This window comes from Microbacterium sp. PAMC21962 (genome assembly GCF_019443465.1).
Classification (GTDB): domain Bacteria; phylum Actinomycetota; class Actinomycetes; order Actinomycetales; family Microbacteriaceae; genus Microbacterium; species Microbacterium hominis.
This window is the reverse complement of sequence record NZ_CP080381.1, coordinates 1,134,239-1,190,495: the sequence shown is the minus strand read 5'-3', so window position 1 is coordinate 1,190,495 and position 56,257 is coordinate 1,134,239. Positions and strand designations below refer to the sequence as shown.

53 protein-coding genes (2 of these 53 cut by a window edge) are annotated in these 56,257 nt (G+C 71.8%); 25 read left to right on the top strand and 28 right to left on the bottom strand.

The window, feature by feature from the left end; translation table 11 throughout:
• Positions 1-922, top strand: partial view of an ABC transporter ATP-binding protein gene (locus KY498_RS05840; protein WP_191008284.1) — the 3' portion only. Its footprint begins 899 nt before the window's first position; only the last 922 of its 1,821 coding nucleotides appear in the window; the start codon falls outside the window, past its left edge; its stop codon occupies positions 920-922.
• Positions 919-1,803, top strand: coding sequence for a siderophore-interacting protein (locus tag KY498_RS05835; RefSeq protein WP_101305949.1), 885 nt, complete (start codon positions 919-921; stop codon positions 1,801-1,803). The genes KY498_RS05840 and KY498_RS05835 overlap by 4 nt, the downstream gene beginning before the upstream one ends.
• A 301-nt stretch (positions 1,804-2,104) precedes the next feature.
• Here KY498_RS05835 and KY498_RS05830 read toward each other — a convergent pair whose 3' ends face one another.
• From KY498_RS05830 to KY498_RS05820, 3 genes are all read right to left on the bottom strand, one after another.
• The gene (locus tag KY498_RS05830) at positions 2,105-2,650 is read right to left on the bottom strand and encodes an AAA family ATPase (protein ID WP_191008285.1); all 546 of its coding nucleotides are present in this window, start codon (positions 2,648-2,650) and stop codon (positions 2,105-2,107) included.
• A gap of 40 nt (positions 2,651-2,690) precedes the next feature.
• Entirely contained in the window at positions 2,691-2,972 is a 282-nt protein-coding gene (locus tag KY498_RS05825; RefSeq protein WP_060960029.1) for a helix-turn-helix domain-containing protein, read from the bottom strand.
• An 84-nt stretch (positions 2,973-3,056) separates the two neighbouring features.
• Positions 3,057-3,389 (bottom strand): DUF6907 domain-containing protein, encoded by a 333-nt coding sequence (locus tag KY498_RS05820; protein ID WP_101305951.1) that lies wholly within the window; start codon positions 3,387-3,389, stop codon positions 3,057-3,059.
• 167 nt (positions 3,390-3,556) lie between these two features.
• Here KY498_RS05820 and KY498_RS05815 point away from each other — a divergent pair, with 167 nt between their 5' ends.
• The 4 genes from KY498_RS05815 to KY498_RS05800 all read left to right on the top strand — a co-directional run bounded on the left by KY498_RS05815 (position 3,557) and on the right by KY498_RS05800 (position 5,925).
• Positions 3,557-4,123, top strand: coding sequence for an NADPH-dependent FMN reductase (locus tag KY498_RS05815; RefSeq protein ID WP_191008287.1), 567 nt, complete (start codon positions 3,557-3,559; stop codon positions 4,121-4,123).
• A 181-nt stretch (positions 4,124-4,304) separates the two neighbouring features.
• Positions 4,305-4,898 (top strand): sulfite oxidase-like oxidoreductase, encoded by a 594-nt coding sequence (locus tag KY498_RS05810; RefSeq protein WP_060960026.1) that lies wholly within the window; start codon positions 4,305-4,307, stop codon positions 4,896-4,898.
• A complete protein-coding gene (locus KY498_RS05805; RefSeq protein WP_060960025.1) occupies positions 4,895-5,620 on the top strand; it encodes an FAD-binding oxidoreductase in 726 nt (241 codons plus the stop codon). The genes KY498_RS05810 and KY498_RS05805 overlap by 4 nt, the downstream gene beginning before the upstream one ends.
• Positions 5,617-5,925, top strand: a complete 309-nt coding sequence (locus KY498_RS05800) for a DUF6510 family protein (RefSeq protein WP_223848888.1) — start codon at positions 5,617-5,619, stop codon at positions 5,923-5,925. The genes KY498_RS05805 and KY498_RS05800 overlap by 4 nt, the downstream gene beginning before the upstream one ends.
• A gap of 38 nt (positions 5,926-5,963) precedes the next feature.
• Here the strand turns inward: KY498_RS05800 and KY498_RS05795 are convergent, their stop codons facing one another.
• On the bottom strand, positions 5,964-7,553 hold the full coding sequence (locus KY498_RS05795) for an AMP-binding protein (RefSeq protein WP_101307188.1): 1,590 nt from the start codon (positions 7,551-7,553) through the stop codon (positions 5,964-5,966).
• Positions 7,554-7,758: 205 nt separating this feature from the next.
• Positions 7,759-8,841 (bottom strand): Glu/Leu/Phe/Val dehydrogenase family protein, encoded by a 1,083-nt coding sequence (locus KY498_RS05790; RefSeq protein ID WP_101305954.1) that lies wholly within the window; start codon positions 8,839-8,841, stop codon positions 7,759-7,761.
• A 348-nt stretch (positions 8,842-9,189) separates the two neighbouring features.
• Between KY498_RS05790 and KY498_RS05785 the strand changes: the two genes are divergently transcribed.
• The gene (locus KY498_RS05785; protein WP_223848889.1) at positions 9,190-10,041 is read left to right on the top strand and encodes an endonuclease domain-containing protein; all 852 of its coding nucleotides are present in this window, start codon (positions 9,190-9,192) and stop codon (positions 10,039-10,041) included.
• 192 nt (positions 10,042-10,233) lie between these two features.
• A complete protein-coding gene (locus KY498_RS05780; RefSeq protein ID WP_101307190.1) occupies positions 10,234-10,710 on the top strand; it encodes a YbaK/EbsC family protein in 477 nt (158 codons plus the stop codon).
• Between the two features lie 6 nt (positions 10,711-10,716).
• On the opposite strand, the gene KY498_RS05775 is transcribed toward KY498_RS05780, so the two are convergent.
• The 4 genes from KY498_RS05775 to KY498_RS05760 are packed head-to-tail and all read right to left on the bottom strand — an operon-like array spanning position 10,717 to position 15,945.
• Entirely contained in the window at positions 10,717-12,612 is a 1,896-nt protein-coding gene (locus KY498_RS05775) for a glycogen debranching N-terminal domain-containing protein (protein ID WP_191008288.1), read from the bottom strand.
• Positions 12,609-13,514 carry a carbohydrate ABC transporter permease gene (locus tag KY498_RS05770; protein WP_060960020.1) on the bottom strand — a complete coding sequence of 302 codons (906 nt, stop codon included), beginning with the start codon at positions 13,512-13,514 and terminating at the stop codon, positions 12,609-12,611. The genes KY498_RS05775 and KY498_RS05770 overlap by 4 nt, the downstream gene beginning before the upstream one ends.
• Positions 13,511-14,683, bottom strand: coding sequence for a carbohydrate ABC transporter permease (locus KY498_RS05765; protein ID WP_223848890.1), 1,173 nt, complete (start codon positions 14,681-14,683; stop codon positions 13,511-13,513). The genes KY498_RS05770 and KY498_RS05765 overlap by 4 nt, the downstream gene beginning before the upstream one ends.
• Before the next feature lie 2 nt (positions 14,684-14,685).
• Positions 14,686-15,945 (bottom strand): extracellular solute-binding protein, encoded by a 1,260-nt coding sequence (locus KY498_RS05760; protein ID WP_191008289.1) that lies wholly within the window; start codon positions 15,943-15,945, stop codon positions 14,686-14,688.
• A gap of 168 nt (positions 15,946-16,113) precedes the next feature.
• Here KY498_RS05760 and KY498_RS05755 point away from each other — a divergent pair, with 168 nt between their 5' ends.
• Entirely contained in the window at positions 16,114-17,130 is a 1,017-nt protein-coding gene (locus KY498_RS05755; protein WP_223849518.1) for a LacI family DNA-binding transcriptional regulator, read from the top strand.
• Positions 17,131-17,144: 14 nt separating this feature from the next.
• On the opposite strand, the gene KY498_RS05750 is transcribed toward KY498_RS05755, so the two are convergent.
• Complete coding sequence (locus KY498_RS05750) at positions 17,145-17,924, bottom strand: IclR family transcriptional regulator (protein WP_061782109.1); 780 nt, start codon at positions 17,922-17,924, stop codon at positions 17,145-17,147.
• Between the two features lie 52 nt (positions 17,925-17,976).
• Between KY498_RS05750 and hutH the strand changes: the two genes are divergently transcribed.
• The 3 genes from hutH to hutI are packed head-to-tail and all read left to right on the top strand — an operon-like array spanning position 17,977 to position 22,533.
• On the top strand, positions 17,977-19,581 hold the full coding sequence (gene hutH, locus KY498_RS05745; RefSeq protein ID WP_191008290.1) for a histidine ammonia-lyase: 1,605 nt from the start codon (positions 17,977-17,979) through the stop codon (positions 19,579-19,581).
• Between the two features lie 16 nt (positions 19,582-19,597).
• Positions 19,598-21,328 (top strand): urocanate hydratase, encoded by a 1,731-nt coding sequence (locus tag KY498_RS05740; protein ID WP_191008291.1) that lies wholly within the window; start codon positions 19,598-19,600, stop codon positions 21,326-21,328.
• Positions 21,325-22,533 carry an imidazolonepropionase gene (gene hutI, locus KY498_RS05735; protein WP_061782111.1) on the top strand — a complete coding sequence of 403 codons (1,209 nt, stop codon included), beginning with the start codon at positions 21,325-21,327 and terminating at the stop codon, positions 22,531-22,533. The genes KY498_RS05740 and hutI overlap by 4 nt, the downstream gene beginning before the upstream one ends.
• A 335-nt stretch (positions 22,534-22,868) precedes the next feature.
• Here hutI and KY498_RS05730 read toward each other — a convergent pair whose 3' ends face one another.
• From KY498_RS05730 to KY498_RS05715, 4 genes are all read right to left on the bottom strand, one after another.
• On the bottom strand, positions 22,869-23,336 hold the full coding sequence (locus tag KY498_RS05730) for a histidine phosphatase family protein (RefSeq protein ID WP_061782155.1): 468 nt from the start codon (positions 23,334-23,336) through the stop codon (positions 22,869-22,871).
• Entirely contained in the window at positions 23,333-24,241 is a 909-nt protein-coding gene (locus tag KY498_RS05725; RefSeq protein WP_191008292.1) for an agmatinase family protein, read from the bottom strand. Before KY498_RS05725 ends, KY498_RS05730 begins: the two co-directional genes overlap by 4 nt.
• Entirely contained in the window at positions 24,241-24,585 is a 345-nt protein-coding gene (locus KY498_RS05720; RefSeq protein WP_101305964.1) for a gamma-glutamylcyclotransferase family protein, read from the bottom strand. Before KY498_RS05720 ends, KY498_RS05725 begins: the two co-directional genes overlap by 1 nt.
• A gap of 75 nt (positions 24,586-24,660) precedes the next feature.
• On the bottom strand, positions 24,661-25,932 hold the full coding sequence (locus KY498_RS05715; RefSeq protein WP_060959398.1) for a DUF445 domain-containing protein: 1,272 nt from the start codon (positions 25,930-25,932) through the stop codon (positions 24,661-24,663).
• A gap of 34 nt (positions 25,933-25,966) precedes the next feature.
• Here KY498_RS05715 and KY498_RS05710 point away from each other — a divergent pair, with 34 nt between their 5' ends.
• Positions 25,967-26,239, top strand: a complete 273-nt coding sequence (locus KY498_RS05710) for a metal-sensitive transcriptional regulator (protein WP_191008293.1) — start codon at positions 25,967-25,969, stop codon at positions 26,237-26,239.
• Between the two features lie 179 nt (positions 26,240-26,418).
• Here KY498_RS05710 and KY498_RS05705 read toward each other — a convergent pair whose 3' ends face one another.
• Complete coding sequence (locus tag KY498_RS05705) at positions 26,419-27,579, bottom strand: acyl-CoA dehydrogenase family protein (RefSeq protein WP_191008294.1); 1,161 nt, start codon at positions 27,577-27,579, stop codon at positions 26,419-26,421.
• A 218-nt stretch (positions 27,580-27,797) separates the two neighbouring features.
• On the opposite strand from KY498_RS05705, the gene KY498_RS05700 reads away from it, so the two are divergent.
• Positions 27,798-28,202, top strand: a complete 405-nt coding sequence (locus tag KY498_RS05700) for a hypothetical protein (RefSeq protein ID WP_060959401.1) — start codon at positions 27,798-27,800, stop codon at positions 28,200-28,202.
• Between the two features lie 180 nt (positions 28,203-28,382).
• Here the strand turns inward: KY498_RS05700 and KY498_RS05695 are convergent, their stop codons facing one another.
• Complete coding sequence (locus tag KY498_RS05695) at positions 28,383-29,606, bottom strand: MFS transporter (protein ID WP_191008295.1); 1,224 nt, start codon at positions 29,604-29,606, stop codon at positions 28,383-28,385.
• 404 nt (positions 29,607-30,010) lie between these two features.
• On the opposite strand from KY498_RS05695, the gene nrdH reads away from it, so the two are divergent.
• The 5 genes from nrdH (at position 30,011) to KY498_RS05670 (ending at position 34,459) form a co-directional block, all read left to right on the top strand.
• Positions 30,011-30,244 carry a glutaredoxin-like protein NrdH gene (gene nrdH / locus KY498_RS05690; protein WP_005052310.1) on the top strand — a complete coding sequence of 78 codons (234 nt, stop codon included), beginning with the start codon at positions 30,011-30,013 and terminating at the stop codon, positions 30,242-30,244.
• Between the two features lies 1 nt (position 30,245).
• Positions 30,246-30,677, top strand: a complete 432-nt coding sequence (gene nrdI / locus KY498_RS05685; protein ID WP_101305969.1) for a class Ib ribonucleoside-diphosphate reductase assembly flavoprotein NrdI — start codon at positions 30,246-30,248, stop codon at positions 30,675-30,677.
• Entirely contained in the window at positions 30,659-32,815 is a 2,157-nt protein-coding gene (gene nrdE, locus KY498_RS05680; protein ID WP_060959404.1) for a class 1b ribonucleoside-diphosphate reductase subunit alpha, read from the top strand. Before nrdI ends, nrdE begins: the two co-directional genes overlap by 19 nt.
• Before the next feature lie 31 nt (positions 32,816-32,846).
• A complete protein-coding gene (gene nrdF, locus KY498_RS05675) occupies positions 32,847-33,827 on the top strand; it encodes a class 1b ribonucleoside-diphosphate reductase subunit beta (protein WP_005052315.1) in 981 nt (326 codons plus the stop codon).
• Between the two features lie 164 nt (positions 33,828-33,991).
• Positions 33,992-34,459 (top strand): DUF3817 domain-containing protein, encoded by a 468-nt coding sequence (locus tag KY498_RS05670; protein WP_060959405.1) that lies wholly within the window; start codon positions 33,992-33,994, stop codon positions 34,457-34,459.
• A 34-nt stretch (positions 34,460-34,493) separates the two neighbouring features.
• Here the strand turns inward: KY498_RS05670 and KY498_RS05665 are convergent, their stop codons facing one another.
• From KY498_RS05665 to KY498_RS05655, 3 genes are all read right to left on the bottom strand, one after another.
• Positions 34,494-35,081: a flavin reductase family protein gene (locus KY498_RS05665; RefSeq protein ID WP_223848891.1), complete on the bottom strand. Its 588-nt coding sequence runs from the start codon at positions 35,079-35,081 to the stop codon at positions 34,494-34,496.
• Between the two features lie 91 nt (positions 35,082-35,172).
• Positions 35,173-36,777, bottom strand: coding sequence for a hypothetical protein (locus KY498_RS05660; protein ID WP_191008296.1), 1,605 nt, complete (start codon positions 36,775-36,777; stop codon positions 35,173-35,175).
• 111 nt (positions 36,778-36,888) lie between these two features.
• A complete protein-coding gene (locus KY498_RS05655) occupies positions 36,889-37,554 on the bottom strand; it encodes a GntR family transcriptional regulator (protein ID WP_191008297.1) in 666 nt (221 codons plus the stop codon).
• Positions 37,555-37,641: 87 nt separating this feature from the next.
• Here KY498_RS05655 and KY498_RS05650 point away from each other — a divergent pair, with 87 nt between their 5' ends.
• From KY498_RS05650 to KY498_RS05635, 4 genes are all read left to right on the top strand, one after another.
• The gene (locus KY498_RS05650) at positions 37,642-38,475 is read left to right on the top strand and encodes an alpha/beta fold hydrolase (RefSeq protein ID WP_191008298.1); all 834 of its coding nucleotides are present in this window, start codon (positions 37,642-37,644) and stop codon (positions 38,473-38,475) included.
• A 28-nt stretch (positions 38,476-38,503) separates the two neighbouring features.
• A complete protein-coding gene (locus tag KY498_RS05645) occupies positions 38,504-39,607 on the top strand; it encodes an LLM class flavin-dependent oxidoreductase (RefSeq protein ID WP_060959409.1) in 1,104 nt (367 codons plus the stop codon).
• Positions 39,608-39,635: 28 nt separating this feature from the next.
• Positions 39,636-39,950: a hypothetical protein gene (locus KY498_RS05640; RefSeq protein ID WP_191008299.1), complete on the top strand. Its 315-nt coding sequence runs from the start codon at positions 39,636-39,638 to the stop codon at positions 39,948-39,950.
• Positions 39,951-40,060: 110 nt separating this feature from the next.
• Complete coding sequence (locus tag KY498_RS05635) at positions 40,061-40,471, top strand: MarR family winged helix-turn-helix transcriptional regulator (RefSeq protein ID WP_060959411.1); 411 nt, start codon at positions 40,061-40,063, stop codon at positions 40,469-40,471.
• Between the two features lie 30 nt (positions 40,472-40,501).
• On the opposite strand, the gene KY498_RS05630 is transcribed toward KY498_RS05635, so the two are convergent.
• From KY498_RS05630 to KY498_RS05610, 5 genes are all read right to left on the bottom strand, one after another.
• Positions 40,502-41,632: a class I SAM-dependent methyltransferase gene (locus KY498_RS05630; protein WP_191008300.1), complete on the bottom strand. Its 1,131-nt coding sequence runs from the start codon at positions 41,630-41,632 to the stop codon at positions 40,502-40,504.
• Positions 41,629-42,921, bottom strand: a complete 1,293-nt coding sequence (locus tag KY498_RS05625; protein ID WP_191008301.1) for a DUF4921 family protein — start codon at positions 42,919-42,921, stop codon at positions 41,629-41,631. The genes KY498_RS05630 and KY498_RS05625 overlap by 4 nt, the downstream gene beginning before the upstream one ends.
• A gap of 111 nt (positions 42,922-43,032) precedes the next feature.
• Positions 43,033-44,415, bottom strand: coding sequence for an MFS transporter (locus KY498_RS05620; protein WP_191008302.1), 1,383 nt, complete (start codon positions 44,413-44,415; stop codon positions 43,033-43,035).
• A gap of 110 nt (positions 44,416-44,525) precedes the next feature.
• Positions 44,526-45,182, bottom strand: a complete 657-nt coding sequence (locus KY498_RS05615; protein ID WP_060959414.1) for a response regulator — start codon at positions 45,180-45,182, stop codon at positions 44,526-44,528.
• Positions 45,179-46,849 carry a sensor histidine kinase gene (locus KY498_RS05610; RefSeq protein ID WP_191008303.1) on the bottom strand — a complete coding sequence of 557 codons (1,671 nt, stop codon included), beginning with the start codon at positions 46,847-46,849 and terminating at the stop codon, positions 45,179-45,181. Before KY498_RS05610 ends, KY498_RS05615 begins: the two co-directional genes overlap by 4 nt.
• 139 nt (positions 46,850-46,988) lie before the next feature.
• Between KY498_RS05610 and KY498_RS05605 the strand changes: the two genes are divergently transcribed.
• On the top strand, positions 46,989-48,527 hold the full coding sequence (locus KY498_RS05605) for a CitMHS family transporter (protein ID WP_060959416.1): 1,539 nt from the start codon (positions 46,989-46,991) through the stop codon (positions 48,525-48,527).
• A 31-nt stretch (positions 48,528-48,558) separates the two neighbouring features.
• Here the strand turns inward: KY498_RS05605 and KY498_RS05600 are convergent, their stop codons facing one another.
• Together KY498_RS05600 and KY498_RS05595 are read right to left on the bottom strand one after the other, a co-directional pair.
• Complete coding sequence (locus KY498_RS05600) at positions 48,559-49,452, bottom strand: NYN domain-containing protein (protein WP_191008304.1); 894 nt, start codon at positions 49,450-49,452, stop codon at positions 48,559-48,561.
• Between the two features lies 1 nt (position 49,453).
• Positions 49,454-50,485: a Gfo/Idh/MocA family protein gene (locus KY498_RS05595; RefSeq protein ID WP_191008305.1), complete on the bottom strand. Its 1,032-nt coding sequence runs from the start codon at positions 50,483-50,485 to the stop codon at positions 49,454-49,456.
• Between the two features lie 36 nt (positions 50,486-50,521).
• Between KY498_RS05595 and KY498_RS05590 the strand changes: the two genes are divergently transcribed.
• Positions 50,522-51,865: a M20/M25/M40 family metallo-hydrolase gene (locus KY498_RS05590; RefSeq protein WP_191008306.1), complete on the top strand. Its 1,344-nt coding sequence runs from the start codon at positions 50,522-50,524 to the stop codon at positions 51,863-51,865.
• Positions 51,866-51,875: 10 nt separating this feature from the next.
• Here the strand turns inward: KY498_RS05590 and KY498_RS05585 are convergent, their stop codons facing one another.
• Positions 51,876-52,817 carry an NADP-dependent oxidoreductase gene (locus KY498_RS05585; RefSeq protein WP_191008307.1) on the bottom strand — a complete coding sequence of 314 codons (942 nt, stop codon included), beginning with the start codon at positions 52,815-52,817 and terminating at the stop codon, positions 51,876-51,878.
• A gap of 51 nt (positions 52,818-52,868) precedes the next feature.
• On the bottom strand, positions 52,869-56,257 hold the 3' portion of the coding sequence (gene hrpA, locus KY498_RS05580) for an ATP-dependent RNA helicase HrpA (RefSeq protein WP_191008308.1). 679 nt of this gene lie beyond the right edge of the window; the window shows 3,389 of its 4,068 coding nt (coding positions 680-4,068); its start codon lies beyond the right edge, outside the window; it ends in the stop codon at positions 52,869-52,871.

The following is a 56,257-nucleotide window of genomic DNA, read 5'->3' as shown; positions in this document are numbered from 1 at the left end:
GTTCCATCGCCTGTTCGACCCGATCGGCCAGCTCATCCTCGGACTCGATGAGATCCAGCGGGCCACGGTCGGACTCGCCCGGCTCGTCGGCGTGATCGAGCTCGCCCGGGAGACCCGGGCGACCCGCGAGACCCGGGAGACCCGCGAGACGGCATCCGCCGTCTCGACGGCGCGACCCGCGCGGGCTCCGCGGGCGCGCGTCGGGGTGAGCGTGGAGGCGGTCTCGTTCCAGTACGCGACGACACGGCGCGGTCTGCGTGACGTGACCCTCCGCGTGGAGCCGGGCACCACGACCGCGCTGGTGGGGGCGTCGGGCTCGGGCAAGAGCACGCTCGCGCGGCTCATCGCCGGGCACTACCCGCCGTCGGCGGGGCGCGTGCGCCTGGACGATCCGACGGTGCAGCCGTACTACATCTCGCAGGAGCTGCATCACTTCCGTGGCGGCATCGCCGACAACCTGCGGTGGGCCGCGCCGGAGGCGACCCGGCACGAGATGGATGCCGCGCTGCGGGCCGTCGGCGCCGTGTGGGCGCTGGTGCCCGGCGACGGGGTCGACGACGACCGCGCGGGCGGTGGTCCCCGCCTGGACGAGGGGCGCATCCAGCAGCTCGCCATCGCGCGGGCTCTGCTCGCCGACCCGGCCGTCGTGATCCTCGACGAGGCGACGGCCGATGTCGGGCTGCAGCACCGGCCCGCCGTCGAGGCGGCGATCGAGCGGCTGCGCGTCGATCGCACCGTCATCCTCATCGCCCACCGCCTGCACCAGGCGGCCACCGCCGATCGGATCGTCGTCTTCGCGTCGGGCGAGGTGCAGCAGTGCGGCACCCACGACGAGCTGAACGCGGTGGACGGGCCGTACCGCCGACTGTGGCGCGCCCAGGCCGGGCGCGACGCCGACCCCGAAAGGACCGAGATCCGATGAAGATCCACCGCGGCACCGTTCGCCGTGTCCACCCGCTGTCACCCCACATGGTGCGCGTCACGCTGGGCGGCGACGGCATCGCCGACTTCGTGAGCACGGGCGTCGGCGACGAGTACGTCCGGCTGTTCTTCCCGCACGGGGAGGACCCCACCGACGTGTCGCTGCCCGTCGTCGACGGCGACGGGTGGTCGACGCCCGAGGGGGAGCCCGAGGCGCCGATGCGCACCTACACGATCCGTGCCGTCCGCCCCGACGAGGCCGAGGTCGACATCGACTTCGTGGTGCATCGCGACGGCGTCGCGGGGCCGTGGGCGGCCCGGGCACGCCCCGGTCACGTGCTGGGGCTCAACAGCCCGACCGGCCTGTACGCGCCTCCGGACGACACCTCCTGGCAGCTCCTCGCCGGCGATCTCACGGGGCTGCCCGCCGTGGCGCGCCTGATCCCCGGCATCCCGGCGCACGTGCGCACCCGCGTGGTGATCGAGGTTCCCGACGACGCGGATCGCATCGAGATGGATGCCGCCGACCACGTCGAGATCACGTGGATCGTCGGCGGCAACGGTCGGGGTCCGAGCCGGCTCGGCGCCATCGTGCGCAGCATCATCGGCTCCGGGCGGTCGCTGGAGGACGGCTACATCTGGGTCGCGGGGGAGACGGTCGCCCTGCGCGACGTGCGGAAGTTCCTGCGCCGCGAGCTCGGCCTGCCCGCCACGCGGTTCAAGGTCGTCGGCTACTGGACGCCGATCGCCGATTGGGAGGCGAAGTACGCGGCGCTGCCGGAGGGGGTGCAGCGCGAGCTCGAGGCGATCTGGGACGAGGTCTCCGACGTCGAAGACGCCCAAGTAAGCGTCGAGGCGCGGCTGGACGCCCTCGGTCTGTGAGGCGCCGGCGGCGCTCGCCGTGACACGTCGCCGCCGCGCGGCCGGGCGCCGCACTAGGTGGAAGCGCGTAAATCCGGCCCCGAATCGGCTGTGCGCCTCGCATCCCGACCGTCGGTCTGTTTTGCTCGAAGACTGCGGCGGTGGTTGAGCCTGCCTGCCGCAGCCTGGGTGCCGACGAATCCTGGGGGATGCGTCGCCCGAACCGTCGCCGGGCACAGCCCCGTGCGTCGCACTCGGGGTGGGCGCCGCTCGCGGACCCACCACCCAGGCCTCATCCTCCCTGGGGGCGCTGTCCCGCCGCTCAGCGGATGGCGGCGGCGGACTCCAGGGCCGCGAGGCGCGCGGCGGGCGTGCCGGACAGCTCGGTGATGCGAAGGCGGTCGCCCACGAGGTCGGGATCGTCGATGAGCTCCATCAGGATGTCGTCCGTGACCTGGCGCAGCTCGAGGTGCTCGTCGGGGCCGACGTGGATCGGAGCGCTCGCGGCCAGCGGGATCACGGCGAGCAGGTCGACGGTCTCGAGCGCCTCCGACGTGAGCTGCGTCGCCCTCTCGAGCGTCTCGCGGTCGATCCGCGCCTCACCGATCTCGGCGAGGGCCAGCAGGTAGGCGAGGAAGTCGAGCGGTCCGCGCTCGGCGATGAGCGGTCCCCGGTGCGGCCGGTCCGTCAGCCGGTCGGCCGCGACACGCAGCTGTGCGGCGAAAGAGGAGGCCGAGGGCGTGTCGCTCATCTCGTCGATCAGCTCGAACGGATCGGGGAGGACCGTGAACTCCGGATGCCGCCGCGCGAAATCCGAGATCACCGTGCTCTTGCCGCTGGCATGGGTCCCGGAGACGACGATTCGCACGGGGGCAGAGTACCGCGTCGCCGCAGCCCCGGGGCGGGCGCTAGCGAGTGGGCTGCGCGGGCAGCGGCGGGAGCAGTTCCTGCATGTCGACCTCGAGCGCATGGCAGAGAGCCACGATCGTCGCCAGTCGAGGATTCGTCGCAGGCCCGCCCTTCGTCGTGCTCCCGCGCTCGTACTGCTGGTAGGCGTAGAGGGAGATCTCGGCGCGTTCGGCCATCTGATCCTGCGTCAGTCCACGGAGGGCGCGGAGGCGACGCAACTGCATTCCCAGGTCTCGCGCGAACGTCGCCCACTCGGGGGACGAGGCGAGGCCGGAACTCATTCCTCAAGCGTGGAAGGGATAAGAGTTGGTGGGAACCAATTTAAATCGGTGAAATTCTGGGATACCCTAGGGCGCCTTCCGTCGTCAGGGCGCCAGTCGCGCCAAGAGGGCGCCGAGCTCCGCGTGAAGCCGTGCAGCGCTCTCCGGGGTGAGCTCGATCTGGCGCGTCTCGGTGGCGATCGCGACCCAGGTCTCGCGGTCTGCCAGGTAGCGCACCGCGAGGACGCAGGCCTCCTCGGAGATCGCATCCCGTCGCAGCTCACCTCCGGGGAGGAAGCGGCGCCGGAGGCTCGTCACCGGCATCCACCGCGGCTCCGACTGGTGTCGACGGTCGTCGGGCAGGTCGTGGAGGGCGTGGTCTTCCACACACCACGGCGGGCAGGCCTCCGCGGTCGGCTCCGGTCGCTCGGTCGTCATGGCGCCCCTTTCGGTTCCGGCAGGGCACAGGCCGTCGGGTCCATTGAACGACATGCCTCCGACATGCGGGGTCGCGCTCGTCCCGACGGCACCGCCGTGGCGTCCGCATGCGGCAAGAGTCGATAGGATTCATTCAGTTGAATCCAATCCGGAAGGGCACTCTCGCCATGACCACCTACAACGTCGGCATCATCATCGGCAGCATCTCGTCGACCTCGATCAACCGCCGCCTCGCGAACGCGCTCGTGCGCCTCTCCCCCCAGGCCGGCCTGTCGCTCACGGAGCTTCCCATCGCGGGCCTGCCGTTCTACTCGGCGGACAACGACGCGGCCATCCCCGCCGCGGCCGCGGAGTTCAAGACGTCGATCGAGGGTTCGGACGCCGTCATCATCGTGACGCCCGAGTACAACCGCTCGGTGCCCGGTGTCCTGAAGAACGCGCTCGACACGGCCAGCCGCCCGTGGGGCCAGAACAGCTTCGCCGGCAAGCCGTCCGCCGTCATCGGCGCCTCGATCGGGGCGATCGGCACCGCCGTCGCGCAGCAGCACCTGCGCTCGATCCTCTCGTTCCTCGCCTCGCCCGAGCTGTCGCAGCCCGAGGCGTACATCCACCTGCGCGACGGCCTCATCACCGACGAGGGCGAGGTCACCGACGAGTCGACGGCCGAGTTCCTCGTGTCGTGGCTGAAGGCCGTGCACACGCACATCGCGAAGTCGCTCAGCCCCGTCGAGTGATCTGACGGTCGCGCCCACCGCGCGTCGTGACGAACGGCGCCCGCCCACCCGGCGGGCGCCGTTCGCCGTCTCGCGCCGTCGACACGCGCCGTCCCGCCCGCGGCCGCGCAGCGGCGGATCGACGACAGATGTCGATGCCGTGGGCGCCGCCGCCGGAGTAGATTGCCCCCGGGAGGTCACCATGGCAGAGTTCAGCAGAGGCTTCGGGGCACGCCGTCGCGCATCGGAGCCGCAGCTTCCACCCGGGCAGTACCTGACCGACGATTTCCCCGTGCTCTCGGCGGGCCCGACGCCGCGGGTGAGCACCCAGGAGTGGGAGTTCAGCATCGTGACCGAGTCCGGGGAGCGGACGTCGTGGTCGTGGCAGGAGTTGATGGCGCTGCCGGTGGAGGACATCCGCACCGACATCCACTGCGTCACCCGCTGGTCCAAGCTCGGCACCCACTGGCGCGGCGTCTCGCTCGACACCCTCCTCTCCGGCATCGAGACGACAGCACCCTCGGCGATGGCCCACTCCTACGGCGGCTACACCACGAACGTGCCGCTCGACGAGCTTCGCGGAGGAAAGGCGTGGGTCGCCGTCGAGTTCGAGGGCGAGCAGCTCGCCCCCGAGCACGGCGGGCCGGCCCGGCTGCTCGTGCCCCACCTCTACTTCTGGAAGAGCGCGAAATGGGTGCGCGGACTCGTCCTCCAGGAGCACGACGATCCCGGGTTCTGGGAGCAGAACGGCTACAACCTCCACGGCGACCCCTGGCGGGAGGAACGGTACTGGTGAGCGCCCCCGGCTGGCTCGCCGCACACGTCGCCGCGGTCGCCCCGCTCACCGCGCATTCGCGTTCGCTCCTGCTCGACGTGCCCGGGTGGCCCGGGAACCTCGCCGGCCAGCACCTGGACGTGCGGCTGACCGCCGAAGACGGGTACCAGGCGGAGCGCTCCTACTCCGTGGCGAGCGTCGGGACCGGCACCACGGTGGAGCTCGCGGTCGACGAGATCGTCGACGGCGAGGTCTCGCCGTACCTGGTCCGCGACATCCGCCCCGGAGACTTCCTGGAGGTCAAGGGACCGCTCGGCGCCTATTTCGTCTGGCGCGGCGACGAGCCCGCACCCGTGCAGCTCATCGCGGGAGGATCCGGCATCGTCCCCCTTCTGGCGATGGTGCGCGCGCACGCGGCATCCGCGAACGAGGCGCCGTTCCGACTGCTCTACTCGACGAGGAGCCCGGCCGACGCGATGTACGCCGACGATCTCCTGCGGCTGAGCGGCCCTCTCCTCGCGATCGACTGGGTCTACACCCGCGCGACGCCCGACGGGTGGCCCCGGCCCGCCGGAAGGGTCCGCCTCGACGAGCTCGCGCAGCGGTGCGTGCCGCCGGAGCAGCGCCCGCTGGTCTACGTCTGCGGCCCGACCGCCTTCGTCGAGACGGTCGCAGACGCCCTCGTGCAGATCGGGCACGCTCCGCAACGCGTGCGGACCGAGCGATTCGGAGGCGCAGCATGACCACGCACGACCACGACGACACGTCGACGGACGCCCACCGGACCGCCACGATGGTCGACGGCAACGCGCTCGCGGGCATGCTCTCGGCCGTCTTCGCCGACGACGCCACGGTGCTCACCCTCGAGTGCGGACACTGCGCAGACGCGCGTCCGTTGGCGCAGGCCCGGGTGGAGCGCGACGCGCAGGTCGCGATCGTGCGCTGTCGCGGCTGCACGCACACCCTGATGTCGGTCTCGACGGCCGGCGGCACCGTCGAGATCCGCCTCGCGGCGCTCGCCGCGATCCGGACGGCACCGTCGGCGTAGCCGCGCCGTCACGGGCGCGGCGCGGCATTCGGTGCGGCTCAGGCCGCCCGCTCGCGCGAGCGCAGGTCTTTGCGCAGGATCTTGCCCGACGTCGACTTCGGGATCGCCTCCACGAACTCCACGCGGCGGACCTTCTTGTGCGGTGCGACGTTCTCCGCGACGAAGGCCATGACCTCCTCCGCCGTCAGTCCGGAGTCGGGCGCCGAGACGATGAACGCCTTCGGGATCTCCTGCTTGTCGTCGTCGAGCACTCCGATGACCGCGGCATCCATGATCTTCGGGTGCCCCAGCAGTAGCGCCTCCAGCTCGGCGGGGGCGATCTGATAGCCCTTGTACTTGATCAGCTCCTTCACCCGGTCGACGATCGAGAAGTAGCCGCCCTCGTGGTAGACCGCGACATCGCCCGTGTGCAGGAAGCCCTCGGCGTCGAGCGTCTCCGCCGTGGCCTGGGGCTGGTTGAGGTAGCCGAGCATCACGTTGGGCCCCTTCACCCACAGCTCGCCCGGACGCGTGCGCCCGTCCTCCTCGATCGCCGTGATCTCCTCGCCGGTCTCGGTGTCGACCAGCTTGCACACGATGTTGGGCAGGATCGTGCCCACCGAGCTCACCGGGATGTCGTCGCGCGTGTACGGCATCGCGTGTGAGACCGGGCTCAGCTCGCTCATGCCGTAGCCCTGCATCATGCGCGCGTGGAGGCGGCGCCCCGCGATCTCGGCCGTCTCGCCGTCGAGCGGAGCCGCGCCGGAGAACACTGTGTGCACCGTCGAGATGTCGAACTCGTCGACGATCGGGTGTTTGGCCAGCGCGACCGCGATCGGCGGGGCGATGTAGAGGTAGGTGCAGCCGTAGGTCTGGATGTTGGTGAGGAACTGCACGAGGTCGAACCGCGGCATGGTGACCAGCGTCGCGCGCTGCTTCAGCGCGAGGTTCAACAGCACCGTCATGCCGTAGATGTGGAAGAACGGCAGCACCGCGAGCACGCGGTCGGTGTTCTTCAGATCGATGTTGATGCGGCATTGCGCGACGTTCGCGACGAGGTTGCGGTGGCTGAGCATCACCCCTTTGGGGATGCCGGTGGTTCCCGACGAGTAGGGGAGGACCGCCACGTGCGTCGCCGGGTCGATCTCGATCTGCGGCGCCGGACGTCCCTCGCCCAGCAGCTGGCGAAGGTCGGGGTGGCCCTCGGCGCCGTCCAGCACCACGACGCGCTCGACGGGGATGCCGGTGGCCTCCGCGGCCTGCTGCGCCGCGGGCAGCAGCGGCGAGACCGTGAACAGCCACGTCGCGCCCGCGTCGCGCAGCTGTTTCTCGATCTCGCCGGCCGTGTACAGCGAGTTGATCGTCGTCACGGTCGCGCCGGCGCGGAGAGCGCCGTGGAAGACCGTCGCGAACGCCGGGACGTTCGGGCAGAGCAGCCCCACGACCGTCGAGGCGTCCACGCCGCGCGCCGCCAGCGCGCCCGCGAAGGCGTCCACCTGTGCCTTGAGGGCGCCGTACGTCGTCTCGGCCCCGCCGGCGGGATCGATCAGCGCGATGCGCGCGGCATCCTCGTCGGTGAGCCCGGCGAACAGGTCGTCGTAGATGCTGACGTCCGGGATCTCGACATCGGGGAAGGGGCTGGTGAACACGGCGGTCTCCTTCGACGGCACGGCGATCCCCGGCGACGCTGCCGGGTGCGTCCATCATGCCACTGGAGCGGGCGGATCCGACACGCGGTCTCTCGGAGGAAGAGACCGCGTGCCATGGGTGCCCGCGTAGCAGGGGTGCCCGCGTGGCAGGGGTGCCCGGGTGCCCGGGTGCCCCTCGTGCCGAGCGGCGCCCGGACGGCGGCCGTCAGGCGAAGACGTCCGCGTGCTGGGCGCTGCGGCCGGCGGCGAGACGCTCCGCGGCCCGCTCCTCCGCGGCATCCAGCGGCGTGATGCCGCGCGCCGCGGCATCCGCGAAGATCGCCCGCACGGTGTCGCCGATGGCGCTCACCCGGTCCATGATCTCGGCGCGGGAGCCGAGCCGCTTGGCCTCCAGGTCGAGATAGACGACGCCGCCCGCGTTGACGACGAAGTCGGGGGCGTAGAGGATGCCGCGAGCGGCCAGTCGATCCGCCCCGGAGCGATCCGCGAGGGGGTTGTTCGCCGGGCCGCAGACGGCGCGGGCCGACAGCCGATCGATGACCTCGTCGTCGAGGAGGCCGCCGATGCCGGCGGGGACGAAGACGTCGGCCTCGATGAGGTGCTCCGTACCGGGCTCGACCCAGCGGGCCCCCAGCTCGGTCGCCAGGTCGCGCTTGGCGGGGTTGACGTCGGTCACCGTGAGCTGCGCGCCCTCGGCGCTCAGGCGCACGGCCAGACGGCTGCCGACCTGTCCGAGCCCGGAGACGGTGATGCGGCGTCCGGCGACATCGGGGGAGCCCGCGACCTGCTCGAGGGTGGCGCGCAGCGACTCGTAGACGCCCAGGCTCGTCGGACCGGCCGGCTCGCCGGAGCCGCCCACCGCGTCGGGCAATCCGACGACGTGGGAGGTGCGTTCGCTGACGACCAGCATGTCGTCGGTCGTCGAACCGACATCCTCCGCGGTGCGGTAGCGGCCGTCGAAGCGCTCGACGGCGTCGCCGAGGTCGAGGTAGGCGGCGCGGCGGCGACCCGCATCGAGCACCGTGCCGGGCGGCACGCAGATCACGGACTTCCCGCCCCCGGCATCCAAGCCCGCCGCAGCGTTCTTGAGCGTCATCGCGGCGGAGAGGCGGAGGGCGTCGCCGACGGCGTCGCTCCAGTGGGGGTAGGTCCACATCCGGGCCCCGCCGAGGGCGGAACCGAGGACCGAGGAGTGCAGCGCGACGGTGATGACCAGACCGCTGCGCGGGCCCGTCGTCACCTCCACGCGCTCGTGGGAGAAGTCGGGCAGGGGCAGGGTGTGCGTCATCGCATCCTCTTTCGGCTGGCCTTGTGGGCTGTGCTCTGCGGATGCCGCGGCGTTACGGCATCCGTCACCTATTGTGCCCCGAGCCGCGCCGTTGCGGGCCGACGCGGCCGCGTGCCGGAGGGCGCGGCCCGCGCCGTGACGTACGTCGGATCCGCGCGGCGGTGGGCCGCGCCAGGGCGTGGCAGCCGGGCTCGCGGTCCGAAAATCCGGCGTTCGTCACGGGCGGACGGGCGGACGATCCGACCCGCGGCGGCGAGGGCTCCTCCCCAGTGCGGCCCTGAGTCGGGCTCTCCACCGGCTTCCCCGCCCGCGGTCCACCCCACGACGGCGAGCCGCCACGATCGGCGGATGGGAGAAGAGGCGAACGCGGGCGCGGGTCACGTGTCGTGGCCCGTGGTGTCGCGGGCCGAGCTGTACGCGGAGGGGTGGACGTGGCGCCGGATCGAGCAGGCCGTCGCCGCGGGGTCGCTCTGCCGCGCCCGGAGGGACGCGTACCTGCCCGGAGAGGTCGACGCGCAGACGCGTGCCGCCGCCGAGGTCGGCGGTCAGCTGACCTGCCTGTCCGAGCTCGCCCGCCGCGGGGTCTTCGTGCTCGCCACCGGCGGGCTGCACGTCCGCGTGCATCCGCGGCGGGGACGGCGTCGGCCGGTGCACCCGGATGCGCGCGTCCACTGGTCGGGCGACGGTCTGCGGCGCACGGCGAATGCGCCTCTCGTGGAGGCCCTGGCGGCGGCAGCGCGGTGCCAGGGACCGATGGAGACGATCGCCTCGCTGGATTCGGCGCTTCATCGCCGTCTCATCGACGAGGACGACCTGGCCGAGATCTTCCGGATGCTGCCCCGTCGCTACCGCGCGCTCCGGGCGTTTCTCGACCGATCGGCGGAGGCGGGCAGCGAGAGCATCGTGCGCATCCTGCTGCGCAAGATGGGGTGCCGCGTCGAATGCCAGGTTCAGATCGCCGGCGTCGGGCGGGTCGATCTGCTCGTCGACGGCTGGCTGATCGTCGAGTGCGACAGTGAGGCGCACCACGCGAGCTGGGCGCAGCAGAAGGAGGACCGCCGCCGGGATCAGGCCGCCGCGGCCCTCGGGTACGTCACCTACCGGCCGATCGCCGAGGACATCTTCTGGCACCGCGACCGCGTGCTTGCGGCAGTTCGGGGGCTCCGCGGCTCGACGCGCGCCGCGCGCCGGCACGGATGAGGCGGGCGACGGTGCGCGGGTGATCGCGGCGGTGACGATCGTCGGAGAAGCCGGGCGAGCGGCGGCCCGTCGCTCGTCGTCGCGCGACCGGCCGCGCAGAACTCCGACGCTCGTCACGCCCGGCCGACGGCAGCGGGCGGCGGTGGACCGGCGTGCCGGCGACCGCCGGCTCGCCGCCGCTACGCTCGTGCCATGACGGAGAACCTCTCACCGCGCAGCCGCATCGTCCACGACGCCCTCCGCGCCGCCGGCGTCTCGGGCGAGATCATCACGCTCCCGGATGCCGCGTCCACCGCCGCGCTCGCCGCCGCCGCCCTCGGCATCGAGGTCGGAGCCATCGCCAACAGCTTGGTGTTCTGGTCGGACGGCGAGCCGCTCCTGGTGATGACCAGCGGCGCCCACCGCGTCGACACGGCGGCGCTCGCGGCGCGCCTCGGGCGCCGGAGCATCGTGCGAGCGACGCCGGAGCAGGTGCGCGCGGCCACGGGGCAGGCCATCGGCGGCGTCGCTCCGACCGGCCACCCCGCGCCGCTGCCCACCGTCGTCGACGAGGCGCTCGCCGCCTTCGACGAGATCTGGGCCGCGGGCGGAACGCCCCACACCGTCTTCCCCCTGACCTTCGACGAGCTCGTCCGCCTCACCGGTGGCACGGTCAGCGCTGTCGACTGAGCGCGCTCAGTCCGCGCGGAGCACCTCCCACGCCGTGACGGCCGCCGCCGCCGTCCACGCCTGCGGGCGGCACGCGGCGGGGTACGGTGCGGGCGCCGACACCTCGTCCGCCCCGTCGCCGGCATACAGCTCGGGCACGCGGTAGGAGAAGGCCTCCGCGCCGGCGAGCATCTCGGCCACGACTCGGCGCGCGTGGTCGTGCAGACCCGCGCGCGCCATGGCGCGCGCGACGATCGCCGTGTCGTGGATCCACACGCTTCCGCCGTGATAGCTGAGCGGCCAGTAGCCGCCGGCATCGGTCGATAGCGTGCGGATGCCGAAACCGGACGACATCCGCGGGTCGACGAGCAGGTCGGCGACGGCCTTCTCCTCGTCGGGGTGGAGGATGCCGGTGCCGAGGAGGTGGCCGATGTTCGAGGTCAGTGTGTCGACCGGTCGGCCGTCGCGGTCGAGGGCGATCGCGGGGAAGCGTCCGGACGGCGTGGTCACCCAGAAGCGCGCGGCGAAGCGGCGCTTGAGCCCCGCGGCCCAGTCCCGCAGCTCCCCGCCGCCCGGACGCCCGAACCGGTCGAGGAGTGCGGCCCCGCCGAGCGCCGCCTCGTAGGCGTAGCCCTGCACCTCGCACAGCGCGATCGGGCCGTTCGCGAGCGTGCCGTCCTGCCACTGGATGGAGTCGCCGGAATCCTTCCAGCCCTGGTTCGACAGTCCGTGGCCCGTCTCGTCGACGTATTCGAGGAAGCCCGATCGCTCCGCGGACGCGACGATCCAGCCGAGCGCGCTCTCCAGGGCGGGCAGCAGGCTCTCGACCTCGGCGGCCGGCAGCTGCGCGGCCGCATCGGCCAGGAGGGTGACCCAGAGCGCCGTCGCGTCGACGGTGCCGTAGTACAGCGGCGGCAGCACGATGCCCTCCCCGGGCATCGACAGCGTGGACGCGCGCAGCTCGTGCATGATCTTCCCGGGCTGCTGCGCGGTGGCGGGGTCGTCCCGCGTGCCCTGCAGTCGCGCCAGGACGCGCAGCGTGGAGGCCGCGACGGTCGCATCCACGGGCAGCATGAGGCGCGCCGCCCACAGCGAGTCCCGGCCGAACAGGGTGAAGAACCAGGGTGCGCCGGCCGCGAAGAACTCGTCGTCGGGGGCGTCGGGGAGCGCGAGGCGGAGGGCACGGAGGTCGTCGAGCGCGCGGTCGAGCCAGCGCTGGAGCCGGGGGTCGGCTCCCGCGGGGGCGATCGGACGCGGCCACGGCGCGGGAGTCCGGGCGCCGCGGACCACGAGTGAGCGGTCGTCGAGGCGCGCGGTCCACGACACGCTCGCCGCGTCGCGTCCCTCGCCGTCGAGGTCCCAGACCAGCGTGATCTCTCCGCCGTCGGCGAGGTCGATCGCCGCCTCCGGAGCGTCGATCTCGAGCGTCGCTCCGCCCCGCCGGGCGGTGACACCGGCCTCGGTGACGGTGGGGTCGCCGGGATCGCCCGTCGGCGTGCCCGCCTTGACCTCCTGCAGCGCGCCGATGTCGATGCCGATGCGCACGCGCAGGCGGACGCGCACGGGCTTCTCGAGGTGAGTGCACACGGTCAGCGTCTCGGACATCGTGCCGTCGGCCACCCGGCGCTCGCGCACGAGGCGCACCTTCGGGTCGGGGCTGGGGTCGTCGACGCCGCGGAGGAGCGCGTCGATGCGGACGTGCCCGGCGCCGACGATGTCGGTCGCGACGTGCTCCGGGGCGAGATAGGTCCCGTCCGCGGCGGCGTAGTCGACGCGGAGCGTCCGGACGAAACGCGTGTCGCCGTGGTAGATGCCGTCGATGACGGCGGATCCCATGTCGCCGTCACGGCCCGACCAGGCCTGCGTGGGCGCCGTCAGCGCCACGATCCGGTCGGAGAGGAATGGCTGCAAGCCGGCCGTCATCCCTTCACTGCTCCTTCGCTGGTGTTCATGATCTTCTTCTGGAAGAGGAAGAAGATCACGGCGACGGGGATCGTCATGATCGCCGCGGCCGCGAGTTTGAGGGGGTACTGCGTGCCCTGACTGAGCTGGCCCGACGCGAGCGAGGCGACGCCCTTGGTCAGCGTGGTCAGCTCGGGCGACTGGGTCGACACGATGAAGTGGCTCAGCTCGTTCCACGATCCCTGGAACGACAGGATCACGATCGTGATCAGGGCGGGTCGTGCCATCGGAAGCACGATCGACCAGAACACGCGAAAGGTGCCGGCGCCGTCGATGCGCGCCTGCTCCTCGACCGAGTCGGGGATCGACTCGAAGAAGTTCTTCATGATGAACACGCCTGCCGCGTCGACGAGCAGCGGCAGGATCATGCCCGCGTACGAGTCGTAGAGGCCGAGCTGGTTGAGCACGAGGAACTTGGGGATGAGGAGCACGACCGTCGGCACCGCCATCACGGCCACGACGAGCGCGAACACGACCCCGCGTCCCCGGAAGCGCAGGCGGGCCAGTGCGTAGCCCGCCAGCGAGACGAAGAACACGCGCCCGACCGTCACGCAGACGGTGACCACGGCCGAGTTCGCGAACCAGAGCGGGAAGTCGCTGTGCAGGAACAGCCGCTCGTACGCCGCCGTCGAGAAGGTGGCGGGGATGAGCGAGATCGGGTCCGCCGCGGCATCCGGCTCGGTCTTGAACGAGGTGGCGACCTGCACGAGGAACGGGTAGATGTACACGATCGCCAGCGCGGCGAGCATGCCGTAGAGCAGCACCTGCCCCGTCACGCTGCGCGGCGTCAGCCGTCGGCGTCGGCGCGGCGGCGGTGCGGATGCCGCGGCCTGCACCTCCACGGTTGTCAGCGTGGTGGTCATGATCGGGCCTCCTTCGAGGACGAGGACGAGGACGAGGCCGCACCGGATGCCGAGGCTGCGCGCGACTGGTAGGCGCGGATGCGCCGCTTCGAGACGGGCCGGTCCCGCAGCACCCAGCGCTGGAGGAGCGTGAAGGCGATGATGATCAGGAAGAGGATGAACGCGATCGCGGCGCCCACGCCCCAGTCCTGGTTCTGGAAGGCCGAGGTGTACGAGAGGTAGGCGGGCGTCACGGTCGTCTTGGCCGGGCCGCCCTGGGTTCCGGTGTAGATCTGATCGAACACCTGCCAGCAGCCGATCAGGCCGAGCGTGATCACGGTGAACAGCGTCGGGCGCAGCTGCGGGAGCGTGATGTGCCAGAAGCGCTGCCAGCCGTTCGCGCCGTCCATCATGCCGGCCTCGGTGAGCTCGAATCCGATGTTCTGCAGCGCCGCGATGAACAGCAGCATGAAGGTGCCGCTGGTCGTGAAAACCGCCATGAGGACGAACGCGGACATCGCGACGGACGGGCCGGACAGCCAGTCCCACCACGAGACGCCGAGGAGGCCGCTGCCGGTGAGCGCGTCGGGTCCGTTCGACACGCCCAGCGCGCCGAGGGCGACGTGGACGATGCCGCGCGGGTCGTTGAACCAGTTGGGGGCGGCGAGCCCGATCGCCGACAGGATCTGGTTGACGGGACCCGCGAAGGAGAAGAGGAACAGCCACAGCACGGTGATGGCGACCGAGCTCGTCACCGACGGGAAGTAGAACGCGGTGCGGAAGAAGCCGCGACCGCGCAGGATCCGGCGGCTGACGAGAACGGCCAGGAACAGCGACAGCACGGTCTGGAGCGGGACGACGAGCAGCACGTACCACGCGTTGTTGCGCAGCGCCGTGCCGAAGTCGCGTTCGGCGAGCCCGCCGCCGGTGGTGATGGCGGCGTAGTTGTCCAGGCCGACGAAGCCGACGGAGGGGGAGAGGGGGCTGCCGCGCCCCGACCAGTCCGAGAAGCTGACCCAGAGCGCCATCAGCACGGGGACGAGCAGGAAGACGCCGAGGATCAGGATGACGGGCGACACGAACAGCCAGCCCGCGCCGGCCTCGCCGCGGCGGATTCCGCGCGAGCGCGGATGCCGGGGCGAGACCGGACGCGGGGGCGTCGCGACCGGAGCGACGGGAGCGGCGGACATGATCAGCCGACGACGGCCTCGAGGTTGGACTGCACCGAGTCGAGGATCTTCTTCGGGTCGCCCGTCTTCAGCGACTCGAGCTGCGCGTTGAAGTCCTTGATGACGTCGGCGGCGCCCTTGTTGGTGGGAACGCCTTGCGCATAGTCGGCGCCGTCGAGGAACGCGACGAGCGAGGGGTTGTCGCTCTTCCAGGTCTCGGCGGCGGACTGCACCGACGGCATCGGGCCGAACGCCTTCGAGAACGCGAGCTGCTGCTCGGCGCTCGTCAGGTACTCGACGAGGTCGAGCGCGGCCTTCTGGTTGGGGCTGTCGGCGGCCATGCCCCAGCAGTTGGTGAACTGCAGGGTGCCCTTGCCGGCGCTGCCGGCGGGCAGCTCCACGACCTTGGCCTTCACGTCGGGGTAGTCGCCGAGGGCACCCGTGATCCAGTTACCCTCGATCGTCATGGCGCCCAGCTGCTTGCCGAACGCCTCACCGCCCCAGCCGGCGCCCACGTCGGAGGCGTACGCGAAGGTGCCGTCCTGCAGGTGCTGCTGCACGTAGGTGAGCGCGGCCACGTTGGCGTCGCTGTTCGCCTCGGCGGTCGTGCCGTCCTCCGAGACGAGCCGTCCGCCGGCCTGGGCCATGAAGGCGCCGAGGCGGGCGTACTCGCCGCCGAAGACGAGTCCCTTCGTGGTGCCGTTCGTGAGCTTCGCGGCGACCTCTGCGAGCTGGTCCCACGTGGTCGGAATGTCGGCGTCGGTCAGTCCCGCCTGCGTCCACAGGTTCTCGTTGATGACGAGCTGCAGCGTGGAGAAGTCCTTGGGGGCGCAGTAGAACGTGTCGTCGACGGTGAAGTTCTTCACGAGCGACGGGTAGAAGTCGTCCTTGTTGCTCAGCTGGTCGCCGTAGGCCTTGAGCGACCCGTTGCTCGCGAAGCCCGCGAGCTGGTCGGTGCTGAGGTAGAAGAGGTCCGGCGGCGAGCCGGCGGCGAAGCCCTGGGACAGCTGCTGGGCGAGGTCGGTGGCGGCCACCACCGACGCGGACACGCCGGACGACGACGACCAGGCGGCCACAGCATCCTGCACCGCCGTGGTCTCGGCGTCGCCGGACGAGCCGATCATGATGGTCAAGGGCTTGTCGGACGAGGTCAGGTCGCCCGCGCTCGGCGAGCCGGCCGATCCCGACCCGCTGAATCCCTGGCCGCAGCCGGTCAGCAGCAGGCTCGTGGCAACGGCCAGGCCTCCCGCCGCGAGCAGCGTCCGTGCTGTCTGTCGCTTCATCGCATCTCCTTCGATCGCGTGGCCTGCGCCTTCCGGCGCGGCCTCATGGTGCCATCCCGGTGTCGGAACGTCGAAACGGTCCGCCGTTGGATCGATCATTTGATCGTTCAAATTGTGGGATGCTTGAAAAGATAGACGAGGATGCCGAGAGCGTCAAGGGAGGTCCGCGTGAACAGATCGGCGACGATCGAGGACGTCGCGCGCGCCGCCGGCGTCTCGCGACAGACCGTCAGCAACGTCATCAACTCGCCCCAGATCGTGCGGGAGGAGACGCGGGCGCGCGTCACCGATGCCATCTCGCGACTGAACTACGCGCCCCACGCCTCGGCGCGCCGGCTGCGCACGCGACGCAGTTCGACGATCGGCATCCACCTCGACCCCTACGCGGGCGGCATCTCCGGCGTGGTGCTCGACCGCTTCGTGCACGCGCTCACCGAGCAGGCGGGCGAGCGCGGGCTCCGCGTCATGCTCTACGCCGCCCGGACGCCCGACGAGGAGATCCGCCGCATGGGCGATCTGCGGGAGGGCGGCGAGATCGACGCGGTCGTGATCACGGGCACCTTCCCCGGCGATCCGCGCGCCGAGTGGCTCCTCGCCCGCGGCGTGCCGTTCGTCTCGTTCGGCAGGCCGTGGGGGCGCGACGACGTCGGCGCGCCGACGCATCACTGGGTGGACGTCGACGGGGCCGCGGGCACCGCCCAGGCCACGACGCACGCCCTCGCGACGGCGGGGGCGCGGGTCGCGTTCTTCGGCTGGCCGGCCGGGTCGGCGACGGGCGACGATCGCGAGAGCGGCTGGCGCCGCGCCCTCGCCGCCGCCGACGCGGGCAGCACCTGGGCGCCCGTACGCCTGACCAGCGAGGAGAACGTCGCGCGGGCGCGCGACATCGCCGCCCCGGTCGTCGCCCGCGACGACATCGACGCGCTCGTCTGCGTCAGCGACTCGCTCGCCGTCGGCGCGCACCTGGCCGCCGTCGCCGCCGGGCGCCCGCGGCTGCCGATCGTCGGCTTCGACAACACCCCCGCGGTCGAGGCCCTCGGGCTGTCGAGCGTCGAGCAGCTGCCCGAAGAGGTCGCGGTCGGTGCGCTCGACCTGCTCCTGGGCGGCGCGTCCTCGATCGACCCGCGCGACGCCGAGCCGGGCCGCGCGCACGTGCTGGTCGAGCCGCGCCTCGTCGTGCGCTGAGGCCCGCGCCGCGCTCAGCCGTAGAGGCGGCGCCGCAGCTCGCCCGCCGCGACGGCCACGGCGGGAGCGAGGGATGCCGCGTCGTGCGCCGAGTCGGCGGGCCACGTGATCGCGATCGCGGCGACGGGCCACTCGGCGTGATCGTGCACGGCGACCGCCACGGAGCGGAAGCCGAGCGTCACCTCGCCGTCCTCGTCGGCGAACCCCTGCCGGCGCGTCCGCCGCAGCACGTCGCGCAGCTCGCCGGGCCGGCGCGGGCCGCGCCCGGTGCGGTCGGCGAAAGCCGCGGCATCCGGGTAGAGGGCTCGCACCTGCTCGCGGGGGAGAGCGGCGAGCATCGCGCGCCCCGTCGCGGTCAGGTGGGCCGGAAGACGCACCCCGACATCGGTGATGAGCGCCGGCCGTCGCGGCGCGCGCTCCTCCACGATGTACAGCACGTCGCGTCCCGTCATGACGGCGAGATGGGCGCTCTCGCCCCAGCGGTCGGCCAGGGCGGCGACCAGCGGACGGCCGAGCCGGGCGAGCGGCTGCTGGCGCGCGTAGCCGCCGGCCAGCTCGAACGCGGCCGTGCCCAGGCCCCAGCGCCGCTCGTCGGGAAGGTGCACGACGAAGCCGTGCTCGGCCATCGCCGCGAGCAGGTGGTAGACGCTCGAGCGTGCGATGCCGAGCGTCTCGGCGATCGTCCGCGCCGCCACCGGTCCGCGCTGGCGCCCGAGGTACGACAGGATGCGCAACGTCTGATCGGCGGCCGGCACCTGCGGCGCGCTCACCGATGTGTCTGGGATCACAGACACAGATTGCCACAGCCCCCTGTTCGGCGCGCCGTCGCCGCGATGGAATCGGGGCATGACGACACCGCCCGACGCGACCGCCCTGCCCCTCCGCCCCCACGACGGCCCGGCCGAGGCGGGCTCCGTCGTCGTCGGAGAGCGCCCCCTGCAGGTGTCCGACGTGTTCGCCGTGGCGCGCCACGGCGCACGGGTCGAGCTCGCACCCGCCGCCGCCGCGCGCATCCGCGACGCGCGCCGGCTCGTCGAGCGGCTGGCGGGCGACCCCGAGCCGCACTACGGCATCTCGACCGGGTTCGGCGCGCTGGCCACGACGTTCATCGCCCCCGAGCGGCGTCGTCAGCTGCAGGCCGGCCTCATCCGCTCCCACGCCGCCGGCACCGGCGCCGAGGTCGAGCGCGAGGTCGTCCGCGCGTTGCAACTCCTGCGGCTGCAGACCCTCGCGACCGGACACACCGGCGTGCGCGAGGTCGTCGTGGACACCTACGTCGCGATGCTGAACGCCGGCATCGCCCCCGTGGTGCGCGAGTACGGCTCGCTCGGCTGCTCCGGCGACCTCGCGCCGCTGTCGCACATCGCCCTCGCCGCCCTGGGCGAAGGCGAGGTGCGCGATGCCGCGGGCGCCCTCGTCCCGGCATCCGACGCCCTGGACGCCGCGGGCATCGCCCCGCTCGTGCTCGAGGAGAAGGAAGGACTCGCGCTCATCAACGGCACCGACGGGATGCTGGGGATGCTCGCGCTCGCGCTCGCCGATCTCGACAACCTGCTCGCGGTGGCCGATGTGACCGCGGCGATCTCGATCGAGAGCCAGCTCGGCACCGACGCCGTCTTCGCCGCCGACCTCATGGCGTTGCGTCCGCAGCACGGGCAGGCGGCCTCCGCCGCCAATCTCCGCGCGCTCCTGGCCGACTCGCCGATCGTCGCGAGCCACCGCGACCCCGCCGTCTGCACCCGGGTACAGGACGCCTACTCCCTCCGGTGCTCACCGCAGGTGCACGGTGCGGCCCGCGATACCGTCGAGCACGCGCGGGCGATCGCCGCCCGCGAACTCGCCTCGGCGATCGACAACCCCGTCGTCACGTCCGACGGCCGCGTCGAGTCGAACGGGAACTTCCACGGTGCGCCGGTGGCGTACGTGCTCGACTTCCTCGCGATCGCCGTCGCCGACCTCGCCTCCATCGCCGAGCGGCGCACCGACCGCGCTCTCGACCGCACGCGCAGCCACGGCCTGCCCCCGTTCCTCGCCGACGAGGTGGGCGTCGACTCCGGCCTCATGATCGCCCAGTACGCCGCGGCGGGCATCGTCTCGGAGCTCAAGCGCCTGGCTGTCCCGGCATCCGTCGACTCGATCCCCTCGTCGGCGATGCAGGAGGACCACGTGTCGATGGGGTGGTCGGCGGCCCGCAAGCTCCGCCGGGGGATCGACGGGCTCGCTCGGGTGCTCGCGATCGAGCTCGTCACCGGATGCCGCGCCCTCGACCTGCGCGCCCCGCTGCGCCCGGGGCCGGCGACCGCCGCGGTGCGCGACCGGGTGCGCGCGGCGGGTGTCGCCGGCCCCGGACCCGACCGGTTCGTCAGCCCCGACCTCGAGACCGCGACGGCACTCGTGCTCTCCGGCGAGGTCGCCGCGGCCGCGTTCGCCACTTCCGCCCACCCGGCCTGATCGAAGGAGATCCACGATGACATCCCACGCCGAGACCCCCGACTCCGCCGCCGCCGACACCGGCGCGGCCGCCTCGCCGCGCGGCCCGATCCGTGCCCCGCGCGGAGCGCAGCGTACGGCGAAGAGCTGGGGAGCGGAGGCCGCGAAGCGGATGCTCATGAACAACCTCGACCCCGAGGTCGCGGAGCATCCGGAGGACCTGGTCGTCTACGGCGGCACGGGGCGCGCCGCCCGGTCGTGGGAGGCCTACGACGCGATCGTCCGCACCCTCGACGAGCTGGAGCCCGACGAGACGCTGCTCGTGCAGTCGGGGAAGCCGGTCGGCGTCTTCCGCACGCACGAGTGGGCACCCCGCGTGCTCATCGCGAACTCGAACCTCGTCGGCGACTGGGCGACGTGGCCCGAGTTCCGCCGGCTCGAGGAGCTCGGGCTCACGATGTACGGGCAGATGACCGCCGGATCGTGGATCTACATCGGCACCCAGGGGATCCTGCAGGGCACGTACGAGACGTTCGCCGCGGTGGCCCGCTCGCTGGGGCGCGACTCCCTCGCCGGCACCCTGACCCTCACGGGCGGTGCCGGCGGCATGGGCGGGGCGCAGCCCCTCGCGGTGACCCTCAACGGGGGAGCGGTGCTGATCGTCGACGTCGACGCGTCGCGGCTGGAGCGCCGAGTCGCACACGGCTACCTCGACGAGTACACCGACGACCTCGACGCGGCGCTGGCGCGCGTCGTCGCGGCCCGCACGGCGGGGCAGGCGCTCTCGGTCGGTCTCGTCGGCAACGCCGCCGAGGTCTTCCCGGAGCTCCTGCGACGCCGCCACGCGGGCGGCGCGCCGATCGACATCGTCACCGACCAGACCAGCGCCCACGACCCGCTCGCCTACCTGCCGATCGGGGTGAGCGTGGCCGCCTGGAAGGACGCCGCGGCATCCGACCCCGAGGGCTTCACCGTGCGCGCCCGCGCCGCGATGGCTGCGCAGGTGGAGGCGATGGTCGGGTTCCAGGATGCCGGGGCCGCCGTGTTCGACTACGGCAACTCGATCCGCCGGGAGGCCGAGCTGGGCGGCTACGACCGGGCCTTCGCCTTCCCCGGTTTCGTGCCCGCCTACATCCGCCCGCTGTTCGCGGAGGGTCGGGGACCGTTCCGCTGGGTGGCGCTGTCGGGCGATCCGGAGGACATCGCCAAGACCGATCGCGCGGTCGCCGAGCTGTTCCCGCAGGACGCGGCGCTGCGCCGCTGGCTGGACAAGGCGGGCCAGACCGTGCACTTCGAGGGGCTTCCCGCCCGGATCTGCTGGCTCGGCTACCAGGAGCGCCACCTCGCCGGACTGAGGTTCAACGAGATGGTCGCCTCGGGGGAGCTCGCCGGCCCGATCGTGATCGGCCGGGATCATCTCGACGCCGGCTCCGTGGCCTCCCCGTACCGCGAGACGGAGGCGATGGCCGACGGCTCCGACGCGATCGCCGACTGGCCGCTGCTGAACGCGCTGCTGAACACGGCGTCGGGGGCGTCGTGGGTGTCGATCCACCACGGCGGCGGTGTCGGCATCGGCCGCTCGATCCACGCCGGCCAGGTCACGGTCGCCGATGGCACCGCCCTGGCGGCGGAGAAGCTCGCGCGGGTGCTGACGAACGATCCCGGCACCGGTGTCATGCGCCACGTCGACGCCGGCTACGACCGGGCGCGGGAGGTCGCCCGCGAGCGGGGGCTGATCGTTCCGATGCTCGGGGATGCCGCCCCGTGAGCACGCTGCTGATCACCGGCATCGGCGAGCTGACGACGAACGTGACCGGGCTCGGCGACGACCCCCGCGACCCCACGGGACTGATCCGCGGCGCCGCCCTCGCCGTCGTCGACGGGCGCGTCGCCTGGGTCGGCCGCGGCACCGAAGAGCCGCGTCTCGATGCGCCGCAGACAGGGGCGACGCCGGAGGTCGAGGTCGTGGACGCCGGCGGCCGCGCGATCCTCCCGGGCTTCGTCGACAGCCACACGCACCTCGTGTTCGCCGGCGACCGGGCGGACGAGTTCGAGGCGCGGATGGCCGGACAACCTTATGCCGCGGGCGGCATACGACGGACGGTGGCGGCGACCCGCGCGGCATCCGACGACGAGCTGCGGGCACGACTGGCCGGCCTCGCGGCGGAGCTGTACGCGCAGGGGACGACCACGTTCGAGGTGAAGACGGGCTACGACCTCACGGTGGAGGGCGAGGCGCGGCTCGCCCGCCTGGCCCGGGAGGTGACGGACGAGGTCACCTTTCTCGGCGCTCATGTCGTGCCGGCCGAGTTCGTCGACGACCGTGCGGCGTACGTCGACCTCGTCTGCGGACCGATGCTCGCCGCCGTAGGCCCGTACGTCCGGTGGATCGACGTGTTCTGCGAGCGCGGCGCGTTCACCGCGGAAGAGACCCGCCGCATCCTGCGGGGCGGCGCGGCCGCGGGTCTCGGCACCCGGCTGCACGGCAACCAGCTCGGACACGGTCCGGGGGCGCGGATCGCGGCGGAGCTGGGCGTGTTCTCGCTCGACCACGCGACCTACCTGCACCCCGACGACGTCGCCCGGCTGGCCGAGGCCGGGGTCGTCACGACTCTGCTGCCCGGTGTGGAGTTCTCGACCCGGCATCCGTACCCCGATGCGCGACGGCTCATCGATGCGGGAGTCACGGTCGCGCTCGCGAGCGACTGCAACCCGGGCACGAGCTTCACGAGCTCGATGCCGCTCATGATCGCGCTGGCCGTGCGCGAGATGGGGATGACGGTCGCCGAGGCCGTGTGGGCGGCGACGGCGGGCGGTGCCCGGGCCCTCGACCGCGATGACGTCGGCACCCTGGCCCTCGGGACGCGGGCCGACCTGGTGATGCTGGACGCGCCGACGCGGACCCACCTCGCGTACCGCCCGGGGGTGCCGCTCGTGCGCGCCGTCTACCGAGGCGGGGAGCTGATCGTTTAGGCGTTTCGACTCGGCGCTGCGCGCCTCGCTCAACGTCCGGGTCCCACCCTCGTCCGCTCCCGGTCGGTCACCGCCGCGAGTCGAACGCCCCGCGCCCCGTCCGCCTCCCGGTCGTTGAGCGAGCGGCTGCGCCGCGAGTCGAAACGCCCTGCCCCGTCTCGCTCCCGGTCGTTGAGCGAGCGGCGCCGCCGCGAGTCGAAACGCCCTGCGCCGTCTCACTCCCGGTCGTTGAGCGAGCGGCGCGGCCGCGAGTCGAAACGCCCTGCCCCGTCTTGCCCCCCGGTCGTTGAGCGAGCGGCCGCGCCGCGAGTCGAAACGCCCTGCGCCCCGTCGCGTCAGGGGCGGTCGAAGCTCCACTGCTCCGGATCCGTCGCCGTCGCGACATCCCAGTCGTCGGTGGCCCACACGAACGTCGCGACGGCGCAGGTCGGCATATGACCGATCCCGCCGCCGGAGAGCCGCTCCGCGAGCGCGGTCATCCCCGGGTCGTGCGCGACGACCATGACGGCCGGAACGCCGCGGTCGGCGGCCGCCCGCAGGAGCGTGGCCGCCGCAGCCCCGTACAGGTCGCCGTCCAGCTCCGCGTCGAGGCCGAACGCCTCGGCGAAGAAGGATGCCGTCGTGCGGGCACGCAGCGCCGTCGACGACAGGATGGCCTCGAGCCGGATGCCGGTGCCGGCCAGGCGCGCCGCCAGGGCGGGCGCATCGCGCAGGCCGCGGGCGTTGAGGGGGCGGTCGTGGTCGTCGAGGCCGGGATCTCCCCAGTCGCTCTTCGCGTGGCGGACGAGGACGAGCGTCGTCATGCAGACACCTTTCGTGTGTGGAGGCCCGTCAGCAGTTCCAGCACGCACAGGGCGGCCAGCCGCACCGTACGCCCGTCGGGGGCGTCGGCCGTGGCATCCACTTCGACGATATCGGCGCTGCGCACCGCGGGGGTGGCGGCGATGCCGCGCACGAGCGCCCGCAGCTCCCACGCCTGCAGCCCGCCGGGCACGGAGGCCGGGCACCCGGGCGCCACCGCGCGGTCGCACACGTCGACGTCGACATCGAGGTGGATGCCGCCGCCCCCGCGTCCCGCGATCTCGCGCGCCTCCGTCACCACGTCGTCGATCCCGCGGCGCCGCACCTCGTCGAGGGTGATCACCCGGATGCCGAGGTCGGCGGCGCGCCGGGCGTAGGCGGCGGAGTTGGCGAAGTCGGCGATGCCGACCTGGACGACGCGGCGCGGATCGAGCCCGTCGTCGACCAGCCGCCGCACGGGAGAGCCGTTGGACGCGCCGTCGCGCAGGTCGAAATGGGCGTCGAGGGTGATGAGACCGGCGGCATCCGCGCCCTGGGCCGCCGCGTAGGTGATCGAGTTGTCGCCGCCGATCGCGATCACCAGCTCGCTGCGCTCCCGCAGCTCGCCGACGCGCGCACGCAGCAGTGCCTCTCCGTCGGGACCGTCGGGGTCGGCGACGTCGCCCGCGTCGGCGAGCCGGAGCGCGTCGGCGAGGTCGACGGGCGGGGGACCCATGAGCGTCGGGCTGAAGCGGCGGAGCGCGTCGCGCACGGCCGCGGGCGTCGCGTGCGCCCCGGTGGGCGACAGCGAGGTGCGGAAGGCGGGGGCGCCGAGCAGTGCGGCGTCGAGGCGATCACCGGCGGCGAGCTCGCCGATCGTGGGCCAGTCGCCCGCGCGCGGCCAGAGCGGATCGTGGGAGAGCGCCATCAGCCGACGTACACCCACGCGGTCCGGCCGCTGCCGAGCCTCACCCGGACGCGGCGGTACAGCGACACCTCGTACTCGTCGGCGGCGTCGATCTCGTCGGCCGTGAGGTGCAGCACCCGTCCGACGACCTTGTCGACGGTGTTGCCCGTCTCGCGGAGCACGGGATGCACGGAGGCTCCGGAGAGGTCGACCACGCGCTGGTCCTCGATCTCGACGTAGTCGATCGTGTAGCCCGGGAGCACGTCGGGCTCGCCGGCGATGAGGCGTCCGAACGTGTCCAGCTGCACCTCGGCGTACTGCAGGGTGCCGTAGGTGAAGAGAAGATCGTCGGCCGGATCGTCCATGCCGTCAGGCTACTGCGCGCCGGGTGCCCGCATCCAGATGGCACCGCCGACGTCGGCGCCGTCGAAAAGGGGTGCTCAGCCGAGCAGCGCGTGGGCGACCGCGAAGATCGCGAGGCCGGCCAGGGCGCCGACGATCGTGCCGTTGAGACGGATGTACTGCAGGTCGCGGCCGACCATCAGCTCGATCTTCTCGGTCGTCTCGGCCGGATCCCACTTCTCGACGGTGTCGGTGATGATCGAGGCGATGTCGTGGCGGTAGCGGTCGACGACGAAGACGGCCGCGTCCGCGATCCGGTCGTCGACACGGTGCTGCAGCGCGGCATCCGTGGCCAGACGCTCGCCGATCTCGACCAGCGCCGCCGTCACGCGCCGGCGCAGACCGCTCTCGGGGTCGGCCAGCGCCGCGAGCAGTCCCGTCTTCGCGGTGTTCCACGCGTCGGCGGCGAGCTCGCGCACGCGCGGGCTGTCGAACACCGCGGTCTTCGCGTCTTCGAGGCGTGCGATGGTCGTCGGATCGCTCTGCAGGTTCTCGGCGAGACGGGTCAGGTAGCCGTCGACGGCGCGCCGCGCCGGGTGATCGGGGTCGGCCTGGATGGCTGCGACGAACTTGACCGCCTCGTTGTAGACGGTGTCGTCGACGAGGCGCATGGCCACCGACGGCACCCACGAGGGGAGGCGCCGGGAGACGAGCCCGCTGAAGGCCTCGTGGTTCGCCCGCAGCCACGTCGCGATGCTGTCGACGCCGAGGTCGACGGCGCCGCGATGCGCGTCGGCCGCGACGACCCGCCCGAGCCACGCGCCGACGGTCGGACCCCATTCGGGGCTCAGCAGGTGCTCGCGCGCCAGGTCGCTGATGAGGTCCTGCACCTCGTCGTCGCTGAGGGCGCGCAGGATGCCGGAGGCCACCGCCGAGGCCTCGCCCGCCACGGTCTCGGCGTGGGCGGGCTCGCTCAGCCACGTGCCGGCGGTGCGGGCGATGGGGGTCGACTCGAGCTTCGATCGCACGACCTCGGCCTCGAGGAAGTTGGTCTCGACGAACTCGCCGAGGGTGCGGCCGATCTCGTCCTTGCGCCGCGGGATGATCGCGGTGTGCGGAATGGGAATGCCGAGCGGGTGGCGGAACAGCGCCGTCACCGCGAACCAGTCCGCCAGGGCGCCGACCATGCCGCCCTCCGCCGCCGCGCGGACGTATTCCAGCCAGGGATAGCGCTCCTGGAGGACGAAGGCGACGACGAACACGACCGCCATCAGCACGAGCGCGCCCAGCGCGACGCCCTTCATCACCCGCAGAGCTCGCCGGCGCTCTTGATCGGCCGGGCTGAGCAGCTGCGTGGGAGTGGGCGCCATCCCCGTAGTCTCGCACGCGGCGTATCCTGGCCGCGTGATCGAAGACATCCAGAAGCGCGCCCTGCACCGCACCAGCATCCTCGAAGGACAGGTGCGCGGGCTCGCGCGGATGATCGAGGGCGAGGAGTACTGCATGGACATCATCGCCCAGTCCCGGGCGATCCAGAAGGCGCTGGCCTCGCTCGACAAGCTCCTGATCGAGAACCACCTGCGCACGCACGTCGCCCACATGTTCGCCGAGGGCGGCGATCAGCGCGACCTCGCCGTCGCCGAACTGCTCAAGGCGTACGACCTCGAGGCCCGCTGACCGCGTCGTCGGCCGGGCTGTCGGGCCGGGTCGGGCGCCCGAACTGCAAGTCCGTCGGTGCGACACGCGGGGTCCGGCGCGCCGCCGACGGCGCGTCGCGCGGCATCCCTTGCAGTTCGGTCGGATGCGGCGGGGTGGATGCGGCGGGGTGGATGCCGCGGCGGGCGCGGTCGAGGCGGCTAGGCGCCGACCGGACCGAGCCAGGCCGCGGCGACGGTCGCGTGTGCCGACTCGGGGTCGGACGGGTGGAACATGCCGGCCAGCACGTCGCGGTACAGGCGGCTGAGCTCGTTGCGGGTGAAGTAGGACGAGCCGCCCGCGACGAGCATCGCCTCGTCGACGATCTGCTTGGCCGCCACCACCGCCCGATGCTTCAGGCCTGACAGCTTCGGGAACCACAGTCCGCCGTGGTCGACGAGCGCGTCGATGTCGTGCGCGATCGCCGCGACCTGGGGGAGCAGGCCGTCGTAGGCGAGCGCCATCTCGGCGATCCGCCACCGGATGTCGGGGTCGTCGCTGTAGGGACGGCCGGTCTTCTTCGAGCTCCGCGTCTTGGCGGCGGTGACGGCCAGATCGAGCGCCCGACGTGCGACGCCGGTATAGACGGATGCCAGGAGCACCTCGAACACGCTGAAGATGCCGAACACGATGGGATCGGGGTTCGGGCCCGGGTCGACACGGCGCACGACCCGGTCGGCGGGGGCGACGACGCCGCTCAGCACCGTCGTCCGCGACTGCGTGCCGCGCATGCCGAGGGTGTCCCAGTCGTCGCGGGTGTCGACGGCGTCGGTGCGGGGGACGAAGGCGTAGACCATCTTCGGGTTCGCCGGGTCGGTCGTGTCGAGTCCGTGCAGTCCCAGCTGGGTCCAGACCGGGCCGAGCGAGGTGAAGATCTTCGTCCCCGTGAACGTGTACGAACCGTCGGGTCCGGGGACGGCGGCGGTGTCGCTGCCGAAGAGCACGAGGTCGTTGCCCGCCTCGCTGATGCCGAAGGCGAAGACCTGGCCGGCGACCGCGCCGGTCTGCACGAACCGCAGGTCGTCGATGCCGCGATCGGACATGACCTTCGCCACGCCCGTCCACACGAGGTGCATGTTGATCGCGAGCGCGGTCGCCGGCGCGGCGCTCGCGAGTCTCTGCTGCAGCACCGCCGCTTCGGCGAGACCCAGTCCCGCGCCGCCGAGCGCCGTCGGGACGAGGATCGCGAGATACCCGGCATCCCTCAGCTCGGCGAGGTCCTCGTCGGGGAACCGGTTCTCGGCATCCACCGCCGCGGCGCGCGAGCGGATGCGCTCGAGCAGGTCGTCGGGGAGGTACGGGGTCGGGTCGAAGTCTCTCACCCTTCCATCCTGCCCCTCGCCGCGGGAGTCGGGCCGTTCGGCGTCGAGGTCGCGTGTCCCGAACTCCTCCGCTTGGGGCCGGGCCGGGGTCCAAGTGCCGGTGAGGCGGCCGGGGCGTACGAGATTGGAGGAGTTCGGTCCGGCGTGCCGCGATGCCCGGCGCGGCCGGGGCGTCGCGGGATGGCCCGGCCGCGGCGTGGGCGGGGGAGGATGGGGGCATGATCTCGACCGAGTTGGCCGTCGCCCTCCGCGATGCGGGGCTCGTGTGGCGCCCGGCATCCGGTGACCGCTTCCAGCTCGACGAGCCGGAGTTCGAAGCGGACGTGTTCACCGTCAGTGAGATGACGATCGAACCCCGCCAGTACGCGACGGGTGCGATCCTCGCGTTCAACGGGACGACGGAGTGGGCGCTGGATTCGGTCGCGCAGACCGACGCGCTGTGGCTGCCGCGCGAGGATCAGCTGCGCGAGCTGCTGCGCGGCGCGTTCCGCCGCCTGGAGCGGCTGACCGACACCCATCGCGTCGAGATCGAGTTCGCGGGCGAGCGCCACGTGTTCGAGCATCCGCAGCCCGAGGACGCGTACGCCCTCGCGCTCCTGCACATCCTCCGACGCATCGCCTGAGCCGCGGGCGCCGCGGCACCCGGGTCGCGCCGACCGAACGGCAAGGCCCCGCGGGCGACACGCCGACTCCGCGCACACGGATGCGGCGTGTCTCGCAGCATCCCTTGCAGTTCCGGCGCGTGCCCGCACCCCCGCACGCGCGAGGCGCCGCACCCTCGTACGCGCGAGCAGGGCCGCGCGTCAGGTGATGACGGGGACCGGCTCGGTGTCGGGGATGGGGCTCGCGTCGCGGCCGCGCAGGTCGGGGAAGCCGCGGACGAAGGCGGTCGCGACCAGCGCCCCGACGATCGCGAAGGCGGCGGCCGCCGCGTACGCCCCGGCATGCCCGGTGCCGTCGATGAGGAACCCGGCGATGGCGGAGCCGAGCGCGGCGCCGATGAGCTGTCCGGTGCCGATCCATCCGTAGGCCTCGGCAGTCTCGCTGAACTTCACGGATGCCGAGGTCATCGCGAACATGACGGCCAGCGCCGGCGCGATGCCGACGCCCGCGATGACGAGGCACGCCCCGATCCACCACGGCGTGGAGGCGCCGATGCCGCCCACGACGAAGACCGCCGCGACGAGTCCGACCGCGACGACGCTCATGCGGCGCGCCATCGCCCACGGCCCCATGGGGATGTGCCCGAACGCCAGGCCGCCGGCGAGGCTGCCGACGGAGAAGACGGCGAGCACGAGACCGGCTTCGAGGCCGCCGTGTCCGAATGTCGCGACGACGGCCGCCTCGACTGCGGCACAGGCGCCGATGAGGAGGAAGCCGATGACGGTGGCCAGCAGCACGACGGGCTTGCCGAGCACCTTCCCGAACGCGCGGCGGCTGCGCGGGATGCGCACCCGGCCGACCTCGGGGGAGAGGATGAACCACGCGCCGCCGGCGGCGAGGATCGTGACGATGAGCAGGAGCGCCGGCACCGTGCCGACCTGCGTGGCGACGACCGTGATGACGACGGGCGCCAGGATCCAGATGATCTCCTGCAGGCTCGCATCGAGCGAGAACAGGGCGGTCAGCTGCCGTGCGTTGACGAGCTTGGGGTAGATCGTGCGCACCGCGGACTGCACGGGCGGCGTGGACAGGCCCGCGATGAGGCCGAACACCATGTAACCCACGACGCCCATGGGGATCAGGGCGAGGGCGAGCAGAGCGGCGGCGCAGACGGTCGTCGTGAGGGTGAGCACCCGGCGCATGCCCCATCGGCCCATCCACCGGCTCGTCACGGGGCCGGCCGTCGCCTGACCCACGGATGCCGCCGCCAGCACGAGACCGGCGGCTCCGTACGACCCGGTCATCTGCTCGACGTGCAGCAGGATCGCGAGGCTCGTCATGCCGTTCGGGAACCGCGCCGTCAGCTGAGCCGCGATGATGCGCGCCACGCCCCGCGTGCGCAGCAATTCCCGGTATCCCGCCACCCCTCCACGCTACCCGTCGGGGGCGACATCGCGACACGCCCGAGGGATGCCGCGACACGCCGACGACCCCATTCCACAGGCCCGGGAGTGTCGGAGGCGGCGGCTAGCGTCCGAACTGTGGATGAGCGGGCGCGGCCCGGGGGAAATGCCCGTGATTCAGGCTTTTTCCCGACGCCGGATCGCTCGGCCTCCTGTGGATGAAACGGTGGACAACCTGTGTTGTACATGGGGAGAACGGTGCAAAACTACACGGATGTAACTACTAGCCCTTGTGGTGCTATCCAACGTCCGTACCCATATGTAGTATTGGACTCCCGGCGGGGGCAGGGCCGGGACCACAGGCGACAAGACGACGACAACCGCAGAGATCGATCCGCTGGGATCAAGGGGAGAGAAAGAACGACATGGCAATCACGGTGTACACCAAGCCCTCCTGCGTGCAGTGCAACGCGACCTACCGCGCGCTGGACTCCAAGGGCATCGACTACGAGGTCCTCGACCTCTCCGAAGACCCGGCGGCCCTCGAGCACGTGAAGTCGCTCGGCTACCTGCAGGCGCCGGTCGTCGTCACGGACGAGGACCACTGGTCGGGCTTCCGTCCCGACAAGATCGACGAGCTCGCGAGCCGTCTGGCCTGAGATGCCGACGCTGACGAGCGCCCCGCTGCTCGTCTACTTCTCGAGTGTGTCGGGCAACACGGCGCGTTTCATCGAGAAGCTCGGCCTGCCGGCCGCCCGCATCCCGCTCACCCCTGGCGACGCCCCCCTCGAGGTCGACGAGCCGTTCGTGCTCGTGACACCGACCTACGGGGGCGGCCAGGGGCGTGGCGAGGAGAAGGGGGCCGTCCCCAAACAGGTGATCCGGTTCCTCAACGTCGAGCACCATCGTCACCTCATCCGCGGAGTGATCTCCGCGGGCAACACCAACTTCGGCGAGTCGTTCTGTCGCGCCGGTGACATCATCAGCCGCAAGTGCACCGTGCCGCACTTGTATCGGCTCGAACTTTTCGGCACGCCTGACGACGTCGTTCGTGTGAGCGACGGATTGGAACGATGGTGGAAGCTGCAGTGAGCCCGGCGACATTCAAGACCGACGCGCGCTTCGAGGGGATGGACTACCACGCCCTCAACGCGATGCTCAACCTCTACGGCGAGAACGGCCAGATCCAGTTCGACGCCGACAAGCGCGCCGCGCGGGAGTACTTCCTGCAGCACGTCAACCAGAACACCGTGTTCTTCCACTCGCTGCAGGAGCGCCTCGACTACCTCGTCGAGAAGGAGTACTACGAGGGCGCGGTGCTGGAGAAGTACCCGTTCGCGTTCATCCAGCGCCTGAACGACCGGGCGTACGGCGCGAAGTTCCGCTTCGAGACGTTCCTCGGCGCCTTCAAGTACTACACGAGCTACACGCTGAAGACCTTCGACGGCAAGCGCTACCTCGAGCGCTTCGAGGACCGTGTCGTCATGACCGCCCTCGGGCTCGCCGACGGCGACCAGCAGCTCGCCGAGAAGCTCGTCGACGAGATCATCTCCGGCCGCTTCCAGCCGGCGACCCCCACGTTCCTCAACACCGGCAAGGCCCAGCGCGGCGAGCTCGTCAGCTGCTTCCTGCTGCGCATCGAGGACAACATGGAGTCGATCGCCCGCGGCATCAACTCCGCACTGCAGCTGTCCAAGCGCGGCGGCGGCGTGGCGCTGCTGCTGAGCAACATCCGCGAGGCGGGCGCGCCGATCAAGCAGATCGAGAACCAGTCCAGCGGCATCATCCCCGTCATGAAGCTGCTCGAAGACAGCTTCAGCTACGCCAACCAGCTCGGTGCGCGTCAGGGCGCCGGCGCCGTCTACCTCTCGGCGCACCACCCCGACATCCTGCGCTTCCTCGACACCAAGCGCGAGAACGCCGACGAGAAGATCCGCATCAAGACGCTCTCGCTCGGCGTCGTGATCCCCGACATCACGTTCGAACTCGCCCGCAACGGCGAGGACATGTACCTCTTCTCGCCGTACGACGTCGAGAAGGTCTACGGGGTGCCGTTCGGCGACATCTCGGTCACCGAGAAGTACCGCGAGATGGTCGACGACGCGCGCATCAAGAAGACGAAGATCAACGCGCGCGAGTTCTTCCAGACCCTCGCCGAGATCCAGTTCGAGTCGGGCTACCCGTACATCATGTTCGAGGACACGGTGAACAAGGCCAACCCGATCAAGGGTCGGATCAACATGTCCAACCTGTGCAGCGAGATCCTGCAGGTGAACACGCCGACCTCGTACAACGAGGACCTGTCCTACGACCAGATCGGCAAGGACATCTCCTGCAACCTGGGCTCGATGAACATCGCCCTCGCGATGGACGGCAAGGACCTCGCGGGAACGGTCGAGACCTCGATCCGTGCGCTCACGGCGGTCAGCGACCAGAGCCACATCCGCTCGGTCCGCTCGATCGAGGACGGCAACGACCGCTCGCACGCGATCGGCCTGGGTCAGATGAACCTCCACGGCTACCTCGCGCGCGAGCACGTGCACTACGGGTCGGAAGAGGGCATCGACTTCACGAACATCTACTTCTACACGGTGCTGTTCCACGCCCTGCGCGCCTCGAACCGCATCGCGATCGAGCGCGGCACGGCCTTCGACGGCTTCGCCGACTCGACGTACGCGTCGGGGGAGTTCTTCGACAAGTACCTCGAGCAGGAGTGGGTGCCGCAGACCGATCGGGTCGCCGAGCTGTTCGCGGGCATCCACATCCCGACCCAGGACGACTGGCGTGAGCTGAAGGCGTCGATCCAGGCGCACGGCATCTACAACCAGAACCTGCAGGCGGTGCCGCCGACCGGCTCGATCTCGTACATCAACAACTCGACGAGCTCGATCCACCCGATCGCGTCGAAGATCGAGATCCGCAAGGAAGGCAAGATCGGCCGCGTCTACTACCCGGCGCCGTTCATGACGAACGAGAACCTGGAGTACTACCAGGACGCGTACGAGATCGGCTACGAGAAGGTCATCGACACGTACGCCGCGGCCACGCAGCACGTCGACCAGGGCCTGTCGCTGACGCTGTTCTTCAAGGACACCGCCACCACGCGCGACATCAACAAGGCGCAGATCTACGCGTGGCGCAAGGGCATCAAGACGATCTACTACATCCGCCTGCGTCAGATGGCACTCGAGGGCACGAACCTGTCCGAGTGCGTCAGCTGCATGCTGTGACGCTGCGTTCAACGACCGCTGAAGGAAAATCATGACCCCCTCTGAGCCGCTCAAGCTCATCGATCACGTCCAGGCGATCAACTGGAACCGCATCCAGGACGACAAGGACCTCGAGGTCTGGAACCGCCTCGTGAACAACTTCTGGCTGCCCGAGAAGGTGCCGCTGTCCAACGACATCCAGTCGTGGGCGACGCTCACCCCCGACGAGCAGACCACCACGATGCGGGTGTTCACCGGGCTGACGCTCCTGGACACCATCCAGGGCACCGTCGGCGCCGTGTCGCTCATCCCCGACGCGATCACGCCGCACGAGGAGGCGGTGTACACCAACATCGCGTTCATGGAGTCGGTGCACGCGAAGAGCTACTCGTCGATCTTCTCGACCCTGTGCTCGACGCCGGAGATCGACGACGCGTTCCGGTGGTCGGTGGAGAACCCGAACCTCCAGAAGAAGGCCCACATCGTCATGGACTACTACCGTGGCGACGAACCGCTCAAGCGCAAGGTCGCCTCGACCCTGCTGGAGTCGTTCCTGTTCTACTCGGGCTTCTACCTGCCGCTGTACTGGTCGAGCAAGGCGAAGCTGACGAACACCGCCGACATCATCCGCCTCATCATCCGCGACGAGGCCGTGCACGGCTATTACATCGGCTACAAGTTCCAGAAGGGGCTCGAGAAGCTCACCCAGCCCGAGCGCGACGAGATCAAGGACTACACCTTCTCGCTGCTCTACGAGCTGTACGACAACGAGGTGCAGTACACGCAGGACCTCTACGACGGCATCGGCCTGACCGAGGACGTCAAGAAGTTCCTGCACTACAACGCCAACAAGGCGCTGATGAACCTCGGCTACGAGGCGATGTTCCCGTCGCAGCTGACCAACGTGAACCCCGCCATCCTGTCGGCCCTGTCGCCGAACGCCGACGAGAACCACGACTTCTTCAGCGGGTCGGGCTCGTCGTACGTCATCGGCAAGGCCGTCGCGACCGAGGACGACGACTGGGACTTCTGAGCGCGTCACCGTGAGGCGGATGCCGAGCCCCGCGCGCGCCCCCTGCCGACCTGCTCCCTGAGCATCTCGGCGGGGGGCGTCGTGGTGTCACGACTCGGCGGCGTCCGGCCGGGCCTCACAGGGAGTGCTCAGGCATCGATCCGTCCTTCAGTTATGCTGAAGGAATGCTCCGCACACCCCTGTCCCTGTTCCGCACGCTCGCGTTCGCCGAAGCCGTGTCGTGGACGCTGCTCATCGCGGGGCTCATCGTCCGCGCGACCACCGGCTGGGCGCCGGCGGTCACCATCGGCGGCGGCATCCACGGATTCGTGTTCCTCTCCTATGGCGCGACCGTCGTGCTCGTCGCGCTGAACAACCGCTGGCCGGCGGGTCCGACGGCCGTCGCCCTGATCTCCGCGATCATCCCCTACGCGACGGTCCCGACGGAGCTGTGGGTGCACCGTCGTGGCCTGCTCGCGGGTACCTGGCGTGTCGAGCAGGCCGCTGACGCGACCGATGCGCGCTGGTACGACGCGCCGCTGGCGTGGTTCCTGCGCCGCCCCTGGCTGCTGTTCGTCGGCATCCTCGTCGCGGTCGTCGCGATCTTCGCGGTGCTCCTGATCCTCGGCCCTCCCGGCGGCGCGAAGGGCTGACGATCCGATCGTCGTTCCCGCGTCTCGCGCCGCGTCAGGCGAGGCGGGACCCGTCGGAGAGCGTGTGCCACGTGCGGTTGTGATAAACGAGGGGCGACGCGTCATCGGCGGGCTCGTCGTTCCACGACTCGATCGCCTGCACGACGAACAGCGTCGCGGCCCCGGCATCGACCTTGTTCACCACGCGTGCGCGGATGCGGCGGTGCGGGCCGACGAAGTAGGGCTCCCCGGTCGGCAGCGTGCTCCACAGGTCGGTGTCCGCGAAGCGATCGATGCCGCTCGTCGCGCCCAGCACCGCGATCTCGTGGCTCTCCGCGTCGATGAGGTGGATCACCAGGGTGTCGGCGGCCAGCAGGGCCGGCGTGCTGGACGACAGCGCGGATGCCGAGAACACGATCAGCGGTGGGGCGACGCTGACCGAGAAGAGCGAGGAGGCGGTCATCGCGACCGGGCCGCGGTCGGAGGGCGCCGTGATCACGGCGACGCCGGAGGGGTGGTTGCGGAACAGTCCGCGCAGGGCGTCGGGGGAGATCCCGGCCGCAGGCTGGTCGCTCGCAAGGATGCGGGCGACCGGCCCGGTGGCCGTCAGGGTGTCGGGCATGCGGTGCAGGTGGTCGGTCATGGACGGCGCCTTTGCTGTCGAAGGGAGCCCTGAGCGGGCAGATGCCTTAAGCTAACATGTCAACGACGTCTTGTGAACAATCAAAAGGTCGTCATCTCCACGCATCCACGGAAGCGGTGTCGTGGAGGGCGAGCACCCACGCTTGGGCGACCGACGCGACGTCGCCGCCCACGACCGCCACCTTGATCGACCCGGGCGCGTAGACCGGCACCTCCTCGTCGTCGGGTCGAACGAGGTAGTCCCGCGGGAGCGTGCGAGGCAGGCCCAGCTCCATGCGGGCACGCGTCGCGGGCCAGAACCCGCTGGAGCGCAGCCGGCCCAGGGGCGCCACGGCGTGGCGGTACAGGTGGCCCTCGACATCCTGCTTGCTCATGCCCGCATCGGCCAGCGCTCGCGCCCGCTTGGCGCTGAGCAGCACGAGCGCCCCCGCGGGAAGATCCGCCAGTGACGCGAGCGAGCGCGCGATGTCGTCGAGATCTCCGTAGTAGAACGTGCCGTCGTGGGCGAAGCCCATCGTGAACAGGGAGGATGTGCTCTCGTCGGGGGCGAAGCCCTCGCTGACGTGGAACGGCTCCCACGGCGACTGCGCCGTGTTCTCCGTGAAGGCGAAGCCCCATCCGGCCGGCGTCCCCTGGGTGACGCTGGTCGTCACGCCGTCGACGGCGTGACCGAGGTTGCGGATCATCAGGTGCAGCGCGCGGCCGATGGTCGCGTTCGCGCGGTGCCCCGGTCCGAGCGCGTTCAGGCCGCCGTGCAGGCCGGCTGCCGCGGCGTACGGACCGCTGATCAGCTGCGCCCAGGCGAACGAGTTGACCGATCGGGTCTGCGACTCGAAGGCCTGGTCGCCCATCATGCTCGCCGCCGCGAGGATCGCCGGCAGCTGCGCGGGACGGGCTCCGGCCAGGACGGCGTTGATCGCGACGTTCTCGACGGTCGCCGGGAGGCCTTCGGGGCGGAATCGCGTCGTGACGATCTCGTCGCGACCGCGCGTCGTCCCGGTGAGCATCTCCTCGACGGCGGCCCGTGTGGGGGGAGTGATCGGCAGCCCGTCGCTCCACCCGCGGGTGAGGAACGCGTCGTCGATGTCGCGAAGGGTGCCGCGGACGGCGATCTCGGGCTCCCGCCGCGCCGGACGGATGCCCGTGGCGGTCTCTTCGGCGGACAGGGGACGCGTGAGCTCGGCGATCGCGCGGTCCGCCGCCTCGGCGGCGGCGTCGGGCTCGGTGGCGGGAGGCGCCGCGACCCACCGCAGGGGCGTCGCCGCCCGATCGCAGACGTGCCGGGCCGTCTCGACGAGGGGAGTGAACACCGTCGTGACCGTCGGCACCCCGGAGCGCTCGAGCTCGACGGCGTACTGCAGGCTGAGGGTGACGCTCGTCGCGCCCGGTCCGGCGACGAGGATCACCGCGTCGGCCTCGGCGGCGAGCTCCGCCCGCTCCTGCGGGTCGTCCATCACGAACTGCCGTCGCAGACGTCCGGTCGCCTCGATCGACGGACCCGCCTGCGCCAGCCGGTGCTCGAGTGCCTCCGCGATCGGCTCGAGGCCCGATCCGGGCGGCATGGTGCGCAGCACCACCACGCGCAGGCGCGCGGCATCCGTCGGCCGATCCGCCAGTGCGGTGCGCGCACGTGCGGGGATGTCGCTACGCGGCGAGCGCACCGCGTATGAGGGCTCTTCGCCGGCCGGAGTGATCATGCCGTCTCCTTCGTCGCTGCGCGCGGGCTCGGATGTCGCACGCGGGTGGAGCGTAGGCTATCACTCGCGCGGTATTGACATGTCAAGCGCCGGAACGGCGGGCGGGAGGCGTCAGCGGAACGAGAGGGCGACGTCGGCGAGGGACGTGGAGGTCGTCACCCAGTTCATCGTGTGGCGGCGGGCGTGCTCGATGAACTCCGCCGCCTGCCGCTCGGCCGTCGCGGGATCGAAGTCCGCCAGGACGGGCTGCAGGGGCGCCGAATCGCCGTGGGTGGTCGTATCCCAGTAGGCGAGCGTGAAGATGCGATGCATGTCGCCCTGGAGGCGGCGGAAGATCTCGGCGAGCAGCGAGTTGTCGACGGCCTCGGCCAGGATGCGGAAGAAGGCGTCGGCGTACTCGACGGCCTCGCGCGCCGTGTAGTTCGGGGCCAGGGCGGGCAGGCTCTCGATCTCGCGGCGCTGCGCCGCGGTGAGGCGCGACATGCCGAGTCCGACGAACGGCGGGCCGATGATGGCCCACGTCTCGAAGAAGGCGGTGACGCCGCGAAGGGTGATCGGCGCCACCTGGTACCCGACCCGGGGGATCGAGGTCACCAGGCCGTCCGACGCGAGTCGGGCCAGGGCGGCACGCGTCGCGGCGATGCCGTGGTCGAGCTGCTGGGCCAGTGCCCGCTCGCTGACGAACTCGCCGGGGGCGATCACGCAGTCGAGGATCCGAGACCGGATGTCGTCGTACGCGCGATCGGAGAGCAGCGTTCCTTGCGATGAATCTGCCATGCGTCGAGTCTAGTGTGCGCGATTCACTTGACAGTGTTGCAATGTCAGTCACATACTGCTGACCGGTCATCAAGCAAGGAGGCGACAATGACACACAACGAAGTGACGCTCGACGCGGGCGTGGTGTTCACCCCGGGGACGGTGGATGCGGACGGGTTCACCGTCCGGTACGAGGTCGCGGGTGAGGGGCCCGACCTGATCGCCCTCCACGGCGCGGGCGGCTTCTCGCACGGGTCGGGAGGGTTCACCCATTCCCGCGGCATCGATCTGCTCACCGCGGGCAACCGGGTGTACCTGGTGGAGCTGCCCGGGTTCGGGCAGGAGCGCAACGAGCGCACCGCGGATGGCCGCGACATGGCCCGCACGGTGCTCGCGATCGCCGACGCCCTCGGTCTCGCCGAGTTCGCGCTGCTGGGGACGTCGATGGGGGGAGTCGTCGCATCCTGGGCCGCCGTGCTCGCCCCGCACCGGCTGACGCGGCTCGTGCTGGAGGTGCCCGGCGCGTTCCGGCCCGACGGGAGCGATCCGTCGAAGCTCTCGCCCGAACAGATGGCCCGAGCCTTCCACGCCCACCCGGAGCGCAAGACGATCGTCCCGGCCGATCCGGCCCACATCGCGACGATCTGGCCGCTCGTGGAGCGGATCATGGGCCCTCTCCACGACATCGACCTCGAGCGCAGCCTCGCCGACGTGCACACCCCCACCCTCGTGCTCACCGGGACCGCGGACGGACTCTTCGGCACCGAGGTCGGCCGCACATACCGGCGCATCATGCCCAATGCGACGTTCGCGATCGTCTACGACGCCGCGCACGACCTCAGCGGAGACCGGCCCGAGGCCTTCGCCGCGATCGTCGGCGACTTCCTGCAGCGCGGATCCGAGTTCGTCATCGAAGACCGCTCGACGCTCATCTACCCCTGACCACCAGACCGACAAGGAACTGCCGACAATGAAGTTCTCCGTGTTCCACCCCTTCCCGACCTACGACCTGCCGCGCCACGGATCGTGGCCGGCCCCGCCGCGTGTGTCCCGTCAGCCGGGCGTCTCGTCGACGTCGCTGCGCGGCGCGATCGACTTCGCGCACGCCGTGGAGGCGGCCGGGCTCGATCAGATCTCCGTCGCGGAGCATCACTACAGCTCCGCGCAGCTGTCGCCCAACTCCGTGACGGCCGCCGTGCTGCTCGCCCGTGAGGTCGGCATCGACATCGGTCTGCTCGGCTCGACGCTGCCGCTCGTGAACCCCGTGCGTCTGGCGGAGGAGATCGGCATGCTGAGCGCGCTCGCCCCGGGGCGGCTGCTGGTCGGCTTCTTCCGCGGCACCCCCAACGAGCTGCTCACCTACGGTACGAACCCGTGGGAGTCGAAGGAGGTGTTCTACGAGCAGATGGAGCTCATGAAGGCGATCTGGAGCGAGCCGGAGCCGTTCGCCTGGATCGGCCGCCACTTCGAGTACCGCACCGTCGCCGTGTGGCCGCAGCCCGAGGCGGACCTCCCCATCCTCGTGTCGGCCAACTCGCCCGACTCGGCCACGTATGCGGCGCGCAACGGCTACATCGCCGGCTTCTCGTTCGCCCCGGCCCCCGTGATCGCGACCTTCGCCGAGGTCTTCAAGGCGGAGGCGCAGAAGGCAGGTCGCACCGTCGCGGGCGAGGACATGCTCTACCGCGCGTTCGCTCTCGTGGCCGAGACGGATGCCGAGGCGGAGAGGATCGCCGACGAGACCGGCTTCGGCAACCTGATGAAGCTCTTCGCCGCGCCGGCACCGCTGATGGCGCGACTGGCGATGGGGATGGCGGGCGTGCCGGCGTCGGTGCCGCTCCCGACGGAGCCGAAGGGGATGTCGATGCCCGTGCGGCCGAACTTCATGGGCGGACCCGAGAAGGTCGCGCGCGAGATCGCGGACTTCATCCTGCTCACCGGCATCGAGCGCATCGAGGTGACGCTCACCGACGCCGCGCTGCCGACCGAGGTCTCGCTGCGTTCGCTCGAGCTCTACGGGCGCGAGGTCCTCCCACGCGTGCGTGCGCTCGTCGGCGAGCGCGTCGCGGCGTGAGGGGCGGACGGACCGTGAGGAGCGGGCGATGATCGTGACGGTGCGCTGGGACGGCGACGTCCAGCTCGAGGAGCCCGCGGACACGGCGAGGCTCGAGATCCATGCCCCCGTCGGGGACGCCGTGTCGGCCGCGCTGGCGGGTGCCGGCCTCGGCGGAGAGCGCGTGGGCGCGCTGCACCACTGGCTCGACATCGCGCGCCTGCGGGCGCTCGCCGAAGAGCAGGTCGCCGAGGACGACTGGGCACCCCGGTGGGACGACATGATCGCCTTCGCCGCCCGTCACGGCTGGACGAGCGCGGACGGTGCCTCGGTGATGGCCCACACCGTCGTCGGCGCACCCTGATGACGCGGCGGGTGCGGGACACCTCGGCATCCCGCACCCGCCGTCGTCGCGGCGCTCGCTCACGGTCGCGCCTGAGGCCGTCTCCGCCGGTGGCTCGCTAGCATGGGGCCATGACCCAAGAGAGCCCCCGCTTCAGTCCGGTCATCGCGCTGCTCGCGGTCTCGGCGATGTGGGAGGAGCAGCTGGCGGCGATCCTGAAGGACCTCGGCATCAGCACCCGCAAGTTCGGCCTCCTCGGGCACATCTACGCCGAGCCGGGGATCTCCTTCTCCGAGCTCGCCCGCCGCTCTCACATCACGGTGCAGTCGGCGCACACCGCCGTCCGCACGCTCGTCGACGACGGCCTCGTCCAGGATGCGACGGCCCACGCCGGAGCGGCCAGCGACCTCCACGTCACCTCCAAGGGCGCCCGCGTCCTGCAGGACGCCCGGGAGCGCCTGTTCGAGCTCGACGGCGTGCTCGCTCAGCGCCTCCCCAAGGTCGCCGACTCGCTGGACGGCATCCGCGCCGGCATCGTCTGAGCGGGCGGCCCGTCGCTCGCTCCGGCGGGATCAGCGCCTCGTCGACACCGTCACCGTGAACTTCGCGTCGCGCGCGAGCTGACGGGTCGGACCGACCAGCCGATCCAGTGCGGGTCGGTATCGCAGGGGCGAGTTCCACACGCACCACAGCTCGCCGCCGGGGCGCAGCACCCGTCCCGCGTCGGCGAACAGGCGTTCGGCGATGCCCGCGGTCAGCGCGGCGCCGGAATGGAAGGGCGGGTTCAGGGCGATGAACGACGCGGACGCATCCGCGCGCTGCTCCAGACCGTCGGCACGAGCGACCATCACGCGGTCGGCGAGGCCGTTGGCGGCCGCCGTCGCCCGGGCGGATGCCACGGCGACGGCCGACGGGTCGCTCGCGTACACGTGGGCCGCCGGATGCCGCCGGGCGAGCCAGGCGCCGATGATCCCGGTGCCGCACGCGAGGTCGATCCAGGGATCGTCGGGGGTGCCGCCCGCCGGGGCGGCGGGCGCCGCGTCCAGCGCCGCCAGCAGCGCGCGCGTGCCGATGTCCAGTCGCGCGCCGGCGAACGCGCCGCCGAACGCCCGCACCTCCAGCCCGTCGATGCGCGCCGCGGCCGGCACGGGATCGCCGCCGACGCCGCGCGGGTCGCGGGCGATCAGCACCCGCGACTTCTGCCGCGCGTGCGTGACGTCGAGAGTGTCGAACGCGCTGCGCAGCACGTCGTTCATCGCGACGGTCATGTGCTTGAGCCGCCCGCCGGCGACCACGACGACATCGGATACCGCGTGTGCGGCGATCAGCCCGGCGATGTCGCGCAGCGCATCGAGCGCGCGCGGCAGTCGCAGCAGCACGACGCGCGCCCCCGACACCAGCGCCGCGTCCAGAGCACCCGACGACACCCGGTCGTCCAGGCCGAGCGCCCGCGCGTTCGCGGCGAGCGCGCGTTCGCCCGAGAGCGCGTCCTGATGCACCCGCACGTCACGCGCGCCGGCGAAGGCCGCGCCGAGTGCGAGGGCGCCGTAGCCGTCCCCGATGACGACGATCTCACCCGGCCCCGCCGCGGTGCGCAGCGCCGCCGACTCGTCGAGGATGAGCCGGTCCGCGGCATCCGCGGCGACCAGACCCTTACCCTCGATGTCGGGCGCGCGACGCAGGCGCTCGAACGGGAAGCTCACGCCGGGTCCGCATAGTGCAGCACGGCGTCGTCCGGCGTGCACTCATCGCCGATGCGGATGCCGGTGGCCAGAGCGCCCGCGTCGCGCAGCCCGTGCAGCGTCGCGACCGCGCGGCGGCGCAGCTCCCACGGGTCGATCGTGTTGACGTAGATCTTCGTGCCGCCCTCGAATCCGGCGGGCGTCGAGATGCGCCACTTCAGCACGACCCGCCACGGCATGGGCCACGGTGCACCCGGCGGTCGGTAGTGCCATTCCTCGTTGGTCGGGACGTGGACGCCGGTGGCGGCGTGCAGAGCGTGCAGCAGGTCGGACACGGCGCGGATGCCGGCATCCGTGTGGTCCTGCGGCAGATTGGCGTCGGAGGTCGAGAAGATCTCGAAGGCGGGATAGCGGTGGCCGACGCCGGCGAACGCGACGGCACCGTCGTTCGCGGCGACGACGAGGCGTTCGGCCACGGCGAGGTCGGCGATCTCGTGCTGGTAGAGGTCGCGATCGTGGGAGAGCAGCCGCAGCTCGTGGTCGACCTGCGGCCCGTGCTCGTCGATCGCGACGAGCTGCTTGTGGAGGTGCTCGAAGGAGGCGCCGGCGGGGCGCAGCCAGTTCTGGAACACGCTGACGTAGGCGGCGTGCGGCTGCGCCGCCTGGATCTCCGCGAGGGCCCGCACCGTGAAGGCGACGTACGCGGCGTGCTCGTCGGGCGTGAGGGTGCCCGAGGAGGCCAGCTCGGCGTCGGTGGTCGCGCCGTCGACGACATGGCGTCGCGCCACCACGACGTCGTGGGAGCCGCCGAGCAGATCCAGAGCCGCCTCCTCGAGGCTGGTCTCGGTGCCCGCGGCCTGCGCGCGGATCTCGGCGAGCTTCTCGAGGTGGACGCGCCCGACGGGGTCGGACAGGTACTCCTCGGCCCACCGGAAGACGTGCGCGGGCTGACGGAAGCCGTGGTTCTCGCGCCAGTACTCCGCCGAGACGATCTCGAAGAGGTTCGCGAAGCGCCGGAACTCGGCGACCGTGTCGTTCAGTGCGGAGGCGGGGACGCGTCGCAGCTCCTCGAAGCGCGGTCCCACCAGGCGGGCCTTCTCCGGCGTGGTCTCGAAGTAGCGGTCGACGCAGAAGGCGCAGAGCCGCCGATCCTCGCCCGGGCCGAGCCGGCGGGTGTCGTCGCGGGCGAGCCCCAGGGGGCGGCTCGCCCGGCCCGGGACCGTCCACACCCGCGTCCCGGTCAGCGGGCCGATCTGCTTGACCGTGCCGTCGGGGAGGCGTCGGATCGCTCGTGCCGCACCGTCGCTCATCCCTTCAGCCTACCGACGCGGCCGACACCCGCCGGGGCGTACTGGCCGGATGAAGACGTTCGCGCGTCTGGACGGCGACGCCGCCCGCCTCGTGCGGCTCGCCGTCCGCGGTCAGCGGCCGGTCTGAACGCGGACCGTGCCGGTCTCGGCCACCAGGCGCTCGCGGTCGACGCGGTCGAGCTCGTGGAGCGAGCTGCCCTTCGTCTCGCGCATCGAGACCACCGCGACGAGCGTGATGGCGGCGGCGACGGCGAGGTACAGCGCGACCGGGATGTAGGTGCCGTAGGCCGACAGGAGTGCGGTCGCGATGATCGGGGCGAGCGAGCCGGCGACGATCGAGGTGACCTGGTACCCGAGCGAGACGCCCGAGTAGCGCATGCGGGTCGGGAACATCTCCGACATGATCGCCGGCTGCGGGGCGTACATGAACGAGTGGATGACCAGGCCCAGGCAGATCGCCAGGATGATGATGAGCGGCTGCGTCGTGTTGAACATGGGGAAGGCGATGAAGCCCCAGGCGGCGGCGCCGACGGTGCCGATCGCGTAGACGGGCTTGCGGCCGATCCGGTCGGCGAGGCCGCCCACGAGGGGGATCACGATCATGTGCACGATGTGGGCGATCACGAGCATCCCGAGGATCTCGGCCGTGTCGACGCCGAGTGCGATCTTCAGGTAGGTGATGGAGAACGTCACGACGAGGTAGTACATGATGTTCTCGGCGAAGCGCAGGCCCATCGCGGTCAGCACGCCGCGCGGGTAGCGGCGCAGCACCACGAAGACGCCGTAGCGCACGTGCTTCTGCTCCTCGACCTCCTTCTGCGCCTCGAGGAAGATCGGCGCGTCGGTGATCTTCGTGCGGATGTAGTAGCCGATCGCGACGATGACCACCGAGAGCCAGAAGCCCACGCGCCAGCCCCACGCCAGGAAGGCCTCGGGGGAGAGCGTGCGGCTGAGCACGAGCAGGACGATCGTGGCGACGAGGTTGCCGATGGGGACGGCCGCCTGCGGGAACGAGGCCCAGAAGCCGCGGGTCTTGTCGGGGGAGTGCTCGGCCACCAGGAGCACACCGCCGCCCCACTCTCCGCCGACGGCGAAGCCCTGGGCGAAGCGCAGCAGCACGAGCAGCGCCGGAGCCCAGTACCCGACCTGCTGGAAGGTGGGCAGGCACCCCATCAGGAAGGTGGCGACGCCGACGAGGATGATCGCGAGCTGCAGCAGCTTCTTGCGTCCGTACTTGTCGCCGAAGTGGCCGAAGACGATGCCGCCGAGAGGGCGCGCGACGAACCCGACGGCGTACGTGACGAAGGCGGCGATGATGCCCGCGTACGGATCGTCCGACGGGGGGAACATGATCAGGTTGAACACGAGCGTCGCGGCCGTGGCGTAGAGGAAGAACTCGTACCACTCGACGATCGTGCCGGCCATCGAGGCGCTGACGACCCGGCGGAGCCCGGACGGCGGCTGCGTGGTGTCTGGCGGGGTGGCTGAAGCCATGCGCTGATACCTCCTTGTAGAGCGCGGTGCGGCGGGGGGATGCCGCGACGTGGACGCTACCTGAAAAGTGATTCAGGTACAAGGTTCAGTGCTGCACAGCTCCTGTGCGCTCACGCACGCACGCGCAGGTAGCGGTGCTCCGGGCGACCGGTGGTGCCGTAGCGCAGACGCACGTCCACGACTCCGCGGGCCGCCATCGCCGACAGATGCCGCTGCGCGGTGGCGCGCGAGACGCCGGCACGGTCGGCGATCTCCGACGCCGACGACTCGTCGTCGCCGAGCGCCTCGAGGATCACCTGCTCGGTCGCCGACCGCGACACCGACGGGGTCTCGCCGCCGGCGCGCAGGAGCGCCAGCGCGCGGTCGATCTCCTCCTGCGAGACGGTGCGCGACTCGTCGAGCAGGTTCCGGAAGCGCAGATAGCGATCCAGCAGGTCGGTCAGCGCGCGGCGCTCGAACGGCTTGACGAGGTAGCCCAGCGCCCCCGCGCGCAGCGCGCGGCGGACCGTCGCGGCGTCCGCTGCCGCGGACAGGACGACGGCGTCGACGCCGCAGGCCTGCACGAAGCCGATGCCGTCGCCGTCCGGGAGGTACGCGTCGACGAGCATGAGGTCGGGCCGGTCGGCCCGCACGACGGCGCTCGCCGCGGCGAGGGTGCGCACCGGCTCCAGCGCGGTGTAGCCGGGACGCTCCGCGACGATGTCGCGGTGCAGGCCGGCGACCCGGAAGTCGTCGTCGACCACGAGGACGCGGACGGGTGAGCTCATCGGGCGGAGTCCTTTCCGGAGGCGGGGTCCTCGGCGGTGCCGGCGTCCAGCACGTCCACGAGACGCGCGCCGAACACGGCCCCCGTGCCCGAGCCCGCGGGGCCGCGTCCGCCGGGATCGATCAGCCAGACCTCGCCGCCGCGGCGCCGGGCGAGCTCCCGCGACAGCGGAAGGCCGACGCCGAGCCCGTGCACGCGGTCGAGATCGGAGGCGGACCGTGCGGAGCGACGGAAGAGGTCGGCGTCGTCGGGGACGCCCGCGCCCGAGTCGGCGACCGTGAGGACGAGGTCCGGGCCGTCGCCGAAGCAGCCGATCCGCACCTCCCGCGGCTCGGTACCGGCGACCGCCGCCCGCACGGCGTTGTCGACGAGATTGCCGAGCACGGCGGCGACGTCCTCGACGTCGCGCAGCGGCGACAGCAGCAGGGAGTCGGGATCGATCGACACGCGGACGCCGCGCTCGCCGGCTTCGAGCGCGTGGGCGCCGATGAGCGCATGCAGGAGGGCATCGCCGATCAGATCGAGGTTCTCGACCGGATAGTCCACCGGGCCGCGCTGCAGCTGATCGCCCAGGAACTCGCGCGCCTCGCGGTCGCGCCCCGCGTCGAGCAGGCCGGCCGCGACGTGCAGGCGGTTGGCGAACTCGTGTCGCTGGACGCGCAGCGCGCCGGTCATCGCGCGCACGGTGTCGAGCCGCTCCGTGAGGGCCACGATGTCGGTGCGGTCGCGCACGATCAGGACGGCCCCGAGGTCGCGCCCCTCGCGACGGACCGGCTGGGCGTCGACATAGAGCACCCGATCGCCCACCACGATCCCGTCGCCCGCGGTCCCTTCGCGCACGGCGACGAGGATGGCCGGTGCGACCCCGAGCTCCTCCAGCGTGCGCCCCTCGGGGGCGTCGAGATCGAGGAGCCGGCGGGCGGTCTCGTTGCACAGGCGCACCGTCCCCTCCCCGTCGAGCGCGACGACGCCGTCGCCCACGCCGTCGAGCACCGCGGCCTGGTTCTGCACCAGGGCGACCAGTTCCTCCGGCTGCAAGCCCAGCGTCACGCGTTCCCACCGCCGTCGCAGCACCAGTCCGGCGAGCGCGGCCACCAGGATCCCCGCGCCGGCCGCGGCGGCGATGCCGCCCAGCAGCGCCGGGAGGTCGTCGAACACGCTCGAGGGCTCGAATCCGACGCTCACTTCGCCGACGGGGGCGGTGCCCTCGCCGTCGGGCGGGAGGATCGGCACCTTCGCGCGCGCCGAGACGCCGAGGGTCCCCTCCTCCCACGTCACGACCTCGTTGCCGGCGAGCACCTGACGGTAGTCCGTGCTGACCGGCCGGCCCAGCTGGTCGGGGTCGGGGTGGGCGAGACGGATGCCGTGGTCGTCGGCGATGACGACGAACAGCGTCCCGGTGCGCGCCGTCACGGCGTCGGCCAGGCGCTGCAGCTCTCCGTCGCGGAGCTCGGCACCGTCGGGCGTGCCCGGATCGGCGCTGATCGCGGCGACCTCGGCGCGCACCTGCGGATCGACGGCGATCGTACGGGCGATGTTGAGCGCGGAGGTCTCCGCCTCCGCGCGCAGCAGCTGGACGCCGAGGATCACGAAGACCACGACGCACACCGCGACGACGGCGACCACCGTCGCCAGCAGCAGCAGCGCCGCGCGCGTCGCGAATCTCATCTGGTGAGCATAATGCGCTGAACTCGCGCTTCGCGCAGAAGTCGCGGGAATGAGAGATAGCGCGCGCCGCCGCGCCGCGGTCCCTAGATTCGCGGCATCCGGTCGACGACGAACGTCGGCCGCTGACGAAGGAGTCGAGATGCCCCCTGTTCCCCTCGGTCTCGTCGCGGCCGCCGCCGACGACGGCTACGATCTGGCGTTCACGCCCTCGGACGGTGTGCTCGTCGTGCTCGGGTTCACGATGGTGCTGACCTTCATGGCGCTGATCATGACGCGCCGCCTGACGCCGATGGTCGCGCTCATCGTGGTGCCGACGATCTTCGGCCTGTTCGCCGGTGCCGGTCTCGGGCTCGGCGACATGATCATCGACGCGATCAAATCGATGGCGCCCACGGCGGCGCTGCTGATGTTCGCGATCATGTACTTCGGCATCATGATCGACGTCGGGCTGTTCGACCCCCTGATCCGCGTCATCACGCGGGTGCTGGGGGACGACCCCGCGAAGGTCGTGCTCGGCACGGCGCTGCTCGCCGGGGCCGTGTCGCTGGACGGCGACGGATCGACGACCTTCATCATCACCACCTCCGCGATGCTGCCGATCTATCTCCGGCTGGGGATGAGCCCGGTCGTGCTCACCTGCGTGGCGGGGCTGATGAACGGCACCCTGAACATCGTGCCGTGGGGCGGGCCGACGGTGCGCGCGGCATCCGCTCTCTCGCTGGAGCCCACCGACATCTTCGTGCCGATGCTGCCCTCGCTCGCGACGGGTCTCGTGATCTCCCTCGCCTTCGCGTGGTTCCTCGGCCTGAGCGAGCGCCGGCGCCTCGCCGGCGTGGTCGACACCACGCGGATCGAGGCGACCCGCGGCGACGGCATCTTCGGCGCGCCGCGCCTGTTCCGCGGGGCCGAGCCCAAGCCGGGAGCCGCGGCGACGCTGCGCACCGGCAACATCGTCACCGTGCGCGGCGCCCGCGAGGCCGTCGCGGCGACCGCCCTCGTGGATGCCGCCGACACCGCCATGGCCGACACGATGCTCGATCCGAACCGGCCCACGCTGCGCCCGCGGCTCATCTGGTTCAACCTCGCGCTGACGGTCGCGGTGATGGTGCTGCTGATCCTGGACCTGTTCCCGCTGGCGTTCGTCTTCATGGTGGGAGCGGCGATCGCGCTGATCGTGAACTTCCCGAAGCTGAAGAGCCAGGCCGACGAGATCGTCGCCCACGCCCCGTCGATCGTCGGCGTGGTGTCGATGGTGCTCGCCGCGGGCGTGCTCGTGGGCGTGCTCAACGGCACGGGCATGGTGACCGCGATGGCCTCGTGGATCACCTCGGTCATCCCCGCCGAGCTGGGCCCGTTCCTCGCCGTGATCACGGGAGTGCTGTCGATCCCGTTCACGTTCTTCATGTCGAACGACGCCTTCTACTTCGGCATCCTGCCGGTGCTCGCCGAGAGCGCGTCGCACTTCGGGATCGCGCCCGTCGAGATGGCGCGGGCCTCGATCACCGGCCAGCCGGTGCACCTGCAGAGCCCGCTCGTGCCGGCGATCCTGCTGCTCGTGTCCCTCGCGAACGTCAACCTCGGCGACCACCACAAGAAGGTGCTGTGGCGAGCGACGCTCGTCTCGCTCGCGATGCTCGCGGTCGGCGTCCTGGTCGGGGCGATCCCCTTCGCCGGCTGACCGCTCGTCCGTCCGGCGCGGCCGGCGGGGGTCAGCCCTCGTCGGCCGCGTCGGTCGTGTGCGGGCGCACGCGGACGATGTTGGTGGTCTCGTCGATGTCCGCGACGGTCGGGTGCGCCTTGACGAAGTCGGAGAACGACCGGTGGCCGAGAGCCTTCTCGCTGAACGAGGGGTCCATCCGCTTGAGGAGGTTCTTCACGGCCGACAGATGCACCCATTCGTCGTCGGTGCGCTCCTGCTCCAGCCGCAGGGCGCGGCCCAGGAGCTCGGCCGTCGGGTCCTCCGCCTTCTTGCGGCGGCGGGAAGACGTCGTGGCCGCGGAATCCGTCTTCTTCTGTGCGGTGGCGGCCGCCGCCGGCGGAACGACGCCGGGCAACGAGTCGTAGGCGTCGAACTGGTCGCATGCCGCGGCGAGCGACTTCGCGGTCGACCCGGCGACGCCGACTCCGACGACGACCCGGCCGAGACGCTTACAGCGCTGCGCGAGCGGCACGTAGTCGCTGTCTCCCGCCACGATGACGACGTGGGTGAGGTCGGGCAGGCGGAACATGTCCTCGACCGTGTCGACGGCCAGGCGGATGTCGGCGCCGTTCTTCGCGTACGCGGCGGCCGGGAACAGCTGGACGAGGTCGACGGCGCGCGCGACGAGCTGCGAGCGGTACAGCGCGTTCACCGGCGACGACCAGTCGGCGTAGGCCCGCGTGAGCACCAGGGTGCCGAAGGATGCCGCGTAGTCGATGATCGCGCCGACGTCGATCGTCGCGTCCTTGAGGCGCTGGGCGATCTCGGGCGCGTCGGGGTCGGCGATGATCTTCTGCCGGTCGGCCGCGTAGGAGTTGCGCCCGTGCACGCGGTCGTACCAGCTCATCACGATGTTGTCGAAGTCGAGATACACCGCGACGCGGTTGCCCTGCAGCTCGGCCATGTCAGTGCCCCTTCGGGTAGGTCACGCCGAGCTGGGCTCGCACGCCGTCGAGGGCGGCCATGATCGCGATCGACTCGTCGAACGGGAGGAGGTCGCTGTCGGTGCGTCCCGCGCGCAGCAGCGCCTCGGCGTACAGAGCCTGGAACTGCATGCCGCGCCCGTCGACGGTGGAGCGGTACTCCTCGATGACCGTGCCGTCGGTCGCGGTCACGCGGAAGGAGGTGGGCTCGTACCACACGCGGTCGATGTCGATGCGGGCGGCCGTGCCGATGACGTGCGCCGCGTTCGGTCCGGCGGCGCGCGAGCTCGTGACGAGCGACGACACCGCGCCTCCTTCGTGGACGGCGGCGATCGCGACCTCGGTGTCGGCGCCCGTCTCGCCGAGCCGACCGACCGCGCGCACCTCGGTCATCGGTCCGAGCACGTCCCATGCGAAGGAGACCGGGTAGATGCCGAGGTCCAGCAGGGCACCGCCGCCGAGCTCGAGGGCGTTCAGGCGGTGGCCGGGATCGAGCGGGAGCGACTGGGTGTGGTCGGCCACGACCGTGCGCACCTCGCCGATCGTCCCGTCGGCGATGAGCTCGCGGATGCGCACCATGTGCGGCAGGTACCGCGTCCACATCGCCTCCATCGCGAGCAGTCCGCGGCCGGCCGCGATGTCGCGGATCGCGACGGCCTCGTCGGCGTCGAGCGTCACCGCCTTCTCGATGAGGACGTGCTTTCCGGCCTCGAGAGCGAGGACGGCGTGCTCGCGATGATGACTGTGCGGCGAGGCGACGTAGACGATGTCGACCTCGGGGTCGGCGACCAGCTCCTCGTACGAGCCATGGGCGCGGGGGATGCCGTGCTCCTGCGCGAACGCCTCCGCGGACTCGGCGCGACGCGAACCGACCGCGGTGACCGTCAGCCCCGCGGTCCGGAGATCCTTCGTGAAGGCGTGGGCGATGCCGCCCGTCGCCAGGATGCCCCAGCGGACGGGGGCGCCGGGGATCGGGGAGGCGGCGCCGGGGCTGCCGGGAGCGATGTCGGTCATGCCTCGAGCCTATCGGCGGCCGCGTAGGCTCGAGCCGTGAGTGCCGACAACGCCGCCTCGATCGCCCGGTTCCGTGAGCTGCTGCAGATTCCGACCGTCTCGCATGCCGACGAGGGCCTCATCGACTGGGAGCCCTTCGACCGGCTGCTCGACGCGGTTGTGCGCCTGTATCCGGCGCTGCATGCCGTGCTGGAGCGCGAGGTCGTCGACGGGCATTCGCTGCTCTACCGCTGGCCGGGCGCCCGCGGCGGGGCGGACCCGCTCGTGCTGATGGCGCATCTGGATGTCGTGCCCGTGGTCGAGCAGGAGTGGGATCTCCCGCCGTTCGCCGCGGAGATCGCCGGCGAGGGCGCGGATGCGGCCATCCACGCGCGCGGAGCGATCGACGACAAGGGCGCGCTCGTCGCCATCCTCGAAGCGGTCGAGGCGCTCGTCGCCGACGGCTTCTCACCCCAGCACGACGTCTATCTCGCCTTCGGGCACAACGAGGAGACCGCCGGCGGGGGCGCCCGGGCGATCGTCGCGCTGCTGCGCGAGCGCGGCGTGGAGCCCGGTCTCGTCTTGGACGAGGGCGGCGCCGTGGTGGAGGGCGTCGTGCCGGGGATCTCGGTGCCCACCGCGATGGTGGGTGTCGCCGAGCGAGGCGTCATGACGCTCCGTCTCACCGCCCGGGAGGGCGGCGGGCACGCGTCGACGCCGCCGGCCTTCCCGGCGACGGCGCGCCTGGCCCGGGCGATCGACCGCATCCACCGGCATCCGTTCCCCGCGCGCATCGCGCCGCCGGTGCGGGCGCTCTTCGCCACCCTCGCCCCGCACGCCGCTCAGCCGCTGCGGACGGTGTTCGCCAATCTGGGCCTGCTGGCGCCGGTGGTGGCGCGGGTGTTCCCCCGGCTCGGGCCGGAGATGAACGCGATGGTGCGCACCACCGCCGTCGCCACCGAGCTGTCGGGCGCCCCCGGCGAGAACGTCCTCGCGACGACCGCGCGCGCCGCGGTCAACGTCCGCCTGCTCACGGGCGACACGGTCGCCTCCGCGACGGCGCGGATCCGCCGCGTCGTCGCCGACCCGCATGTCGAGGTGGAGGTGCGCCACGGGTCCGATCCGTCGCCGGTCTCGCCGTGGCGCGGACGGCCGTGGCGGCGCATCGCCACGGCCGTCCGCGAGACGCTGGGCGAGGAGGTCGTCACGACGCCCTACATCCAGCTCGGTGCGAGCGACAGCCGGTGGTTCACCGCCATCAGCGCGCACGTCTACCGCTTCACGCCGTTCCACCTCACGCGCGCCGAACGCGACGCCCTGCACTCGCACAACGAGCGCATCCGGGTCGCGTCGTGGCTGGCCGGCATCCGCTTCTACCGGGCCCTCATCGCGGCCAGCTGAGCCGGGAGGGTCAGGGGACCAGCACGATCTTGCCGTCGGCGCCGGCGGCGACGAGCCGGTGCGCCTCCGCGGCCTCGGCCAGCGGCAGCCGCGGTCCGAGCTCGATGCGGAATCGTCCGGCCGTGAGGAGGGCGACCGTGACCGGGACGGCCTCGGCCCGCCACGCCTGCTCCTGCGCCGTCAAGGGCACGGGGCTGCCGCCGCTGAAGGCCCGGATGCCGAGAGCTGCGGCATCCTTCCCGCGCACGAGCGTCGCGATGCGGCGATGGTCGGCGACGAGCTCGCGTGACTGCTGCAGTGCGTCGTCGGTGCCGGCGAGGTCGATGGCGACCGTGACGCCCTGCGGCGCCATCCGGCGCACGTCGTCCACCACGGCGGCGCCGTAGGGCAGGGGATGCGCGCCGAGCGCCCGCACCCGGTCGGCCCGACGGTCGCTCGTGGTCGCGAGCACCGTCGCGCCCGAGAGCACCGCGTGCTGGATGGCGGCCTGCCCGACGGCTCCCGAGCCGCCGTGGATGAGCACGGTGTCATCGGCGCCCACCGCGAGCGAGCGGAGCGTCTGGTACGCCGTCCCGACGGGGATGCCGAGGGCGGCCCCCTCGGCGGCCGACACCTGCGGGGGACGCGGTGAGACGTGCGCGGCGGAGGTCGTCAGCGCGCTCGCGTAGGTGCCGGCGGCGCCGAAGACGACCACGGGGTCGCCGACCCGGAAGCCCTCGACCTCGGATCCGACCGCCGTGACGATGCCGGCGGCATCCGAGCCCAGGCGGCGCGGCTCGACGATCGGGTCGGATGCGCGCAGGCCCGAGCGCAGCTTGTGGTCGATGGGATTGACACCGACCGCCTCGATGCGGACGGTGACCTCGCCGGGCCCGGGGGCGGGCACCTCGACGTCGGCGACGGTGAGGACCTCGGGTCCTCCGAACTCGGTGTACACGATCGCGGTGCTCATGCGGGATGCAACGGCCCCGCCCCGCCCGTATTCCGCGTCGGGGCGGCCGGATCAGGCGCTGAGCGCCTTGGTGATGCGGGGGAGCGAGACCGGCTCGGCGGTGCCGAGCGCCTGCGCGAACAGGCTCACCCGGTACTCCTCCAGCAGCCACCGCGCGTGCACCAGCGCCGGCGTCGCGTCGGCGGGCAGGGGCAGCGTGCCCCCCGCGTCGGCGTAGAGCGCGGCGGCGCGCTCGAACTCGGTCAGCCGCTGCCGGTCGCGGCCGGGGTTGTCGGCGAGGGTCCGGACGCGTTCGAGCGCGCCCTGCAGGTAACGCGGCAGGTGCCGGAGGCGGTCGAGACCGGACCGCGACACGAACCCCGGGAAGATCAGTCCCGCCAGCTGCCCCTTCACGTCGCCCAGCGCGGTGAGCAGCGTCATCGAGTTCTGGCCCTTGATCGCCCTGTCGACGTCGCGCTGGAGCGTGAGGATGCGCGCCGTGAGCGAAACCGCCTGGAAGAGCTCGTCGACCACGGCGGCCGAGAACGCGTCGCGGACGGCCGCGAACTGCTCCGGCGTGCGTACGCCGCCGGGGGCCACGCGGTCCCGCACGGCGTCGGCGACCGCGACGCGCGCATCCTCGATGAGAGCCTTGGCCGACGGGTACGGGGACGCGGCCAGCGAGAGCTTCTCGGCCGCGGTGAGGTGATCGAGCACGTAGGCGCTGGGGGAGGAGACGGCCAGCAGCAGCAACCGGCGCACGCCGGCATGGGTGAGGCGTTCGGCCCGTTCCGGCGTCGCCTCGATGCGCAGGGCGACGGCATCCTTCTCGTCGACGAGAGCGGGGTAGCCGCGTACGACGCCGCCGGCGACCTTGGTGTCGACCACCTCCGGCAGCGTGCCGAGGTCCCACGTGAGGATGCCGGTGCGCTCCGCGAGAGCGGGGGCCGCGGCGGCCGGCGGCGCGCCGGCCGCCGCCCGTGCGACGCGGGCCGCGGGCGGCGTCTCGCGCGCGAGGGTGCGCGCCACCTGCTCACGGGCACGGCCCGCGAGGCGATCCTGCAGCTCGCCCAGATCGCGCGAGGTGCCGACCGAGCGGCCGCGGTGGTCGACGGCGCGGAACGTCACGAGCAGGTGGGAGGGCACACGGTCGAGGTCGAAATCGGCGACCGTCACCGGCTGGTTCGCGATGCGCTGGATGCGGCTCGCGAGGGCGGCGCGCAGCGTCTGCGGCGGAAGCCCGTCGTGATGCTCGGGCCCGGCGTCGCTGAGCTCCTCGCCGAGGCGGGCCGCCCAGTCGGCGGCCGGCACCACGTGGCGGCGGATCGCCTTGGGCAGCGCCTTCAGCAGCGCGGTGGTCAGTTCCGCGCGCAGCCCCGGGACCTGCCAGTCGAAGCCGTCCGGTCGGAGCCCCGCCAGCAGCGGAAGCGGGACGACCACGCTCACGCCGTCCTCGGGATCGCCCGGCTCGAAGCGGTACGCGAGGGAGAGCACCTGATCGCCCTGATGCCACCGGCCCGGGAACGCGCGCTCATCGGAACGCGACGCGTCGCCCTGCAGGTCGGCCTCGGTCATGTCGAGCAGCCGCGGGGTGCGCGCCGAGGCGTCGCGCCACCACGACTCGAACGAGCGCACATCGAACACGTCGGACGGCAGGCGGGAGTCGTAGAAGGCGAAGACGGCCTCGTCTCCGACCAGGATGTCGCGGCGGCGCTCGCGCTCCTCCACCTTCTCGAGGCGGCGACGCAGGTCGAGGTTGCGCCGTTCGAAGGCCGTCAGCCGCTTGTCGAGGTGCTGGCTGTTCCAGTCGCCGTCGACGAGCGCGTGCCGCACGAACAGCTCGCGTGCCAGCGGCCGGTCGATCCTCGCCAGCTGCACGCGCCGGCGGGGGATGATCTCGACGCCGAAGAGCGTGACCTTCTCCGCGGCGACGGCGGCCCCGGCATCCTTCGACCAGTGCGGATCGCTCAGCTGGCGGTGGGCGAGATCGCCGGCGAGCTCCTCGGCCCACGCCGGATCGATCGCCGCCACGGTGCGCGCGAACAGACGCGACGTCTCGACGAGCTCGGCGGCCATGACGGCGTCGGGGGTGGCCTTGCGCAGCGCCGAACCGGGGAAGATCGCGAACGCGCTCCCGCGTGCGCCGCGGAACACCGGGATCGGCTTGCGCTTGTCGGCGGGCCGGCCGCTGGCCTTTCCCGCGACGGAGCGGGTGTCGAGGATGCCGATGTGGGAGAGCAGCCCCGCGAGGATGGCGCGGTGGACCAGGGCGGGATCGGCGGCGCTCCCGTCGGTGCGCGGTGAGTCGCCCGCGGCGGTGCGCGAGGACGTGCCCATCAGCTGACGCAGCTGTCGGTGCACGTCGACCCACTCGCGCACGCGGACGTAGTTCAGGAACTCACTGCGGCACAGCCGCCGGAACGCGCTCGACCCGAGCTCACGCTGCTGTTGCTGCAGGTGGTTCCAGAGGTTGAGCAGGGTGAGGAAATCACTGGTCGGGTCGGTGAACCGCGAGTGGAGCCGATCGGCCTGCTCGCGTCCGGCGCCGTCCTCCGCCGACGGCCGCTCGCGCACGTCCTGGATGGACAGCCCGGCCACGATGGCCAGGACGTCGGGCAGCACCTGCAGGCGCCGCGCCTCGATCAACATGCGCGCGAACCGCGGATCGATCGGGAGGCGTGCGATCTCGCGTCCGAGCGACGTCAGCCGCCGCGACGGCGTGACGGCGCGCAGTTCGGTGAGCAGGTCGAACGCGGCCTTCACCCCGCGGCTGTCGGGCTTGGTCAGGAACGGGAAGTCCTCGATGTCGCCGAATCCGAGGGAGAGCATCTGCAGGATGACCGACGCGAGCGACGTGCGGAGGATCTCGGGCTCGGTGTACTCCGGCCGCGAGCGGAAGTCGTCCTCGCCGTACAGCCGGATCGCGATGCCGTGCGACGTGCGTCCCGCACGGCCGGAGCGCTGCTGTGCCGAGGCCTGCGAGATGGCCTCGATCGGCAGGCGCTGGATCTTGGAGCGGACGCTGTAGCGCGAGATGCGCGCGGTGCCCGCGTCGATGACGTAGCGGATGCCGGGGACGGTGAGGCTCGTCTCGGCGACGTTGGTGGCGAGGATGACCCGGCGCCGCACCCCGGCGACGCCGGACGGCTCGAAGACGCGGTGCTGCTCCGCCGCCGACAGACGGCCGTAGAGGGGGAGGACCTCGGTCGGGCGGGTGTCTCTGGCGTACATGCCGCGCACGGCATCCATCGCGTCGCGGATCTCGGCTTCCCCGGGCAGGAAGACGAGCACGTCGCCGTCGGCCTCGCGATCGAGCTCCCGCAGCGCGGCGAGCAGCGCGTCGACGTCGTCGCCGTCGGCGGGCGTTTCGACTCGGCCCTTCGGGCCTCGCTCAACGACCGGGGCGGCGTTCGGGCCTCGGTCGGCGACCGGGGTGCCCTTCGGGCCTCGCTCGGCGGCCG

Excerpts from the sequence above, each read along its gene's own strand:
- KY498_RS05835 (WP_101305949.1), top strand. The coding sequence starts at position 919 with ATGAAGATCCACCGCGGCACCGTTCGCCGTGTCCACCCGCTGTCACCC.
- KY498_RS05825 (WP_060960029.1), bottom strand. The coding sequence starts at position 2,972 with ATGAGTTCCGGCCTCGCCTCGTCCCCCGAGTGGGCGACGTTCGCGCGA.
- KY498_RS05820 (WP_101305951.1), bottom strand. The coding sequence starts at position 3,389 with ATGACGACCGAGCGACCGGAGCCGACCGCGGAGGCCTGCCCGCCGTGG.
- KY498_RS05815 (WP_191008287.1), top strand. The coding sequence starts at position 3,557 with ATGACCACCTACAACGTCGGCATCATCATCGGCAGCATCTCGTCGACC.
- KY498_RS05810 (WP_060960026.1), top strand. The coding sequence starts at position 4,305 with ATGGCAGAGTTCAGCAGAGGCTTCGGGGCACGCCGTCGCGCATCGGAG.
- KY498_RS05800 (WP_223848888.1), top strand. The coding sequence starts at position 5,617 with ATGACCACGCACGACCACGACGACACGTCGACGGACGCCCACCGGACC.
- KY498_RS05790 (WP_101305954.1), bottom strand. The coding sequence starts at position 8,841 with ATGACGCACACCCTGCCCCTGCCCGACTTCTCCCACGAGCGCGTGGAG.
- KY498_RS05785 (WP_223848889.1), top strand. The coding sequence starts at position 9,190 with ATGGGAGAAGAGGCGAACGCGGGCGCGGGTCACGTGTCGTGGCCCGTG.
- KY498_RS05780 (WP_101307190.1), top strand. The coding sequence starts at position 10,234 with ATGACGGAGAACCTCTCACCGCGCAGCCGCATCGTCCACGACGCCCTC.
- KY498_RS05775 (WP_191008288.1), bottom strand. The coding sequence starts at position 12,612 with ATGACGGCCGGCTTGCAGCCATTCCTCTCCGACCGGATCGTGGCGCTG.
- KY498_RS05770 (WP_060960020.1), bottom strand. The coding sequence starts at position 13,514 with ATGACCACCACGCTGACAACCGTGGAGGTGCAGGCCGCGGCATCCGCA.
- KY498_RS05765 (WP_223848890.1), bottom strand. The coding sequence starts at position 14,683 with ATGTCCGCCGCTCCCGTCGCTCCGGTCGCGACGCCCCCGCGTCCGGTC.
- KY498_RS05760 (WP_191008289.1), bottom strand. The coding sequence starts at position 15,945 with ATGAAGCGACAGACAGCACGGACGCTGCTCGCGGCGGGAGGCCTGGCC.
- hutH (WP_191008290.1), top strand. The coding sequence starts at position 17,977 with ATGACGACACCGCCCGACGCGACCGCCCTGCCCCTCCGCCCCCACGAC.
- KY498_RS05740 (WP_191008291.1), top strand. The coding sequence starts at position 19,598 with ATGACATCCCACGCCGAGACCCCCGACTCCGCCGCCGCCGACACCGGC.
- KY498_RS05730 (WP_061782155.1), bottom strand. The coding sequence starts at position 23,336 with ATGACGACGCTCGTCCTCGTCCGCCACGCGAAGAGCGACTGGGGAGAT.
- KY498_RS05725 (WP_191008292.1), bottom strand. The coding sequence starts at position 24,241 with ATGGCGCTCTCCCACGATCCGCTCTGGCCGCGCGCGGGCGACTGGCCC.
- KY498_RS05720 (WP_101305964.1), bottom strand. The coding sequence starts at position 24,585 with ATGGACGATCCGGCCGACGATCTTCTCTTCACCTACGGCACCCTGCAG.
- KY498_RS05715 (WP_060959398.1), bottom strand. The coding sequence starts at position 25,932 with ATGGCGCCCACTCCCACGCAGCTGCTCAGCCCGGCCGATCAAGAGCGC.
- KY498_RS05700 (WP_060959401.1), top strand. The coding sequence starts at position 27,798 with ATGATCTCGACCGAGTTGGCCGTCGCCCTCCGCGATGCGGGGCTCGTG.
- nrdH (WP_005052310.1), top strand. The coding sequence starts at position 30,011 with ATGGCAATCACGGTGTACACCAAGCCCTCCTGCGTGCAGTGCAACGCG.
- nrdI (WP_101305969.1), top strand. The coding sequence starts at position 30,246 with ATGCCGACGCTGACGAGCGCCCCGCTGCTCGTCTACTTCTCGAGTGTG.
- nrdE (WP_060959404.1), top strand. The coding sequence starts at position 30,659 with ATGGTGGAAGCTGCAGTGAGCCCGGCGACATTCAAGACCGACGCGCGC.
- nrdF (WP_005052315.1), top strand. The coding sequence starts at position 32,847 with ATGACCCCCTCTGAGCCGCTCAAGCTCATCGATCACGTCCAGGCGATC.
- KY498_RS05670 (WP_060959405.1), top strand. The coding sequence starts at position 33,992 with ATGCTCCGCACACCCCTGTCCCTGTTCCGCACGCTCGCGTTCGCCGAA.
- KY498_RS05665 (WP_223848891.1), bottom strand. The coding sequence starts at position 35,081 with ATGACCGACCACCTGCACCGCATGCCCGACACCCTGACGGCCACCGGG.
- KY498_RS05660 (WP_191008296.1), bottom strand. The coding sequence starts at position 36,777 with ATGATCACTCCGGCCGGCGAAGAGCCCTCATACGCGGTGCGCTCGCCG.
- KY498_RS05655 (WP_191008297.1), bottom strand. The coding sequence starts at position 37,554 with ATGGCAGATTCATCGCAAGGAACGCTGCTCTCCGATCGCGCGTACGAC.
- KY498_RS05650 (WP_191008298.1), top strand. The coding sequence starts at position 37,642 with ATGACACACAACGAAGTGACGCTCGACGCGGGCGTGGTGTTCACCCCG.
- KY498_RS05645 (WP_060959409.1), top strand. The coding sequence starts at position 38,504 with ATGAAGTTCTCCGTGTTCCACCCCTTCCCGACCTACGACCTGCCGCGC.
- KY498_RS05640 (WP_191008299.1), top strand. The coding sequence starts at position 39,636 with ATGATCGTGACGGTGCGCTGGGACGGCGACGTCCAGCTCGAGGAGCCC.
- KY498_RS05635 (WP_060959411.1), top strand. The coding sequence starts at position 40,061 with ATGACCCAAGAGAGCCCCCGCTTCAGTCCGGTCATCGCGCTGCTCGCG.
- KY498_RS05625 (WP_191008301.1), bottom strand. The coding sequence starts at position 42,921 with ATGAGCGACGGTGCGGCACGAGCGATCCGACGCCTCCCCGACGGCACG.
- KY498_RS05620 (WP_191008302.1), bottom strand. The coding sequence starts at position 44,415 with ATGGCTTCAGCCACCCCGCCAGACACCACGCAGCCGCCGTCCGGGCTC.
- KY498_RS05615 (WP_060959414.1), bottom strand. The coding sequence starts at position 45,182 with ATGAGCTCACCCGTCCGCGTCCTCGTGGTCGACGACGACTTCCGGGTC.
- KY498_RS05610 (WP_191008303.1), bottom strand. The coding sequence starts at position 46,849 with ATGAGATTCGCGACGCGCGCGGCGCTGCTGCTGCTGGCGACGGTGGTC.
- KY498_RS05605 (WP_060959416.1), top strand. The coding sequence starts at position 46,989 with ATGCCCCCTGTTCCCCTCGGTCTCGTCGCGGCCGCCGCCGACGACGGC.
- KY498_RS05600 (WP_191008304.1), bottom strand. The coding sequence starts at position 49,452 with ATGGCCGAGCTGCAGGGCAACCGCGTCGCGGTGTATCTCGACTTCGAC.
- KY498_RS05595 (WP_191008305.1), bottom strand. The coding sequence starts at position 50,485 with ATGACCGACATCGCTCCCGGCAGCCCCGGCGCCGCCTCCCCGATCCCC.
- KY498_RS05585 (WP_191008307.1), bottom strand. The coding sequence starts at position 52,817 with ATGAGCACCGCGATCGTGTACACCGAGTTCGGAGGACCCGAGGTCCTC.